General features: G+C 60.6%; 42 protein-coding genes and 1 other RNA gene (2 of these 43 cut by a window edge). 17 read left to right on the forward strand and 26 right to left on the reverse strand.

Annotated elements, in window-relative coordinates:
• The 7 genes from smc to recR form a co-directional block, all read left to right on the forward strand.
• Positions 1-3,381, forward strand: partial view of a chromosome segregation protein SMC gene (smc, locus tag AWM69_RS06845; protein WP_218726067.1) — the 3' portion only. The gene continues 108 nt to the left of window position 1, outside the view; only the last 3,381 of its 3,489 coding nucleotides appear in the window; the start codon falls outside the window, past its left edge; its stop codon occupies positions 3,379-3,381.
• Positions 3,382-3,639: 258 nt separating this feature from the next.
• The gene (gene zipA / locus AWM69_RS06850) at positions 3,640-4,518 is read left to right on the forward strand and encodes a cell division protein ZipA (RefSeq protein ID WP_218726068.1); all 879 of its coding nucleotides are present in this window, start codon (positions 3,640-3,642) and stop codon (positions 4,516-4,518) included.
• Positions 4,519-4,615: 97 nt separating this feature from the next.
• The gene (ligA, locus tag AWM69_RS06855; protein WP_218726069.1) at positions 4,616-6,967 is read left to right on the forward strand and encodes an NAD-dependent DNA ligase LigA; all 2,352 of its coding nucleotides are present in this window, start codon (positions 4,616-4,618) and stop codon (positions 6,965-6,967) included.
• 139 nt (positions 6,968-7,106) lie between these two features.
• Positions 7,107-7,203, forward strand: an RNA gene (gene ffs, locus AWM69_RS06860) — signal recognition particle sRNA small type.
• Positions 7,204-7,477: 274 nt separating this feature from the next.
• Positions 7,478-9,535 carry a DNA polymerase III subunit gamma/tau gene (dnaX, locus tag AWM69_RS06865; protein ID WP_218726070.1) on the forward strand — a complete coding sequence of 686 codons (2,058 nt, stop codon included), beginning with the start codon at positions 7,478-7,480 and terminating at the stop codon, positions 9,533-9,535.
• A 78-nt stretch (positions 9,536-9,613) separates the two neighbouring features.
• A complete protein-coding gene (locus AWM69_RS06870; RefSeq protein ID WP_048382564.1) occupies positions 9,614-9,952 on the forward strand; it encodes a YbaB/EbfC family nucleoid-associated protein in 339 nt (112 codons plus the stop codon).
• A 145-nt stretch (positions 9,953-10,097) separates the two neighbouring features.
• Complete coding sequence (gene recR, locus AWM69_RS06875; protein ID WP_131653083.1) at positions 10,098-10,700, forward strand: recombination mediator RecR; 603 nt, start codon at positions 10,098-10,100, stop codon at positions 10,698-10,700.
• A gap of 173 nt (positions 10,701-10,873) precedes the next feature.
• Here the strand turns inward: recR and AWM69_RS06880 are convergent, their stop codons facing one another.
• Both AWM69_RS06880 and fnr read right to left on the reverse strand, forming a co-directional pair.
• Complete coding sequence (locus AWM69_RS06880; RefSeq protein ID WP_131653082.1) at positions 10,874-11,419, reverse strand: adenine phosphoribosyltransferase; 546 nt, start codon at positions 11,417-11,419, stop codon at positions 10,874-10,876.
• Positions 11,420-11,474: 55 nt separating this feature from the next.
• Entirely contained in the window at positions 11,475-12,209 is a 735-nt protein-coding gene (gene fnr / locus AWM69_RS06885) for a fumarate/nitrate reduction transcriptional regulator Fnr (RefSeq protein WP_131653081.1), read from the reverse strand.
• A gap of 152 nt (positions 12,210-12,361) precedes the next feature.
• On the opposite strand from fnr, the gene AWM69_RS06890 reads away from it, so the two are divergent.
• Complete coding sequence (locus AWM69_RS06890; RefSeq protein WP_256930223.1) at positions 12,362-12,841, forward strand: hypothetical protein; 480 nt, start codon at positions 12,362-12,364, stop codon at positions 12,839-12,841.
• On the opposite strand, the gene hemN is transcribed toward AWM69_RS06890, so the two are convergent.
• The 14 genes from hemN to ccoN (AWM69_RS06960) form a co-directional block, all read right to left on the reverse strand.
• Positions 12,838-14,220 carry an oxygen-independent coproporphyrinogen III oxidase gene (hemN, locus tag AWM69_RS06895; protein ID WP_218726071.1) on the reverse strand — a complete coding sequence of 461 codons (1,383 nt, stop codon included), beginning with the start codon at positions 14,218-14,220 and terminating at the stop codon, positions 12,838-12,840. The genes AWM69_RS06890 and hemN overlap by 4 nt on opposite strands.
• 151 nt (positions 14,221-14,371) lie before the next feature.
• Positions 14,372-15,055: a sulfite exporter TauE/SafE family protein gene (locus AWM69_RS06900; RefSeq protein ID WP_218726072.1), complete on the reverse strand. Its 684-nt coding sequence runs from the start codon at positions 15,053-15,055 to the stop codon at positions 14,372-14,374.
• Entirely contained in the window at positions 15,048-15,278 is a 231-nt protein-coding gene (ccoS, locus tag AWM69_RS06905) for a cbb3-type cytochrome oxidase assembly protein CcoS (protein ID WP_131653078.1), read from the reverse strand. The genes AWM69_RS06900 and ccoS overlap by 8 nt, the downstream gene beginning before the upstream one ends.
• A 20-nt stretch (positions 15,279-15,298) precedes the next feature.
• Positions 15,299-17,749, reverse strand: coding sequence for a heavy metal translocating P-type ATPase (locus AWM69_RS06910; protein ID WP_218726073.1), 2,451 nt, complete (start codon positions 17,747-17,749; stop codon positions 15,299-15,301).
• A gap of 99 nt (positions 17,750-17,848) precedes the next feature.
• On the reverse strand, positions 17,849-18,391 hold the full coding sequence (locus tag AWM69_RS06915; RefSeq protein ID WP_048382572.1) for a FixH family protein: 543 nt from the start codon (positions 18,389-18,391) through the stop codon (positions 17,849-17,851).
• Positions 18,392-18,403: 12 nt separating this feature from the next.
• Positions 18,404-19,819 carry a cytochrome c oxidase accessory protein CcoG gene (ccoG, locus tag AWM69_RS06920; protein ID WP_131653076.1) on the reverse strand — a complete coding sequence of 472 codons (1,416 nt, stop codon included), beginning with the start codon at positions 19,817-19,819 and terminating at the stop codon, positions 18,404-18,406.
• A gap of 350 nt (positions 19,820-20,169) precedes the next feature.
• Complete coding sequence (ccoP, locus tag AWM69_RS06925) at positions 20,170-21,147, reverse strand: cytochrome-c oxidase, cbb3-type subunit III (RefSeq protein WP_131653075.1); 978 nt, start codon at positions 21,145-21,147, stop codon at positions 20,170-20,172.
• Positions 21,144-21,335 (reverse strand): CcoQ/FixQ family Cbb3-type cytochrome c oxidase assembly chaperone, encoded by a 192-nt coding sequence (locus AWM69_RS06930; protein ID WP_003447209.1) that lies wholly within the window; start codon positions 21,333-21,335, stop codon positions 21,144-21,146. The genes ccoP (AWM69_RS06925) and AWM69_RS06930 overlap by 4 nt, the downstream gene beginning before the upstream one ends.
• Positions 21,336-21,340: 5 nt before the next feature.
• Positions 21,341-21,949 (reverse strand): cytochrome-c oxidase, cbb3-type subunit II, encoded by a 609-nt coding sequence (gene ccoO, locus AWM69_RS06935; RefSeq protein ID WP_048382575.1) that lies wholly within the window; start codon positions 21,947-21,949, stop codon positions 21,341-21,343.
• On the reverse strand, positions 21,949-23,391 hold the full coding sequence (ccoN, locus tag AWM69_RS06940) for a cytochrome-c oxidase, cbb3-type subunit I (protein ID WP_131653074.1): 1,443 nt from the start codon (positions 23,389-23,391) through the stop codon (positions 21,949-21,951). Before ccoN (AWM69_RS06940) ends, ccoO (AWM69_RS06935) begins: the two co-directional genes overlap by 1 nt.
• A 467-nt stretch (positions 23,392-23,858) precedes the next feature.
• Complete coding sequence (ccoP, locus tag AWM69_RS06945) at positions 23,859-24,797, reverse strand: cytochrome-c oxidase, cbb3-type subunit III (RefSeq protein WP_131653073.1); 939 nt, start codon at positions 24,795-24,797, stop codon at positions 23,859-23,861.
• Positions 24,794-24,985 carry a cbb3-type cytochrome c oxidase subunit 3 gene (locus AWM69_RS06950; RefSeq protein WP_218726092.1) on the reverse strand — a complete coding sequence of 64 codons (192 nt, stop codon included), beginning with the start codon at positions 24,983-24,985 and terminating at the stop codon, positions 24,794-24,796. The genes ccoP (AWM69_RS06945) and AWM69_RS06950 overlap by 4 nt, the downstream gene beginning before the upstream one ends.
• A gap of 12 nt (positions 24,986-24,997) precedes the next feature.
• Positions 24,998-25,606 (reverse strand): cytochrome-c oxidase, cbb3-type subunit II, encoded by a 609-nt coding sequence (gene ccoO, locus AWM69_RS06955; RefSeq protein WP_131653072.1) that lies wholly within the window; start codon positions 25,604-25,606, stop codon positions 24,998-25,000.
• A gap of 10 nt (positions 25,607-25,616) precedes the next feature.
• Entirely contained in the window at positions 25,617-27,041 is a 1,425-nt protein-coding gene (gene ccoN, locus AWM69_RS06960) for a cytochrome-c oxidase, cbb3-type subunit I (RefSeq protein ID WP_131653071.1), read from the reverse strand.
• Between the two features lie 73 nt (positions 27,042-27,114).
• On the opposite strand from ccoN (AWM69_RS06960), the gene AWM69_RS06965 reads away from it, so the two are divergent.
• Positions 27,115-27,825 carry an alpha/beta family hydrolase gene (locus AWM69_RS06965; RefSeq protein WP_218726074.1) on the forward strand — a complete coding sequence of 237 codons (711 nt, stop codon included), beginning with the start codon at positions 27,115-27,117 and terminating at the stop codon, positions 27,823-27,825.
• A gap of 210 nt (positions 27,826-28,035) precedes the next feature.
• Here the strand turns inward: AWM69_RS06965 and AWM69_RS06970 are convergent, their stop codons facing one another.
• Positions 28,036-29,601: a PAS domain-containing methyl-accepting chemotaxis protein gene (locus AWM69_RS06970; RefSeq protein WP_131653069.1), complete on the reverse strand. Its 1,566-nt coding sequence runs from the start codon at positions 29,599-29,601 to the stop codon at positions 28,036-28,038.
• 145 nt (positions 29,602-29,746) lie between these two features.
• Complete coding sequence (acnA, locus tag AWM69_RS06975; RefSeq protein WP_218726075.1) at positions 29,747-32,488, reverse strand: aconitate hydratase AcnA; 2,742 nt, start codon at positions 32,486-32,488, stop codon at positions 29,747-29,749.
• A 215-nt stretch (positions 32,489-32,703) separates the two neighbouring features.
• Here acnA and rlmM point away from each other — a divergent pair, with 215 nt between their 5' ends.
• Together rlmM and tusA are read left to right on the forward strand one after the other, a co-directional pair.
• The gene (rlmM, locus tag AWM69_RS06980) at positions 32,704-33,780 is read left to right on the forward strand and encodes a 23S rRNA (cytidine(2498)-2'-O)-methyltransferase RlmM (RefSeq protein ID WP_218726076.1); all 1,077 of its coding nucleotides are present in this window, start codon (positions 32,704-32,706) and stop codon (positions 33,778-33,780) included.
• 14 nt (positions 33,781-33,794) lie between these two features.
• Positions 33,795-34,049, forward strand: coding sequence for a sulfurtransferase TusA (gene tusA / locus AWM69_RS06985; RefSeq protein ID WP_048382584.1), 255 nt, complete (start codon positions 33,795-33,797; stop codon positions 34,047-34,049).
• 48 nt (positions 34,050-34,097) lie between these two features.
• Here the strand turns inward: tusA and AWM69_RS06990 are convergent, their stop codons facing one another.
• The gene (locus AWM69_RS06990; protein WP_131653066.1) at positions 34,098-34,517 is read right to left on the reverse strand and encodes a hypothetical protein; all 420 of its coding nucleotides are present in this window, start codon (positions 34,515-34,517) and stop codon (positions 34,098-34,100) included.
• A gap of 32 nt (positions 34,518-34,549) precedes the next feature.
• Positions 34,550-34,912: a hypothetical protein gene (locus AWM69_RS06995; protein WP_131653065.1), complete on the reverse strand. Its 363-nt coding sequence runs from the start codon at positions 34,910-34,912 to the stop codon at positions 34,550-34,552.
• 371 nt (positions 34,913-35,283) lie between these two features.
• On the opposite strand from AWM69_RS06995, the gene pdxB reads away from it, so the two are divergent.
• A complete protein-coding gene (gene pdxB, locus AWM69_RS07000; RefSeq protein WP_131653064.1) occupies positions 35,284-36,426 on the forward strand; it encodes a 4-phosphoerythronate dehydrogenase PdxB in 1,143 nt (380 codons plus the stop codon).
• A gap of 140 nt (positions 36,427-36,566) precedes the next feature.
• On the opposite strand, the gene AWM69_RS07005 is transcribed toward pdxB, so the two are convergent.
• Positions 36,567-36,743: a PA1571 family protein gene (locus AWM69_RS07005; protein WP_048382588.1), complete on the reverse strand. Its 177-nt coding sequence runs from the start codon at positions 36,741-36,743 to the stop codon at positions 36,567-36,569.
• A gap of 243 nt (positions 36,744-36,986) precedes the next feature.
• Between AWM69_RS07005 and AWM69_RS07010 the strand changes: the two genes are divergently transcribed.
• A complete protein-coding gene (locus tag AWM69_RS07010; RefSeq protein WP_218726093.1) occupies positions 36,987-38,789 on the forward strand; it encodes an ABC transporter transmembrane domain-containing protein in 1,803 nt (600 codons plus the stop codon).
• Positions 38,790-38,978: 189 nt separating this feature from the next.
• Here AWM69_RS07010 and AWM69_RS07015 read toward each other — a convergent pair whose 3' ends face one another.
• Complete coding sequence (locus tag AWM69_RS07015; RefSeq protein WP_131653062.1) at positions 38,979-39,260, reverse strand: pyrimidine/purine nucleoside phosphorylase; 282 nt, start codon at positions 39,258-39,260, stop codon at positions 38,979-38,981.
• A gap of 78 nt (positions 39,261-39,338) precedes the next feature.
• Positions 39,339-39,881 carry an exonuclease domain-containing protein gene (locus tag AWM69_RS07020; protein WP_048382591.1) on the reverse strand — a complete coding sequence of 181 codons (543 nt, stop codon included), beginning with the start codon at positions 39,879-39,881 and terminating at the stop codon, positions 39,339-39,341.
• 191 nt (positions 39,882-40,072) lie between these two features.
• On the opposite strand from AWM69_RS07020, the gene AWM69_RS07025 reads away from it, so the two are divergent.
• Positions 40,073-40,855: an ABC transporter substrate-binding protein gene (locus tag AWM69_RS07025; RefSeq protein ID WP_256930225.1), complete on the forward strand. Its 783-nt coding sequence runs from the start codon at positions 40,073-40,075 to the stop codon at positions 40,853-40,855.
• A 59-nt stretch (positions 40,856-40,914) separates the two neighbouring features.
• Positions 40,915-41,916 (forward strand): GNAT family N-acetyltransferase, encoded by a 1,002-nt coding sequence (locus AWM69_RS07030; RefSeq protein WP_218726077.1) that lies wholly within the window; start codon positions 40,915-40,917, stop codon positions 41,914-41,916.
• A gap of 69 nt (positions 41,917-41,985) precedes the next feature.
• Here AWM69_RS07030 and AWM69_RS07035 read toward each other — a convergent pair whose 3' ends face one another.
• Positions 41,986-42,537: an RNA polymerase factor sigma-70 gene (locus AWM69_RS07035; protein ID WP_131653059.1), complete on the reverse strand. Its 552-nt coding sequence runs from the start codon at positions 42,535-42,537 to the stop codon at positions 41,986-41,988.
• A 350-nt stretch (positions 42,538-42,887) separates the two neighbouring features.
• Between AWM69_RS07035 and AWM69_RS07040 the strand changes: the two genes are divergently transcribed.
• Both AWM69_RS07040 and AWM69_RS07045 read left to right on the forward strand, forming a co-directional pair.
• Entirely contained in the window at positions 42,888-43,646 is a 759-nt protein-coding gene (locus tag AWM69_RS07040; RefSeq protein ID WP_218726078.1) for a thioesterase II family protein, read from the forward strand.
• Between the two features lie 71 nt (positions 43,647-43,717).
• Entirely contained in the window at positions 43,718-56,725 is a 13,008-nt protein-coding gene (locus tag AWM69_RS07045; RefSeq protein WP_218726079.1) for a non-ribosomal peptide synthetase, read from the forward strand.
• A gap of 61 nt (positions 56,726-56,786) precedes the next feature.
• Here the strand turns inward: AWM69_RS07045 and dsbG are convergent, their stop codons facing one another.
• Positions 56,787-57,569, reverse strand: coding sequence for a thiol:disulfide interchange protein DsbG (dsbG, locus tag AWM69_RS07050; RefSeq protein WP_131653056.1), 783 nt, complete (start codon positions 57,567-57,569; stop codon positions 56,787-56,789).
• Positions 57,566-57,671, reverse strand: partial view of a TlpA disulfide reductase family protein gene (locus tag AWM69_RS07055; RefSeq protein ID WP_218726080.1) — the end only. Its footprint extends 746 nt past the window's final position; 106 of the gene's 852 nt are visible here — the last part of the coding sequence; its start codon lies beyond the right edge, outside the window — the gene reads right to left on this strand; it ends in the stop codon at positions 57,566-57,568. The genes dsbG and AWM69_RS07055 overlap by 4 nt, the downstream gene beginning before the upstream one ends.

Raw genomic sequence — 57,671 nt, forward strand, 5'->3', positions numbered from 1 at the left:
AAATCGAACATCATCGACGCCGTGCGTTGGGTGATGGGCGAAAGCTCGGCCAAAAACCTGCGCGGCGAGTCGATGACGGACGTCATCTTCAATGGGTCGACCACGCGCAAGCCTGTCAGCCAGGCCAGCATCGAGCTGGTCTTTGACAACTCCGACGGTACCTTGCTGGGCGAATACGCGGCCTACGCCGAGATTTCGATCCGGCGCAAGGTCACCCGTGACAGCCAGACCACGTATTACCTCAATGGCACCAAGTGCCGTCGGCGTGACATCACCGATATTTTCCTCGGCACGGGCCTGGGGCCGCGCAGCTATTCGATCATCGAGCAGGGCATGATCTCCAAGCTGATCGAGTCCAAGCCTGAAGACCTGCGCAACTTTATTGAAGAAGCGGCCGGCATTTCCAAATACAAGGAGCGCCGCCGCGAGACCGAAAACCGTATTCGCCGTACCCATGAAAACCTGGCTCGCCTGACCGACCTGCGTGAAGAGCTGGGTCGTCAGCTCGAACGTTTGCATCGTCAGGCGCAAGCGGCCGAGAAGTATCAGGAATACAAGGCCGAGGAGCGTCAGCTCAAGGCCCGGCTGTCAGCCCTGCGCTGGCAGGCCCTGAATGAGCAAGTGGGGCAGCGCGAAGCAGTCATCGGCAACCAGGAAGTCAGCTTCGAGGCCCTGGTGGCCGAGCAGCGCAACGCCGATGCCAGCATCGAACGCTTGCGTGACGGGCACCATGATCTGTCCGAGCGCTTCAATCTGGTGCAAGGGCGCTTCTACTCGGTGGGTGGCGACATTGCCCGGGTTGAGCAAAGCATCCAGCACGGTCAGCAGCGTTTGCGCCAACTGCAGGATGACCTGCGCGAAGCCGAACGCTCGCGTCTCGAAACCGAGTCCCACCTGGGACATGACCGCACGATGCTCGCGACCCTCGGCGAAGAGCTTGAAATGCTTGAGCCGGAGCAGGAGCTGACCAGCGCTGCCGCTGAAGAAGCGGCTGCCGCACTGGAAGAATCCGAACTCGGGATGCACGGCTGGCAAGAACAGTGGGACAGCTTCAACCTGCGCTCGGCCGAACCGCAGCGCCAGTCCGAGGTGCTGCAGGCGCGTATCCAGCAGCTGGAAACCAGTATGGAGCGTGTGGCTGAACGCCAGCGCCGTTTGGCTGAAGAGCGCGCGTTACTGGCCGCAGACCCGGAAGACGCAGCGATCCTCGAGTTGAGCGAATGCCTGGCGACCAGCGAGCTGACGCACGAGGAACTGCAGATCAGCGAGGAACAGTTGGTTGAGCGCCTGGAGCAAGTGCGGCATGACCTGCAGCAAGCCACGCAGAATCAGCAGCAGGCCCAGGGCGACTTGCAGCGTCTCAACGGTCGTCTGGCTTCGTTGGAGGCCTTGCAGCAGGCAGCTCTTGATCCAGGCACCGGCGCCAGTGAATGGTTGCGTGAGCAGCAGCTCGTCGAGCGTCCGCGACTGGCCGAAGGGTTGCGGGTGGAAGCCGGGTGGGAGCTGGCAGTAGAAACCGTGCTGGGTGCAGATTTGCAGGCGGTGCTGGTCGATGATTTTTCGACACTGGACCTGGCGGGGTTCGCCCAGGGCGACTTGCGTCTGTTCAGTGCCGGTTCGCAAGGCGCGCATCCCTCAGGCAGCCTGCTGGACAAGGTCGAGGCCGATGTTGATCTGACGCCGTGGCTCGGGCAGGTCAGGCCGGTTGAAACCCTTGAGCAGGCGCTGGCCTTGCGCGTTCAGTTGGGTGATGGGCAAAGCCTGATCACCCGCGACGGGTATTGGGTCGGGCGGCACTTTTTGCGCGTGCGCCGTGCCAGCGAAGCCGAAAGCGGCGTACTGGCCCGTGGTCAGGAAATCCAGCGTCTTGGGCTGGAACGCGAAGAGCGTGAGGCCACGCTCGCGAGCCTTGAAGAACAACTGCAACATTTGCGTGAGCAGCAGCTCACTCAAGAAGATGCCCGAGAGCAGGTGCGCCGTCGATTGCAGGACGAAGCGCGGCAGCAAGGTGAGATCAAGGCCAAACTGTCCGCCAGCAAAGCCAAGGTCGAGCAATTGACTTTGCGCCGCCGTCGGCTGGACGAAGAACTGGCCGAACTCGCTGAGCAGCGAGCGCTGGAGCACGAACAGGTGGGTGAAGCGCGCCTGAAATTGCAGGATGCGCTGGAAGCCATGGCCACCGATACCGAGCAGCGAGAGCTGTTGCTGGCCCGGCGTGACAGCCTGCGCGAGCGGCTCGACCGGGTGCGCCAGGACGCGCGTCAGCACAAGGATCACGCCCACCAGCTGGCGGTTCGCATGGGGGCGCTGAAAGCCCAACATGACTCGACCCGCCAGGCCCTTGAACGTTTGGAATTGCAGGCTGAGCGTCTCGCTGAAAAACGCGAGCAGCTCACGCTTAACCTGGAGGAGGGCGAAGCGCCTCTCGAAGAGCTGCGCCTCAAGCTCGAAGAGCTGCTCGATAAACGCTTGAGCGTCGATGGAGAACTCAAGATCGCCCAGACAGCGCTCGAGGATGCCGATCGCGAGTTGCGTGACGCCGAGAAGCGCCGGAATCAGGCCGAGCAACAATCGCAGCTGATTCGTGGTCAGTTGGAGCAGCAACGCATGGAGTGGCAGGCGCTGACGGTGCGACGAACGGCGTTGCAGGATCAGTTGCTGGTTGATGGCTATGACCTGCACGGGGTGCTGGCCACCCTGGATGGCGAGCTCAATGAGCAGCAGGCGGAAGAAGAACTGGAGCGGATTGCTGCGCGTATTCAGCGGCTGGGGGCGATCAACCTCGCCGCCATCGATGAGTACCAGCAGCAGTCCGAGCGCAAGCGTTATCTGGATGCCCAGGATGCCGATCTGGTGGAGGCGCTCGATACGTTGGAAAACGTCATTCGCAAGATCGACAAAGAGACCCGTAGTCGCTTCAAAGACACCTTTGATCAGATAAATGGTGGATTACAGGCGCTTTTCCCAAAAGTTTTCGGGGGCGGCAGCGCTTATTTGGAACTGACGGGCGAAGATTTACTCGATACAGGGGTAACAATCATGGCGCGGCCACCGGGCAAGAAGAACAGCACGATTCATTTGCTGTCCGGCGGGGAGAAAGCGCTGACAGCCCTGGCGTTGGTTTTTGCCATTTTCAAGCTCAATCCGGCACCGTTCTGCATGCTCGATGAGGTTGATGCGCCCCTGGATGACGCGAACGTGGGTCGCTATGCACGCCTGGTGAAGGAGATGTCGCAGACGGTGCAATTCATCTACATCACCCACAACAAAATCGCCATGGAGATGGCGGATCAGTTGATGGGCGTGACGATGCATGAGCCGGGTTGTTCGCGTCTGGTGGCGGTTGATGTCGAGGAGGCAATGGCAATGGTCGACGCTTGAGCTATAAGCAAGTAGGGCCAAAATTTTCTTCTTGTCAGAAAATTCCTAAGGATTTGACTGATATGACTTGTAGGTCAGCGGCTACATGGGCTTAGCTCAATGCGACAGACGGTGTAAAGTTATCTTTGGTCGTGTTAATTTAACGTCTAATTTTTTTGTACGTGGGTAAAACGCCATTCAGAACATAGAGTTGGCGCCACGTTTTAAAGGGCTTTAGGCTCTTCTTTATAGAATCATTTTTTAGGGGCACGGGATTACATGGAAATCGGTCTGCGCGAGTGGCTGATCGTCATCGGCATAGTGGTCATCGCCGGTATTCTTTTTGATGGCTGGCGCCGTATGCGTGGCGGCAAGGGCAAGCTCAAGTTTCGCCTTGATCGCAGCTTCTCCAACGCCCCTGACGAGGAAGAAACCAGCCCTGAGTTGCTGGGGCCTTCACGTGTCCTGGACACGCCGAACCACAAAGAGCCCCAGCTCGATGAGCACGACCTGCCATCGGTGAGCATGTCGGCGCGTGACAAGGGTTCCAAGCGCGGCAAGCGTGGCGGAGAACCAAGTCAGGGCGACCTGAACCTGAACCTCGATCTGGATGACGGCCCGAGCCTGAGCGCCCGGGATGATGACTTCCCGGACGAAACCCGCTCACGTGGGCGTTCAGCGCCAAGTGTGTCGGCGGTTGAGGAAAAAGAGCAGCCTCAGCAGGCTGCTCAGGAAGTCCTGGTGATCAGCGTGATCAGTCGCGATCCGGCTGGATTCAAAGGCCCGGCATTGCTGCAGAACATCCTTGAAAGCGGTCTGCGTTTTGGCGAGATGGATATTTTCCATCGCCATGAAAGCATGGCCGGCAATGGCGAAGTACTGTTCTCCATGGCCAACGCCGTCAAACCGGGCGTATTTGATCTGGACGACATTGACCTGTTCTCGACGCCGGCCGTGAGCTTCTTCCTCGGCTTGCCTGGTCCGCGCCACCCAAAACAGGCTTTCGATGTAATGGTTGCCGCAGCACGCAAACTGTCGCAGGAGCTTAATGGCGAGCTCAAGGATGATCAGCGCAGTGTGTTGACCGCGCAGACTATCGAGCATTACCGCCAGCGCATTGTTGAGTTCGAGCGTCGGGCCTTGACCCAAAAACGTTGAAATCCCCTGGGGGCGGCTGGCTTGCCCCCGGTGCGGAGCAAAATGATTAACACAGGAGCAGCCTCGGCTGCTCTTTTGCTTTGTGAGAGAACACCCCATGACCGCCGCCAATACCCGCATTCTAGAGCTGCGCGCTGAACTGGATCAGCATAACTATCGTTATCACGTGCTCGACGAGCCGAGCATCCCGGACGCCGAGTACGATCGCCTGTTCCGTGAGCTGAAAGCGCTTGAGGCTGAGCATCCGGAACTGGTCACGGCGGACTCGCCCACCCAGCGCGTCGGCAGCACGGCGCTTTCAGCCTTTACTCAGGTGCGTCATGAAGTGCCCATGTTAAGCCTGGGTAACGCCTTCGACGACACCGATATGCGTGAGTTCGACCGGCGTGTCAGCGAAGGTCTGGACCTGCCGGCAGGTGATCTGTTCGGTGGCGGTGCTGAGGTTGAGTACAGTTGCGAGCCCAAGCTGGACGGGCTGGCGGTCAGTCTGCTGTATCAGGATGGCCATTTGGTGCGCGGCGCTACCCGGGGTGATGGCACCACGGGTGAAGACATCAGCGTCAACGTTCGCACCGTGCGCAATATTCCGCTCAAGCTGCATGGCAGCGGCTGGCCTGCGGTGCTGGAAGTGCGTGGCGAAGTCTTCATGTCCAAGGCCGGTTTCGATCGCCTTAATGAGACCCAACTGGCGACAGGCGGCAAAACCTTTGCCAATCCGCGTAACGCTGCAGCAGGTAGCTTGCGTCAACTGGACTCGAAAATCACCGCGAGCCGTCCACTGGAGTTCTGCTGCTACGGCCTGGGGCAGGTGTCTGAAGAATTTTCTGATACCCATATCGGCAATCTCAAGCAACTGCAGCAGTGGGGCATGCCCATCAGCCATGAGTTGAAGCTGGCCCGGGGCATTGCTGAATGCCTGGATTACTACCGTGACATTGGCGAGCGCCGGGCTTCTCTTCCCTATGAGATCGATGGCGTGGTGTTCAAGGTCAACAACCTGGCATCGCAGCGCGAACTGGGCTTCCGTGCCCGTGAACCGCGCTGGGCCATTGCGCATAAATTCCCGGCAATGGAAGAACTGACCGAGTTGCTGGACGTGGAATTCCAGGTCGGGCGTACCGGTGCGGTGACCCCGGTGGCACGCCTCAAACCGGTCAAGGTGGCCGGTGTCACGGTGTCCAATGCCACGCTGCATAACATGGACGAAGTCGCGCGCCTGGGGCTGATGATCGGCGACACGGTGATCATTCGTCGCGCCGGAGATGTGATTCCGCAAGTGGTGCAGGTGGTGCTTGAGCGTCGCCCCGAGGATGCGCGGCCGGTGCATATTCCTGAGCGCTGTCCGGTATGTGGCTCCCATGTCGAGCGCACACAGTTGGTCAAGCGCAGCAAGGGCCGTGAAACCATCAGTGAAGGTGCGGTGTATCGTTGTGTCGGGCGTCTGGCCTGCGGCGCCCAGCTTAAACAGGCGATTATTCATTTTGTTTCTCGCCGGGCAATGGATATTGAAGGCCTGGGCGAGAAGAGTGTTGAACAGTTGGTGGACGAAGGCCTGGTGAGCTCACCGGCCGACCTGTACACCCTGACCTTCGAGCAGATTGTCGACCTGGAAGGCTTTGCCGAGCTGTCGAGCAAGAACTTGCTGCAGGCCATTGCCGACAGCAAGCGCCCGACATTGGCACGCTTCATTTACGCCCTGGGCATCCCGGACGTTGGCGAAGAAACCGCCAAGGTGCTTGCGCGCTCGCTGGCTTCCCTGGAGCGCGTACAGCGTGCGTTGCCGCAAGTACTCACCTATTTGCCGGATATCGGTCTGGAGGTGGCTTACGAGATCCACAGCTTCTTCAGCGATGCGCACAACCAGCAGGTGATCGGTCAGTTGCTGGAGCGCGGCCTGGAGTTGCAGGATCAAGGTGAGCTGGGTGCCGAATTTGCGGCCAGTACCACCTTGGGCGGGTTGATCGACAAGCTGCACATTCCTTCGGTCGGGCCGGGTGGCGCACAAAAGCTGGCTGAAAAATTCGGCTCGCTGCAGGGTGTCATCGAGGCCGACTGGCTGGACATGCGTCAGGCATTGCCCGAGAAGCAGGCCAAATCGGTGCGTGAGTTTTTCGACTCGCCTGACAACGCCCGGGCTGCGCTGGCAATCGAAGCGCAACTGCGGGACTTCGGCATGCACTGGCAGAGCGAGAAAAAGACTGTTGAAGGCTTGCCGCTGGCCGGACAGACATGGGTCCTGACCGGCTCGCTGGAATTGATGAGCCGCGATGTGGCCAAAGCCAGGCTGGAAAGCCTGGGCGCCAAGGTCTCGGGTTCGGTGTCCGGCAAAACCCATTGCGTGGTGGCAGGGCCGGGAGCCGGCTCAAAACTGGTCAAGGCCAATGAGCTGGGGCTCAAGGTGCTGGATGAAGAAGCCTTTGTAGCGTTTTTGAGCCAGCAGGGCATCTGAAGGGCGGCGGGGGCGAGCAAGCTGAATCCAAGTGCTTGAACCCGCTCATTTTTTTATTCTTGCCCGAGCGGTTGTAACTTTTCGTCAGACAGGTACAATGGCGCCGTTCGCTGCTAGGCGGATGTTGTTATGGTGACCCTATCGGTCCCCCCGCAACGATTACCCGTGAACCTGGTCAGATCCGGAAGGAAGCAGCCACAGCGGGAACATTGTGTGCCGGGGTGTGGCTGGTGGGGTTGCCTCCATTTCAAGAACCCTGTTCCGTAGGGTTGTTGCTTCAAAGCGAAGCGAGTCCGCTTCACAACGCTCCGGCGTTGAAGTGTCATTCCCTCGATCAAGCCCGCATTCAACGTTCCCGTGAACGGTTGATGTTTTGTCGTGTCCGGATTTTCAGCCCGTTCGGGTTGTTTAAATGCCCGCAGCGGCATATTAGGCGAGCGCATCAGATGCAATTTTGGCCTTGCTCCGCTAGCATTAGCCCCCTCCGCTTTTCAGACGCGACGGTTATCAATGAGTTATCAGGTTCTTGCACGTAAATGGCGTCCGCGCTCGTTCCGCGAAATGGTCGGCCAGACCCATGTGCTCAAGGCTCTGATCAACGCCCTGGACAGTCAGCGCCTGCATCACGCCTACCTTTTTACCGGTACCCGTGGCGTCGGCAAGACCACCATTGCGCGGATCATCGCCAAATGCCTGAACTGTGAAACAGGTATCACTTCGACGCCCTGCGGAACGTGTTCGGTCTGCCGCGAAATCGACGAGGGGCGCTTTGTCGACCTGATCGAAATCGACGCCGCCAGCCGCACCAAGGTCGAAGACACGCGTGAGCTGCTCGACAACGTGCAGTACGCGCCAAGCCGTGGGCGCTTCAAGGTCTACCTGATCGACGAAGTACACATGCTGTCCAGCCATTCCTTCAATGCGCTGTTGAAAACCCTTGAAGAGCCGCCGCCCTACGTCAAATTCATTCTGGCGACCACGGATCCGCAAAAGCTGCCGGCCACCATTCTTTCCCGCTGCCTGCAGTTTTCGCTGAAAAACATGACGCCCGAGCGGGTGGTCGAGCATTTGACCCATGTACTCGGTGTCGAAAACGTTCCGTTTGAAGACGATGCCCTGTGGTTGCTGGGGCGCGCCGCTGACGGCTCGATGCGTGACGCCATGAGCCTCACGGACCAGGCCATTGCTTTCGGTGAAGGCAAGGTTCTGGCCGCCGATGTGCGTGCCATGCTGGGGACGCTTGATCACGGTCAGGTGTTCGATCTGTTGCATGCCTTGATTGAAGGCGATGCGCGGGCATTGCTGGAAGCCGTGCGCCATCTGGCTGAGCAAGGCCCGGACTGGAACGGCGTGCTGTCGGAAATCCTTAACGTTTTCCACCGTGTGGCAATTGCCCAGGCGTTGCCCGAGGGTGTCGACAACGGTCACGGTGACCGCGACCGTGTATTGGCCCTGGCCAAGGCATTGCCCGCCGAAGACGTGCAGTTTTATTACCAGATGGGCCTTATCGGTCGGCGTGACCTGCCATTGGCACCGGATCCGCGGGGTGGCTTTGAAATGGTCCTGCTGCGGATGCTGGCGTTCCGTCCGGCTGATACCGCTGACACACCGAGTCAGCCGCTAAAGCCAGTGGGGATCAGCCAAGCCACAGTTGATTCCTCCCAAGCCGTGGCGGGTGCGACACCTGTCGCTCCGGTAGTTGCTCAAAAACCCGAGCCGGTGGTTGCGCCCGTGCCGGCGCCTGTCATCGAGCCTGCACCTGCACCTGCACCTGCACCTGAACCGGTTGCCGTGCCCAAGGACTTGCCCTGGAACGAGCCGTCAGCCCCGCAGGTGGAAGAGCAGCTTGCGTCTGAGTCTGAGCCCGTTCTGGATACGGCGGGTGAGCAACCAGATTTGCCGCCGATGCCGCTGCCTATCCCGGATAGCGTGGTTCCGGATGCGCCGGACTGGACCGCTGCGCCGCTGCCTGAGCCAACCGCCGGTCAGGTGGACGCTGCGCTGTCTGGCATGGATCGTGATGATGAGCCGCCGCTGGACGAAGATTACATCGAGCCCGATATGGATTCGGCGGCGTACAGCTACCTCGATGAGCTCGCCAGTGAGCATGCTGCCGAGCCAGCGCCTGAGCCAGAACCCTTGCCGGCTGCGATGCCTGCAACCGGGCTGGCCCTTGAATGGCTGAACATGTTCCCCAAATTACCGGTATCGGGCATGACGGCGAGCATTGGTGCCAACTGCACCCTGATGGCGGTCGACGGTGATGACTGGCTGCTGCATCTGGACCCGGCTCACAGTGCGCTGTTCAACGCGACTCAGCAGCGCCGGTTGAACGATGCACTGAACCAGTACCACCAGCGCACACTCAAAGTCACGATAGAGCTGGTCAAGCCCGAGCAGGAAACCCCGGCTCAGGCAGCTTCCCGCTTCCGGGCTGAGCGTCAGCGATTGGCAGAAGAATCGATTTATGCCGATCCGTTGATCCAGCAAATGATTCAACAGTTTGGCGCGGCTGTCCGCGACGATACGATTCAACCTGTCGATGTTGTCGAGGCCAAGGCTTCGTAACACCAGGATAGGCACTTACAGCCCGAGGTCAGTGTTGATCGCGGGTGCATTGTCCAAATAACGTTTGAGGTGATTCCCATGATGAAAGGTGGCATGGCCGGCCTGATGAAGCAGGCGCAGCAGATGCAGGAAAAAATGGCCAAGATGCAGGAAGAACTGGCCAATGCTGAAGTCACCGGTAAGGCAGGTGGCGATATGGTGAGTGTGGTGATGACCGGTCGTCACGACATCAAGCGCGTCAGCATTGACCCGTCCGTGATTGCAGGCGTCAGCGAAGAAGACCTCGAAATGCTCGAGGCGCTTTTGGCCGCAGCCGTCAACGACGCCGTGCGCAAGGTCGAAGCCAATAGCCAGGACAAAATGTCGGGTGTGACCGCCGGCATGCAACTGCCGCCGGGCATGAAGCTGCCTTTCTAAGGCGGGTTCGACAATGCCAGGCCATGTGCCTGGCATTTTTTTGCCTGCCCGGCAGGCAGCGTCGAATCGTGCGGTCGCAGGTATTTGACGCTGGCCCGGCCCGCGGGTATAAACCGCGTCTTGTTGTTTTGTCGGACTTTTCCCTATGAGCTTTAGCCCCCTGATTCGCCAACTGATCGATGCCTTGCGTACTTTGCCGGGTGTGGGCCAAAAGACTGCGCAGCGCATGGCGCTGCAATTGCTCGAGCGTGATCGCAGCGGTGGCTCGCGTTTGGCGCTGGCCTTGAGTCAGGCGATGGAAGGTGTGGGTCATTGCCGTCTGTGCAGAACACTGACTGAAGATGACTTGTGCCCGCAGTGTGCGGACATGCGCCGGGATGACACGTTGCTGTGCGTCGTCGAGGGGCCGATGGATGTCTACGCTGTTGAGCAGACCGGGTATCGCGGTCGCTACTTCGTGCTCAAGGGGCATTTATCGCCACTGGACGGGCTGGGGCCCGAGGCGATCGGTATTCCGCAATTGATGACGCGTATCGAAGAGCAGGGCACCTTCAGTGAAGTGATCCTGGCGACCAACCCCACCGTCGAAGGCGAAGCCACCGCGCATTACATTGCCCAGCTATTGAGCAGCAAAGGCCTGATCGCTTCGCGCATTGCCCACGGCGTACCGCTGGGTGGCGAGCTGGAGCTGGTGGATGGCGGCACCCTGGCCCATTCGTTCGCCGGGCGCAAACCAATCGCCTTGTAATCCGGACCGTGTAGCGGCGACAGAGGCTGTTTGTAGCAGCGGTCGAGTAGAACGAGGCCGCGTCGGGCTGCGTAGCAGCCGTGGGGTGCAGTGTTCCGTGCTTCGTACGTAGTCTCGCTCCGCTCGTCAACGGCTACGGGTATCCTGTAGCCGCTGCCGAAGGCTGCGCAGTTTTACTCGGTCAGCGAGAACTCGGTCAGGCAGAAGCTCGGGATGCCTATTTCTTGCAGGCGTCTGGAGCCACCCAGTTCCGGCAGGTCGATAATGGCGGCAGCTTCGAAGATCTGTGCCCCCATGCGACGAACCAGGTTGGCTGCTGCAATCAGCGTTCCGCCGGTGGCGATCAGGTCATCGACAATCAGCAGCGAGTCGCCTTCACACAGGCTGTCGGCGTGAACTTCCAGGAACGCTTCACCATATTCAGTCTGATAGCCTTCGGCCAAAACGTCAGCGGGCAATTTGCCTTGCTTGCGGAACAGGATCAGCGGTTTGTTGAGTTGATGGGCCAGTACTGAGCCAATCAAAAATCCTCGGGCGTCCATCGCGCCGATGTGGCTGAAGTCAGCCTCGACATAGCGCTCGATAAAGCTATCGGCGATCACGCGCATGGCGCGGGGGGATTGGTACAGCGGGGTGATGTCGCGAAAAATGACCCCCGGCTTGGGGAAGTCGATCACAGGGCGAATCAGGGTTTTGAGGCAGAAGTCGTCGAAGACCATTATCGGGTGTCCTGGCGTGCGTTAAGCGCGCCAGTATAGCCCGGTCACGCCTGTTTTAACCGTCCAGTGTGCCACCCGCCAGGGCGCAGAGCCTGATCGGGTCAAGGATGTGGACTTCCTTGCCTTCGGCGGTGATCAATTGGTTTTCTTGCAGGCGAGTAAATACCCGTGACACCGTTTCAACCGCCAGGCCCAGATAGTTGCCGATCTCATTGCGCGACATGCTCAGGCGGAACTGGTTGGGCGAGAACCCGCGAGCACGGAAGCGTGCCGAGAGGTTGACCAAAAAGGTCGCGATACGCTCATCGGCGGTCTTTTTCGACAGCAGCAGCATCATTTGCTGATCGTCACGAATTTCTCGGCTCATGACACGCATTAGCTGGCGGCGCAACTGGGGCAGTTGCACGGAGAGCTCATCCAGGCGCTCGAAGGGAATTTCGCAGACCGGAGTGGTCTCCAGGGCCTGAGCCGATACCGGGTAGGTGTCGGTGTCCATGCCTGACAGGCCGACCAGTTCGCTTGGCAGGTGGAAGCCGGTGATTTGCTCTTCGCCGTTGTCACTCAGGCTGAAGGTTTTGAGCGCGCCAGAGCGTACAGCGTAGACCGAGCCAAAAGTGTCACCCTGACGAAACAGAAATTCGCCTTTTTTCAGGGGGCGGCCGCGCTTGACGATTTCCTCCAGGGCATCCATGTCTTCCAGATTCAACGAAAGCGGCAAACACAGAGGTGCCAGACTGCAATCCTTGCAGTGAGCCTGGTTGAGGGCGCGCAGTTTTACTGGCTCGGACATTTCTTCGATCCTTGTGGGAAAACACACATAATATGCAAGGGTAACTCAGCGGGGGGATCGAGACCAGCGCGAGCACTGCCCGGGTGACTCTCTCAAGTTGCCGTTGGCAGCGCCGATAACCCGGTAATAGCGAACAGCAGGAAGCACTGACGATGTCATCACTGGGTGGAGTTACCCTGAGTCAAAGCGGGATGTTGCCGGTTCCAGAACCGGTTGCACCGCCCCGTAATGCTTTATCCGATGCCCAGGATCCGGCACCGGATGAGGCGGTAACGGCACCTGTAGAAGGTGTGAGGGTGACGATCTCCGGGGCCGCCATGAAAGCGGCCCGGGAACAGAAAAGCCAGAACAGTGATATCGAAGAAAGCGGCTTGCCGGATCAGACCCAGAAGATCTTGAAGATGATCCGCGAGATCAAAAAGCAGATCGCCGAAAAGCAGGCCCAATTGCAGCAGGTGATGACCAATAGCCGCTTGAGTCCTGACCAGGCCCGCGCTCAAGTGGCGGGACTGCAAACGCAAATAGCCAGTTTGACGGCGGCCTTGATGACGGCAACGGCGAGTCTGGCCAAGGCCATGAAAGACCTGAGTGCCGACGATGCGCTCAAGGCGGCTTCGTTGATGGCGCGCTAGATGACCCGCGAGAAGCGCTGACGGTTTTGCTGTTCCAGGTAGGCGTCGAACACCATGCACACCGAACGTACCAGCAGTCGACCGGCAGGCAATACCGTCAGTTGCTGGTTGTCGAGTGCAATCAGCCCGTCTGCGGCCATCTGTTCCAGACTCGGCCACAGGGGAGCGAAATAACCTCTGAAGTCGATGTTGAAACGTTGTTCTACGTACGCGAATGGCAGCTGCAGGTTGCAGATGATTTGCTGGATGACTTCGCGCCGTATGCGGTCATCCTGATTGCACAGCAAGCCGCGGCTGGTCGCCAGTTGAGCACTGCCCAAGGTGTGCTGGTACTGCGTGAGGTCGTTGGTGTTCTGGCAATACAGTTCTCCGATATGGCTGATGGCCGACACCCCAAGGCCTATCAGATCGCAGTGACCATGGGTGGTATAGCCCTGGAAGTTGCGTTGCAGGGTTGATTCTTCCTGGGCGATAGCCAGTTCGTCATCCGGCAGCGCGAAATGGTCCATGCCGATGTACCGATAGCCCGCCCCGGTGAGCTGTGCGATGGTGCGTTCCAGCATCAGCAATTTATCGGCCGCAGAAGGCAGGTCGCTGGTGTTGATCCGGCGCTGTGGCATGAAGCGTTCGGGCAAGTGCGCATAGTTGAAGACGGACAGGCGATCCGGCTGCAGACGGATCACTTCGTCAACGGTGCGTGCAAAGGCATCAGGGGTTTGCCGGGGCAAGCCATAGATCAGATCGATATTGATCGAGCGGAACTGCAGCGTGCGGGCAGCGTCGATGACGGCTCGCGTTTCCTCCAGGCTTTGCAGGCGATTGACTGCCCGCTGTACGTCCGGGTCGAGGTCCTGCAAGCCGATGCTGACCCGGTTGAAGCCCAGCTCGCGCAACAGGCCCATGGTCGACCAGTCCGCTTCACGCGGGTCGATCTCGATCCCGTAATCCCCCGAGTCGTCATCCAGCAGATTGAAGTGCTTGCGCAAGTGGGCCATTAACTGGCGCAGTTCGTCGTGACTGAGAAACGTGGGTGTCCCGCCACCGAAATGCAGTTGTTCGACCTTTTGCTTCGGGTCGAGATGACAGGCAATCAGCTGGATTTCCTGTTCGAGCCGCTGCAAATAAGGCTGTGTCCGGCCACGGTCTTTGGTGATGACTTTGTTGCAAGCGCAGTAATAGCAAATGTTCGCGCAGAAGGGCACGTGGACATACAGCGATAGCGGGCGCTGAGCCTTGCGGCTTTCGCGCAGGGCATGCAACAGGTCGAATGGGCTGACCTGGCTGTGGAATTGCAGGGCGGTCGGGTACGAGGTATAGCGCGGTCCGGCCAGATCGTAGCGCTGAATGAGATCTGAGTCCCAACGAATGGCGTCGAGCATGCGGGCATTCCCCTGGGAGGATGACAATGCGCTGGAGTTTAGGGGGTGGGGATTTGACGCACCTTGATTTGCATCAACGACGATGCAGGACAGGATTTCTCCGTGAATCAAGGGGCGCTTGCTGTCGGGCAGGTGCGCAGTTGCCGAAGGCTCAATGCCCCATCAGCCAGTGCTGGTGCGGACCGGGCAGGGTCCAGAGGCCGAACAGGATGACCAGCAGGCCGCCGCCCATGCGCACGCCGCGGTTGCGCAGCAGTGTGGTGACGCGTTCGGCGGCAAGGCCGGTGGCGAGTAATACGGGCCAGGTCCCGAGTCCAAACGCCAGCATCAGCAATGCGCTGTCGGTTGCGCTGCCCTGGCTGGCGGCCCAGATCAGTGTGCTGTAGACCAGCCCGCACGGCAGCCAGCCCCACAGTGCGCCCAGCAGCAAGGCACGGGGCAGGCTTGAAACAGGCAGCAAGCGGGTGGCGACCGGCTGGATATGTCGCCACAGGCCGCGGCCCAGGCTCTCAATCCGGGTCAGGCCGCTCCACCAGCCGGCCAGGTACAGCCCCATGCAAATCAGCAGAAGCCCGGCCAGAATGCGCATGTACAGGGCTGCGGGGCTGTTGGTCACCGCCCATCCTGCGAGTCCGAGCAACAGCCCGGCAGCGCAATAGCTGAGGATTCGCCCCAGGTTGTAAGCCAGGAGCAGCCTGAAGCGTCGGCTGCGCTGTTCTTTGGGGATCGCCAGGGTCAGGGCGCTCATCAGGCCCCCGCACATGCCCAGGCAATGGCCACCCCCGAGCAGCCCCAGAATCAGGGCGGAGACCAGCAGCGGCGCCAACTCAAGCATGGGGCGGGGTGTTGCTGTCAGCGTCGTTGGCGGAGTCCGGGGGATTGCCTTTGGCCTCTTCCACGGCGGCAGTGTGCTGCGGGTCCTGGTCGTCAAACAGGATGCTGTGGGCCGGGCTGTCGAGGTCGTCATACTGGCCGCTGTCGACGGCCCAGAAAAAGATGTAGATGGCGATACCGACAATCAGCAGGGCTGCCGGGATCATGACGTAAAGCGCTGGCATATAGGCTCCAGGCGACCGGCTCAGACCGGCAGCGGGCGAGTGTGTGACGTGGCTTGAGTATGCGCCTGGCGGGGCATGCGCGTCAGGCGCAAGGCATTGAGCACCACGGTCAACGAACTGAGCGACATACCCACCGCGGCCCAGATGGGTGTGATCCAGCCAAGGGCGGCGAAGGGTAGCATCAGACCATTGTATAAACCGGCCCACAGCAGGTTTTCAATGATCACCCGACGGGTGCGGCGCGCAAGGCTGAAGGCTTGCACCAGCGCTTCCAGGCGATTTGACAGTAACACCGCATCGGCGCTGGTCTTGGCCAGGTCGGTGGCCGAACCCATGGCCACGCTGATGTCGGCAGCGGCCAGCACCGGCACATCATTGACCCCGTCGCCCAGCATCAGCACTTTGCGCCCTTGTGCGTGCAGCTGTTGCAGTACCTGCAACTTGTCGTCCGGGCGCAGGCCACCCCGCGCTTCATCGATGCCCAGTTCCGCCGCCACGCTGGCGACCATCGGTGAGCTGTCACCAGAGAGCAGCAGCGTGTGCCAGCCCCGCGCTTTGCAGGCGGCCAGCAATGCCGGTGCGTCCGCGCGCAGGCGATCATCGAGGACAAACCAGGCCAGCACACCTTCGGTGTCGCCCAGCAGCAGCCATTGGCCGGGCTCGTCGGGCATTTGCGGTACGTTGCAGCCGCTCAGTGCGCAGACGAAACCGGGATGGCCGATGCGCAGTCGCTGCTGCTCAACCCGCCCTTCAAGGCCCAGTCCGGGGCTGCTGTGGACTTCATCTGCGGCTTGCGGTGCGCGCCCAAAAGCGCGGGCAATCGGGTGTTCCGAGCGATTTTCGAGTGCGGCGGCCAGACCCAGGCATTGATCGCTGTCCAGGTCGCGCAAGGGGCGAATGGCACGCAGCGCCAGGCGGCCCTCGGTCAGGGTGCCGGTCTTGTCGAAGATCACGGTGTCGATCTGGTTCAGGCCTTCGATCACATGGCCGCGGGTCAGCAGCAAGCCCAGCTTGTGCAAGGTGCCGGTGGCGGCTGTGAGCGCCGTGGGGGTCGCCAGTGACAGGGCGCAGGGGCATGTGGCGACCAGCATCGCCAGCACGATCCAGAAGGCCCGCTCGGGGGCCAGCTGCCACCACAGTAGACCGATGCCTGCCGCGGCGACCAGTGAGAACAACAGAAACCACTGTGCGGCGCGGTCGGCGATTTCAGCCAGGCGCGGTTTTTCGTTTTGTGCGCGATCGAGCAGACGCACGATGGCTGACAGGCGGGTGTCCTGGCCCAGCGCCATGACTTGAACCGTCAGCGCACCTTCCACATTCAGGGTTCCGGCGGTCACCGCGTCCCCCACGCTGCGGGGCTGTGGCAGGTATTCACCGGTCAGCAGCGATTCGTCGACGCTCGATTGGCCATCAAGGATTTTGCCGTCCGCCGGGAGAATGGCCCCGGGGTGAACCAGCACGCGGTCACCGACGTTGAGCTCAGTGAGCAAGATGCGTTCGCTCTGGCCGTCGGCTTCCAGTCGCAGGCAGGAGGCGGGCAGCAGATTGACCAACTGCGCAGTGGCGGCGGCCGTACGTTCGCGGGCGCGGCGTTCGAGGTAGCGTCCGGCAAGTAGGAACAGGGCGAACATGCCGACTGCGTCGAAATACAGTTCACCAATGCCGGTGATCGCGGTCCAGATACCCGCGATATATGCGCCGCCGATGGCCAGCGAGACGGACACATCCATGGTCAGGTGGCGGGTGCGCAAATCACGCATCGCCCCCTTGAAGAACGGTGCGCAACTGTAGAAAACAATAGGTGTAGTCAGAAACAGTGCCACCCAGCGCAGGATGGTGTGCATTTCGGGGCTGAGGTCGATGTTGAATTCGGGCCAGGTTGCCATGGTGGCCATCATGGCCTGGAACCATAACAGTCCTGCAACGCCCAGCTGGCGCAGGGCCAGCCGGTTTTCGCTGGCCAGTTGCTCAGTGGCACGATCTGCTTGATAAGGGTGCGCCGCGTAACCGATGTGACGCAGTTCGTTCAACACATCGCTCAGCGGCAACTGGCTGTCGGCCCAGCGCACATGCAGACGGTGATTCGACAGGTTGAGCCGTGCTTCGCTGACGGCGGGCAAACGGCGCAAGTGTTTTTCAATCAGCCAGCCACACGCCGCGCAGCTGATGCCTTCGATCAGCAGCGTGGTCTCGGCCTGTTCGCCCTCATGGCGGACAAAGGGTTTTTGCACTTCGGGGCGATCGTACAGCGCCAGCTCTTCGGTCAGTTGCACGGGAAGCGCTTCAGGGTTGGCTGATGCTTCGCTGCGATGCTGGTAATAGCTTTCAAGGCCGCCGGCCACGATCGCTTCAGCCACCGCCTGGCAGCCCGGGCAGCAGAACTCGCGGATCTCGCCCAGTACCGTGGCGGTGAACCGGCTGCCGGGTGGAACGGGCAGGGCGCAGTGATAGCAGGGGGTGGGCGTGGTCATGGCTGTCTGTCGCGATAGGGTGTTGCCTGGACGGCTGTCATCACCGCCCGCCTGCACACGGTTCGCGTTGCTTTGTGCTGGCGCAGGCGGGCGATGGGGTTAGCGCTTGTTGTGGTCTTCAGCACCTTGCAGTGGCTCGTCGCCCAGCAGCAGGTCTTTGTCATGCTCGACCCGCTCTTCTTCAAACAGGCGCCAGGTCTTGCCCTCTTCAACGCCCAGGAGCTCGACAAACCGGCGGCCTTCGACTTTGTCATCCAGTTGCCCGACATAACGGCCTGGCTCTGACCCGCTCTGGCTCAGGCTGATATTGCGGTCTTTTTCGGGTTGGGTCGGGGAGATCAGGTTCAGTTCCAGGGTCTGTGGCGCACTGTTGCCTTCAAGCAGCAATACGACTTCACCGGTCATTTCGTCCAGTCGCAACTTGGCCTTGAGTTGCAATGTCTGGCCCAGCAACTCGCGATCCAGCGAGCGGTTGATGCCTTTGCCGGCTTCATAGTAATTGTCGTTAACCAGGTGATCCGGGTTGTTAACGGCAATGGTCACCATCGACAGGGTCAGGGTCACCGAGCAGGCAAGAATGGCAATGATGATCCATGGCCAGAGTTGCTTGTACCAGGGGCAGGGCATGTTCGCTGGAGGCATGACACATTTCTCTTATCTGATTTGAGGGCCGATGAAGCGGCTCTTGGCTTTGACGTTGATGTCATTGTCGTCGGCATCCTTGAGGGTGAAAAACACCTCGTTGGTGCTCGACGGCAGTTGTTCAGGGGCAATCGACAACTCGACCGGCAGGCTGACGATATCGCCGGCGGCCACCTTGATTTCACGCTTGCCCTGCAGTTTCAGGTCAGGCAGGCCGCTGGCTTCCAGCACGTAGGTGTGGTCGTGCTGGTCCTTGTTCATGATCTTCAGGCTGTAAACGTTCTCGATGCGGCCTTCGGCGTTTTCGCGGTAGAGCACACGGTCTTTGCTCACATCAAAGCCGACCAGCGTGCGGGTGAAAAAGGCCGCCGCCAACAGGCCGATCATGGTCAGCAACACCAGCGCGTAGCCTATCAGGCGTGGACGCAGCTTATGGGTTTTCTGCCCGGAGAGGTTGTGCTCGGTGGTGTAGCTGATCAGGCCGCGCGGGTAGTTCATCTTGTCCATGATGCTGTCGCAGGCATCGATGCAGGCGGCGCAGCCGATGCATTCAATCTGCAAGCCATCACGAATGTCGATGCCGGTCGGGCATACCTGGACGCACATGGTGCAGTCGATACAGTCGCCCAGGCCCTGAGCCTTGTAATCGATGTCTTTTTTGCGCGGGCCCCGGACTTCGCCGCGACGCGGGTCGTACGAAACAATCAGCGTGTCCTTATCGAACATCACGCTCTGGAACCGGGCATACGGGCACATGTAAATACACACTTGCTCGCGCAACCAACCGGCGTTGCCGTAGGTGGCAAGGGTGAAAAAACCTACCCAGAAATAGGACCAGCCGTCGGCCTGGCCGGTAAAGAAATCGATGACCAGCTCACGTATTGGCGAAAAGTAACCGACAAAGGTCAGGCCCGTGACCAGACCGATCAACAGCCAGAGCGTGTGCTTGCTGAACTTGCGCAGGAACTTGTTGGCGCTCATGGGCGCCTTGTCGAGTTTGATGCGCTGGTTGCGATCACCTTCAGTGACCTTTTCGCACCACATGAACACCCAGGTCCAGACGCTTTGCGGGCAGGTGTAGCCGCACCACACGCGGCCTGCGTATACGGTAATAAAGAACAGGCCAAAGGCTGCGACGATCAATAGCCCGGACAGCAGGATGAAATCCTGTGGCCAGAAAGTGGCACCAAAAATAAAGAACTTACGCTCGGGCAGGTTCCACCAGACGGCCTGGTGTCCGCCCCAATTGAGCCAGACCGTGCCGAAATACAGCAAAAACAGCAGGGCACCGCCGATCATGCGCAGGTTGCGGAAAAGTCCGGTAAAAGCGCGGGTGTAGATTTTCTCCCGGGCTGCGTACAAATCGACACTTTCAGTTTTTTTCGGGGCAGGCGGAGTGACGTTGCGTACTGGAATCTGATTGCTCATTAGTGCGTCCCACGGCAGTGGAAAATGCCTCGGTCAGTACATGCCGACCGCGGTCAGAAGGTGTAGCAGTGGCGTAATGATACGCCTGTGACTCTAGTTCAAGGGTGCGACCTTTGGTCGCGTTCCGGAAATGATCAAGTTGGTATAGCAGTTGTAACAAGTCGTGACCTGGATCAATTGACATCGGTCGGCGGGTCAGTTGCACCTGCTCTGTTTCAGGCTTCGTGGCGGGTGCGGGTCTGCCTGCAATGCCGCGCCGGGAACCTTGTCCGAACAATCGGCCTGAAACAAAAACGGCCCCGCCAGCATGAGCTGGCGGGGCCGCAGTCTGGAGCGTTCAGGTGACTGCGTTACTCGGCTGCCTTGGCGTCATCGCCATGGGACAGGCTGTAGACGTAGGCGGCCAGCAGGTGAACCTTGTCGTTCCCTTGCAGATCGGCCTGGGCAGGCATCTGCCCCTGACGACCGTAACGGATGGTTTGCTGCAGTTGCGCAAAGCTCGAACCGTAAATGAACGCCGCAGGGTGGGTCAGGTCAGGCGCGCCCATCAGCGGGTTGCCTTTGCCTTCCGGGCCGTGACACACCGCACAGTTGGTGGCGAACAGTTCCTTGCCTTTGGCCGGGTCGGCCTTGGCGCTTTCGGGCAGCTTGCGCCCGTCAAGGTTGGTCAGGACGTAGGCGGCGACGTCGCTGACGCCTTGTTCGCCAATCACTTCAGACCAGCCCGGCATGACCGCGTGACGGCCATTCATGATGGTGGTCTTGATGTCTGCCGGAGTGCCGCCCCAGCGCCAGTCGGCGTCGGTCAGGTTCGGGAAGCCGTAAGCACCTTTGGCATCCGAACCGTGGCAAACCGAGCAGTTGGAGGCAAACAGGCGGCCACCCATCTTCAGGGCTTGCGGATCCTTGGCGACTTCTTCGATCGGCATGGCGGCGAATTTGGCGAAGATCGGACCAAACCTGGCGTCCGACTTGGCCATTTCCTTTTCCCACTCGTGAACACCGGTCCAGCCGGTCTTGCCATCGGCAAACCCGGTCTCGGCTTTGGTATCCAGGTACCCATAGCCCGGCAGCAGGCCTTTCCAGTTGCCCAGGCCCGGGTAGAGCACCAGGTAGCCGAGGGCAAAAACGATGGTGCCGACGAACAGCATGAACCACCATTTTGGCATCGGGTTGTCGTACTCTTCGATCCCGTCGTAAGCGTGCCCGACTGTCTCGTCGGTCTGCTCGCTGCGCTGGCCCTTGCGGGTGGCCAGCAACAACCAGGTCAGGGCGAAGATAGTACCCAGAGTGAGGACTGTAACGTACAGACTCCAGAACGTAGTCATTCTTTGTTACTCCTAGAAGCTTGCTCTTGCTCGACGTGCTTGATGGCTTCGGGATCATCCTTGAACGGCAATAGTGTGGCGTCATCAAACTCAGACTTGCGTCGAGGGCTGAACACCCACAATGCCAAACCGATAAAAGCCACCATCACAACGACGGTGCCCAGGCCACGAATCATCCCGATATCCATTCAGATCACCGTTTGCTTTTGATGATGGTGCCCAGGCCCTGAAGATAGGCCACCAGCGCGTCCATTTCGGTTTTGCCTTTCACGGCATCCTTGGCTCCGGCGATATCTTCGTCGGTGTAAGGAACGCCAAGATCACGCAAGACTTCCATTTTTTTCGCCGTGTACTTGCCGTCCAGTTTGCGCTCTACGAGGAACGGGTAAGCCGGCATGATCGACTCGGGTACAACGTTGCGCGGGTTGTACAGGTGCGCACGCTGCCAGTCATCGGAGTAACGGCCACCGACGCGGGCGAGGTCCGGACCGGTACGCTTGGAACCCCACAGGAACGGGTGATCCCAGACACTTTCACCGGCGACCGAGTAGTGGCCATAGCGTTCGGTTTCAGCGCGGAACGGGCGGATCATCTGCGAGTGGCAGCCGACACAACCGTTGGCGATGTAAATGTCGCGGCCTTCCAGTTCCAGCGCTGAACGGGGTTTCATACCCTCAACCGGCGTGTTGGTGACATCCTGGAAAAACAGCGGAACGATTTGGGTCAGGCCACCGATACTGACGGCGATGACCATGAAGAAGGCCATCAGGCCAATATTCTTCTCGACTGTTTCGTGCTTCATCAGTGGGCTCCAACTACAGCGATCTTGGTCGCTGCTTCAGCTTCTACCGGGTTCGAGGCGCGTACGGTACGGAACACGTTATAGGCCATGAACAGCATGCCGCTGGCGAAGAAAGCACCGCCGATGGCGCGGACAATAAAGCCAGGATGGCTGGCTTGCAGCGCTTCAACGAACGAGTAGGTCAGCGTGCCGTCGTCGTTGATTGCTCGCCACATCAGGCCCTGGGTGATGCCGTTGACCCACATCGATGCGATGTACAGCACGGTGCCGATCGTTGCCAGCCAGAAGTGCACGTTGATCAGGCCGATGCTGTACATCTGCTTTTGGCCGTAGAGGCGCGGGATCATGTGGTAGAGCGCACCGATCGAAATCATGGCAACCCAGCCCAGCGCACCGGCGTGTACGTGACCGATGGTCCAGTCGGTGTAGTGGGAGAGGGCGTTGACAGTCTTGATGGCCATCATCGGGCCTTCAAAGGTCGACATGCCGTAGAACGCCAGCGATACCACCAGGAAGCGCAAGATCGGGTCGGTGCGCAGCTTATGCCAGGCACCCGACAGGGTCATCATGCCGTTGATCATCCCGCCCCAGCTTGGCGCCAGCAGAATGATCGACATCGCCATGCCCAGGGACTGGGCCCAGTCCGGCAGTGCGGTGTAGTGCAAGTGGTGCGGACCGGCCCAGATGTACAGGGTGATCAGCGCCCAGAAGTGCACGATGGACAGGCGATAGGAGTAGATCGGACGCTCGGCCTGCTTGGGCACGAAGTAGTACATCATGCCCAGGAAGCCGGTAGTCAGGAAGAAACCCACAGCGTTGTGGCCATACCACCACTGAATCATGGCATCCGTCGCACCGGCATAAGCCGAGTAGGACTTGAAGAAGCTCACGGGCAGGGAGGCGTGGTTGACGATGTGCAGCATGGCCGTCACGACAATGAACGCACCGTAGAACCAGTTGCCCACATAGATATGCTTGGTTTTACGCTTGGTAATGGTCCCGAAGAACACAATGCCGTAGACCACCCAGACGATGGCCAGCAGGATAGCCAAAGGCCATTCCAGCTCTGCGTACTCCTTGGTCGTGGTGTAGCCCAGCGGCAACGTGATGATCGCGCCGACAATGACCGCCTGCCAACCCCAAAAGGTAAACGAAGCCAGTGCGTCGGAGATCAATCGCGTCTGGCAGGTTCGCTGCACGACGTAATAAGAGGTGCCAAACAACGCACAACCACCAAAGGCAAAAATCACCAGGTTGGTGTGCAAGGGACGCAAACGGCCAAAGGTCGTCCACTCAAGGCCAAGGTTCAATTCAGGCCACACAAGCTGTGACGCGATGAAAACCCCAAGCCCCATGCCAAGGATCCCCCAGACCACCGTCATGATGGCGAACTGGCGGACTACCTTATAGTTATAAGCAGTCGGACTGATTGCTGTGCTCATTCTAAGGTTCCACGGTTTAGGTGTTTTATTAGGATAAAAATCGGTCGCAAGTATGGATAAAGCGTAGGGTTATTGCAACGAAGCATGACCCCGGTCATTGCTTTCCAAGGCTTATTCTGCGGCCTTTCCATGCTGAGAGTAAGGTCAAACAGGCCTCGGACGAAATGCCGCATGGAGGGGAAAGCCGAAGGGGGGAGACGGGTAATCCCGGGAGGGGAGAAGGCACAGCGACATCATGGCGAAAATCGCAATGGACGATAGCCGATGCAAACCCGCTCGTGTGGCCCGTAACAGTGTCCTTCAACGTGCCGATTGATTTCACATGGCATGAAGCCGGTGACCGACGCTCACGTCATAGAAGAGCTTAGTCCTGAATGGCCGGAGAGCAAAGACTGACTAAAAAGAGGTGCGACACTTGGTCGCGGGAGTTGCCGCATCAGAATGATGCGGCAGGAAATGTCCGGTAATTATTGGGCTGTTTTTCCCTCTTGATTATCGTGTGACAAGCTGAACACGTAGGCAGCCAGCAGTTGCACCTTGTCGTTACCCAGCAACTCGCTCTGCGCAGGCATGTGACCCTGGCGACCATGACGGATGGTTTGCTGCAATTGCGCCAGGCTGGTGCCGTAGATGAAGCCCGCGGGTTGTGTCAGGTCAGGCGCACCCATCAATGCATTGCCCTTGCCGTTGCTGCCATGACAGGCCACGCAGGTGGTTTCGAAGGCTTGCTTGCCCGCATTCAGGTCAACGCTGCTACCTTGGGGCAAGGGCAGGCCGGCCAGGTCATGGCGCACATACGCCGAGACGTTTTTAACCCCGTCTTCGCCCAGCACTTCACCCCAGGCCGGCATCGCGGCCATGCGTCCGCCCATGATGGTGGCCTTGATGGTGTCGGCATCGCCGCCCCAGCGCCAGGTGTTGTCAGCCAGGTTCGGGAAGCCGAAAGCACCCTTGGCATCCGAGCCGTGGCACACGGAGCAGTTAGAAGCGAACAGGCGACCGCCCATTTTCAGCGCGGCCGGGTCCTGAGCGACTTGCTCCACCGGCATGGCGGCGTATTTGGCGAAAATCGGCCCGAAGCGGGCGTCTGCCTTGTCCATCTCCTTTTCCCACTCGTGGACGCCGGTCCAGCCATCTTCGTAGCCGGGCAGCAGGCCTTTCCAGTTGCCCAGGCCCGGATAGAGGATCAAATACCCGACGGCAAACACCAAGGTGCCCACGAACAACATGAACCACCACTGTGGCAGCGGGTTGTCGTACTCCTCGATGCCATCGTAGCTGTGACCCATGGTTTCGACCGTTTCGCCTTTGGTTTCACCCTTGCGGGTAGCGAACAGCAGCCAGCTCAGGCCGATCAGCGTGCCGATGGTCAGCACGCAGATATAAACACTCCAGAAGGTGGTCATGCTTTGTTACTCCTAGATGCTTGCTCTTGCTCGACGTGTTGAATGGCCTCTGGGTCGTCCATGAAGGGCAGCAAGGTTGCGTCGTCGAATTCGGGTTTTCGCCGAGGGCTGAAGACCCACAGCGCCAGGCCGATAAAAGCCACCGCCACCACGACGGTGCCCAGGCCGCGAATCATTCCACTGCTCATCTCAACCATGACTCACCTCTTGCTCTTGATGGCAGTGCCGAGTACTTGCAGGTACGCCACCAGCGCGTCCATTTCGGTTTTTCCCTGCACCGACTGTTTGGCGTTGGCGATGTCTTCGTCGGTATACGGCACACCGAGGGTGCGCATGACCTCGAGTTTTTTCTCGGTGTGACTGCTGTCGACCGGGCTTGATACCAGCCACGGATAGGCCGGCATTTTCGACTCGGGTACCACGTTGCGCGGGTTGTACAAGTGCGCGCGGTGCCAGTCATCCGAATAACGGCTGCCGACCCGTGCCAGATCCGGCCCGGTGCGTTTGGAACCCCACAGGAACGGGTGATCCCAGACACTTTCACCGGCGACCGAGTAATGGCCGTAACGCTCAGTCTCGGCCCGGAATGGACGAATCATCTGCGAGTGACACTGCACACAGCCTTCGCGGATATAGATATCGCGGCCTTCCAGTTGCAGGGCGGTGTAGGGCTTCATGCCTTCCACCGGGGTGTTGGTCACGTCTTCAAAGAACAGCGGGACGATCTGTGTCAGACCACCGACGCTGACGCACAGGATCATCAGCAGCAGCATCAGACCAATATTTTTCTCTACGACTTCATGGTTCATGGCGAACTCCTCAGGCCATCTGCGCGGCGGCTACGACTTCGGCGGGCTCGGCGTTACGTACGGTGCGCCAAGTGTTGTAAGCCATCAGCAACATACCGCTGAGGAAGATCGCCCCGCCGATCAGGCGCACGACATAGCCCGGGTGGCTGGCCACCAAGGTTTCAACGAAGGAATAGGTCAGCGTGCCGTCGGCATTGACTGCGCGCCACATCAGGCCTTGGGCGATGCCGTTGACCCACATCGATGCGATGTACAACACGGTGCCGATCGTTGCCAGCCAGAAGTGCGCATTGATCAGCCCCAGGCTGTACATCTGCGGGCGACCGAAGATTTTCGGGATCATGTGGTACAGCGCACCGATCGAGATCATGGCAACCCAGCCCAGAGCGCCGGCGTGTACGTGGCCGATGGTCCAGTCGGTGTAGTGGGAGAGGGCGTTGACGGTCTTGATAGCCATCATCGGGCCTTCGAAGGTCGACATGCCGTAGAACGCCAGTGACACCACCAGGAAGCGCAGGATCGGGTCGCTGCGCAACTTATGCCAGGCTCCCGAGAGGGTCATCATGCCGTTGATCATGCCGCCCCAGCTCGGTGCCAGCAGGATCAGGGACATCACCATGCCCAGGGACTGGGCCCAGTCCGGCAATGCGGTGTAGTGCAAGTGGTGCGGACCGGCCCAGATGTACAGGGTGATCAGCGCCCAGAAGTGCACGATGGACAGGCGATAGGAATAGATCGGACGTTCGGCCTGTTTCGGCACGAAGTAGTACATCATTCCCAGGAAACCAGCCGTCAGGAAGAAGCCCACGGCGTTATGGCCGTACCACCACTGCACCATGGCGTCAGTGGCGCCACCGTAGAGCGAGTAGGACTTGGTAAAGCTGACCGGAATTTCCAGGTTGTTGACGATGTGCAAAATGGCCACGGTCACGATAAATGCGCCGAAGAACCAGTTGCCCACGTAAATGTGCCGAGTCTTGCGCTTCATGATGGTGCCGAAGAACACGACGGCATAAGCGACCCAGACAATGGTGATCAAAATGTCGATCGGCCATTCCAGCTCGGCGTATTCCTTGGAGCTGGTGAAGCCCAACGGCAGGCTGATGGCCGCCAGCAGGATCACCAACTGCCAGCCCCAGAACGTGAAAGCGGCAATTTTTGGCGCGAACAGTGTGGCCTGGCAGGTGCGTTGAACCGAATAGAACGAAGCGGCAAACAAGGCGCAGCCGCCGAAGGCAAAAATCACCGCGTTGGTGTGCAAAGGGCGCAGGCGCCCGAAGCTGGTCCAGGGCAAATTGAAGTTGAGTTCCGGCCAGACCAACTGCGCGGCGAGAAAAACGCCGAGCCCCATACCGACGATGCCCCACACCACCGTCATAATGGCAAATTGGCGGACCACCTTGTAGTTGTAGGCGGTACTTGTAGAAGTGTTCATGGTTCCCCATCCACGGATCAGGCGCGTACAGATGCGCGCCTGGAGTTATAGGCAGACTAAAAGCGAGGCAAGCATGGGTGTAACAGGCGGTGTCGGTATTGACGGGGATCAATGGGCGCAGTGCGCGCAGGCTCGTGGCTGGCTGTGGAATGCGGCTGTCAGCGGGGTCAACGGCCCCCGGTCGAACACCCTGATACTGGCCCACGGCGCAGGCGCACCGATGGACAGCGAATGGATGACGGGCATGGCTGAACGCCTTGCTGCACGCGGGGTGAGCGTATTGCGCTTCGAATTCCCGTACATGGCCCAGCGACGGCTGGATGGGGGCAAAAGGCCTCCTGATCCGCAGGTCAAATTGCTCGAATGCTGGCGCGAGGTGTACGCCGAAGTGCGACGGCATGTCACGGGACCATTGGCCATTGGCGGCAAGTCCATGGGCGGTCGAATGGCCAGTCTGCTGGCGGATGAACTGGGTGCTGATCGATTGGTGTGCCTGGGGTATCCGTTTTACGCGGCTGGCAAACCGGAAAAGCCCCGTGTGGCGCACCTGGCCGAGCTACAAACGCCGACACTGATCCTGCAGGGCGAGCGCGATGCCCTGGGCAACCGGCAGGCGGTTGAAGCCTATACCCTGGCTCCCGGCATTGAACTGAGCTGGTATGTGGCAGGCGATCACGACCTCAAACCGCTTAAAGCCTCAGGCTTTACCCGTGAGCAGCACCTTGACGCCGCGGCGGACAACATTGCGCACTGGCTCAAGAATCCCCCAACCTGTAGCAGCTGACGAGTGGAACGAGGCTGCGTCCGGGCCGAATGCGGGATGCGACCTGAATGCTTCTGTAGCCGCTGCGAAAAGGTGGGTACCCATCGCAGCCTGCGGCAGCGGCTACAGGATTTGCGTAGCAGCGGTCGAGCGGGTCAAGTGCAGCCCCAACCCGTAGCAGCTGACGAGTGGAACGAGGCTGCGTCCAGGTTGCATGCCGGACTCTGCAGGCTAGCGGTTGAAGCGTTCTACCAGCGAATACTGGGTGTTTACGGTTCGGGTCAGTTCTTCGCTCAGTTGTGCGGAGTGTTGCGCCTGTTCCGAGGTCTGGTCGGCCAGGTCGGCAATGGTGCTGATGTTGCGGCTGATCTCCTCGGCCACGGCGCTCTGTTCCTCGGTCGCGGCCGCGATCTGGGTGGTCATGTCGGTGATGTTGGCCACGGCTTCACTGATCCCGACCAGGGCCTGGTCGGCTTCCAGTACGCGGGCGACACCTTCTTCGGCCTGACGGTGCCCGGCATTCATGGTCTGCACGGCGGTGGCGGCGGTCTGCTGCAACTTGGCGATCAAACCATGAATCTGCCCGGTGGACAGGCTGGTGCGTTGTGCCAGTTGCCGTACTTCATCGGCGACCACGGCAAAGCCCCGGCCCATTTCACCGGCGCGCGCCGCTTCAATCGCGGCGTTCAGGGCCAGCAGGTTGGTCTGGTCGGCAATGCCTTTGATCACGTCGACCACGCCGCCGATCTCATCGCTGTCCTTGGCCAGTTGCGTCACCGTAGCGCCGGTTTCCCCCACGACGTTCGACAGGCGCTCAATGGCCTCACGGGTTTCCCCGGCAATGTCACGTCCGCGGCTGGTCAGGCGATTGGCTTCTTGAGTGGCGTCCGCTGTGCGTTGCACATGGCTGGCCACTTCCTGGGTGGTGGCGGCCATCTGGTTGACCGCGGTGGCCACTTGTTCGGTTTCCAGACGCTGGCGTTCCAGTCCGGTGGAGCTCTTGTGCGCCAGGATGTCCGATTGACGCGCTTGCTCGCTCAAATGCTCAGCGGTGTCCTGCAGACGGGTCAGGCAGGTTTTCAAGCGTGCTTCCTGACTCAGGATGGACATTTCCAGACGTGCTTGCGGGCCGCGGCTGTCGGTGTACATCTGGGCTATCAACGGGTCAGAGGTGGTTTGCTCGGCCAGGCGCAGCAAGCGCTTGATCCCGCGTTGTTGCCAGCTCAGGCCGAGCAGACCCAGCGGAATCGACAGCGCGGCGGCCAGGGCAAAGCCCCAACTGGAATTGAACAGGGCGCCAATCATGAAGCTCAATTGACTGACCAGAATAAACGGCAGCCAGTCCTGCACGACCGGCAGCCATTTGTCGCGCTGGGGCACTGCTGACTTGCCACTGTTCAGGCGCGCGTACAAGGCTTCGGCGCGGCGGATTTGTTCAGCGGTCGGTTTGACGCGCACCGACTCGTAGCCCACCACACGCTCGTTCTCAAACACCGGCGTCACGTAAGCGTTGACCCAGTAATGGTCACCGTTGCGGCAGCGGTTCTTGATGATGCCCATCCACGGAGAACCCTTTTTCAGGGTGCCCCACATGTGCTCGAACACCGCTGTAGGGACATCCGGATGGCGCACAAGGTTGTGCGGAGCGCGAATCAGCTCTTCACGGGTAAACCCGCTGATCTCGACAAAGTCATCGTTGCAGTAGCTGATGACGCCTTTGGTGTCGGTGGTGGAGATCAACCGTTGTTGCGCGGGGAAAGTGCGTTCGCGTTGGGTGATGGGCTGGTTGTTACGCATGTCGTGTCTGTCCGCAAGGCTTTGACAGGCTTTCGGCATGCTGGGGGATTTGTTTAATTTAATTTCGGCTGCCGCTGGCCGGGTACGCCCCGAACACGGTTCGGGACGTACAGGCCTGCGGGTCAGGCCAGGTGATTAAGCGTGCTCAAGAGGCAATCAACTGCCGCAGCACATAATGCAGGATGCCTCCCGCCTTGAAGTACTCCACCTCATTCAACGTGTCGATCCGGCACAGCACGTCGACTTTTTCCTGTTGCCCGTTTTCACGGGTGATCACCAGGGTCAGGTTCATCCGCGGTTGCAGTTCCGTGCCGGTCAAGCCCAGCACGTCGAAGGTTTCATGACCGGTGAGCTTGAGGGTTTTGCGGTTTTGATCGAGCTTGAACTGCAGCGGCAGCACACCCATGCCGACCAGGTTTGAGCGGTGGATCCGCTCGAAGCTCTCGGCAATCACCGCTTTGACCCCCAGCAGGTTGGTGCCTTTGGCCGCCCAGTCACGGCTTGAACCCGTGCCGTATTCCTGGCCGGCAACCACCACCAACGGTGTGCCTGTCGCCTGGTAGCGCATGGCGGCATCGTAGATCGCCAGTTTCTCGCCTGTCGGAATATAGAGCGTATTACCGCCTTCTTCACCGCCCAGCATTTCGTTGCGGATCCGGATATTGGCGAACGTGCCGCGCATCATCACTTCATGATTGCCACGCCGCGAACCATAGGAGTTGAAGTCCCGGGGCTCGACGCCTTTTTCGCGCAGGTAATGCCCGGCGGGGCTGTCGGCCTTGATGTTGCCGGCCGGCGAGATATGGTCGGTGGTTACGGAATCGCCCAGCAACGCCAGCATCCGTGCACCTTTAACATCGCTGATGACGGGCAATGGCCCATCGATGTCATTGAAGAACGGCGGGTGCTGAATATAGGTCGAGTCTTCTTTCCAGACGTAAGTCGCGGCTTGCGGCACCTCAATGGCTTGCCACTGAGCGTCACCGGCGAATACTTCGGCGTATTCCTTGTGAAACATGCCCGTCGTCACTTGCGCCACCGCATCGGCGATTTCCTGTTGGCTAGGCCAGATATCACGCAGGTAAACCGGCTTGTTGTCCTTGTCCAGGCCTAGCGGTTCGCGGCTGATATCAATACGCACGGTGCCGGCCAGGGCGTAGGCCACGACCAGCGGTGGCGAGGCCAGCCAGTTGGTTTTCACCAGCGGGTGAACCCGGCCTTCAAAGTTACGGTTGCCCGACAGCACCGAGGCGACTGTCAGGTCGGAGTGAGTGATGGCCTTTTCGATCGGTTCGGCTAATGGGCCTGAGTTACCGATACAGGTGGTGCAGCCATAACCCACCAGCGAGAAGCCCAGTTGCTCAAGGTAGGGCGTCAGCCCGGCGGCATCGTAATACTCGGTGACCACCTTGGAGCCTGGCGCCAGGGAGGTCTTGACCCACGGCTGGCTTTTCAGGCCTTTTTCGACCGCCTTTTTGGCCACCAGCCCGGCGGCCATCATGACGCTCGGGTTTGAGGTGTTGGTGCAGGAGGTAATCGCCGCAATCACGACGGCGCCGTTTTTCAGGCAATAGGTTTTACCGTCGTGGTCGTAGTCGGCTTCGCCGGCCAGATCCGCATTGCCCACAGCCACACCGCCACCGCCTTCACTTTCAAGGCGACCTTCTTCTTTGTTGGTGGGTTTGAATTGCAGGGTCAGGAAGTCACTGAACGCTTGTGCAACATTGGGCAGCGCCACCCGGTCTTGCGGACGTTTTGGCCCGGCCAGACTGGCCTCCACAGTGCCCATGTCGAGCGCCAGGGTGTCAGTGAAAATCGGCTCTTGCCCGGCGATCCGCCATAGACCCTGGGCTTTGCAATAAGCTTCCACCAGTTTCACCGTGGCTTGCGGCCGGCCAGACAGGCGCAGGTAATCCAGGGTGATGTCGTCCACCGGGAAAAAGCCGCACGTGGCCCCGTACTCAGGCGCCATGTTGGCAATCGTGGCGCGGTCTGCCAAGGGCAGATCCGCCAGGCCATCACCATAGAACTCGACGAACTTTCCGACCACACCCTTGCTGCGCAGCATTTGTGTGACGGTCAACACCAGGTCGGTGGCGGTGATGCCTTCTTTTAATTTGCCGCTGAGTTTAAACCCGATGACTTCCGGGATCAGCATCGACACCGGCTGTCCGAGCATGGCGGCTTCGGCTTCGATGCCACCGACGCCCCAACCGAGGATGCCCAGGCCATTGATCATGGTGGTGTGGGAGTCGGTGCCCACCAGCGTGTCGGGGAACGCGTAGGTGCGTCCGTCTTCGTCTTTGGTCCAGACTGTGCGGCCCAGGTATTCGAGGTTCACCTGGTGGCAAATGCCGGTGCCGGGTGGCACCACGCTGAAGTTATCAAAGGCATTTTGCCCCCAGCGTAAAAACGCATAGCGCTCGCCGTTGCGCTCCATTTCGATGTCGACGTTTTGTTCGAAGGCCGTGGGGCTTGCGAACGCGTCGACCATTACCGAGTGGTCGATTACCAGATCCACCGGCGACAACGGATTGATCCGCTGCGGGTCGCCTCCGGCTTTGGCCATCGCCGCACGCATGGCGGCCAGGTCGACCACGGCCGGTACCCCGGTAAAATCCTGCATCAGCACACGGGCCGGGCGATACTGGATTTCCCGGTCGGAGCGCCGGTCCTTGAGCCAGGCTGCCAGTGCCTTGAGGTCGGGCTCGGTGACGGTCTTGTTGTCTTGCCAGCGCAGCAGGTTTTCCAGCAAAACTTTGAGCGACATGGGCAGTTGGCTCAGGTCACCCAGGGTTTTCGCCGCTTCGGCAAGGCTGAAGTAGTGATAAGTCTTGTCGTCGACTTTTAGGGTGGAGAGAGTGTTCAGGCTATCGAGGGAAGACATGACATGACTCCTTGAGACCCGCACGGCACGGATCGTGTGGAACGAACAGAGCTTCTAACCTAGCCCTGAATAGTTGATCTGGCTAATAACTGGACTGTCCGGTGGCGTTCAAGGTTCCGAACTCGGCTATCATGCCGGCCTTTTCGTGACAATCCTTGCGCCAAAGCAAGGTTGCGCAGCGGGCCAATTTCCGCCAGCTGCCCAGGAGTAATTCAATGAACACCGTTTTTATGCACTGCCGACCTGGTTTTGAAGGTGAAGTCTGCTCGGAAATCGCCGAGCACGCTGCCCGCCTGAATGTGTCCGGCTACGCCAAAGCCAAGCCGAGCAGCGCTTGTGCCGAATTTGTATGCACCGAAGAAGGCGGGGCAGAGCGCCTGATGCGCGGCTTGCGCTTCGCCGAACTGATTTTCCCCCGGCAGTGGGCACGGGGCAGTTTTGTTGAGCTGCCAGAAACAGACCGTATCAGCGTCATCCTGGAGCACATGGCCGATTTTCCGGTGTGTGGCAGCCTGTGGCTGGAAATAGTCGACACCAATGACGGTAAAGAACTGTCCAACTTCTGCAAAAAGTTTGAAGCTCACCTGCGCAAGGCCTTGATCTCGGCTGGCAAACTGGTGGAAACCGATGCCCACAAGCCGCGGTTGTTGCTGACTTTTAAAAGTGGACGTGAGGTGTTTCTCGGCCTGGCGGAGTCGGATAACTGCGCGATGTGGCCCATGGGCATTCCGCGCCTGAAGTTCCCCCGCGAAGCCCCCAGCCGCTCCACGCTGAAGCTGGAAGAAGCCTGGCATCATTTCATCCCCCGAGATCAATGGGACGAGCGCTTGCACAGTGACATGACCGGCGTTGATCTGGGCGCCGCACCGGGTGGCTGGACCTGGCAACTGGTCAATCGCGGCATGATCGTGACGGCTATCGATAACGGCCCGATGGCGGAAAGCCTGATGGACACCGGTCTGGTTCAGCACTTGATGGCGGATGGCTTTACCTTCAAGCCCAAGCAACCGGTGGACTGGATGGTCTGCGACATCGTTGAAAAACCGGCGCGCAACGCTGCGATGCTGGAAGAGTGGATCGGTGAAGGGCATTGCCGTGAGGCGGTGGTCAATTTGAAATTGCCGATGAAACAGCGTTATGCCGAAGTACGCCGTTTGCTCGACCGGATTGCCGAAGGCTTCAAGGCGCGGGGTATCCAGGTTGAAATCGGCTGCAAGCAGCTGTATCACGACCGTGAAGAAGTCACCTGTCATTTGCGTCGACTGGACGTAAAAAAACCTAAATCTCGCTGATTCAGGAGTCATTGATGAGTTTGTTTAACACCGATACGCCGGTCGATGGCGTGCTCGACGCCAGCGGCCTGAACTGCCCTGAGCCGGTGATGATGCTGCACCAGCACATTCGCGACCTGGTGCCTGGCGGCTTGTTGAAAGTGATAGCCACCGATCCGTCGACCCGCCGCGACATCCCCAAATTCTGCGTGTTTCTGGACCATGAACTGGTTGGGCAAGCGGAAGAGGCGGGCACCTACCTGTACTGGATTCGCAAAAAACAGGACTGATACGCCCCCGGCATCCACGGCACATCCCGCAGGGTGTGCCGGCGCCGGTCAGCGTTTGGTTTTGGGTGTGGGGCGGCCCTGTATGCTGACCTTGCCATACAGGAAAATATGAACCGCACTGGTGAAAGAGGCGACGACCAGGCTGTCCAGAAAGAAGCCTTTGAAGGTCAGGTAAAGCAAGCGATAGGCTGGCCCTTCAGCGTCCCTGGCCAGGGACAGGAGAAAGTAGTTCAGCACCAGCAGCAAGGCAAAGATCGCCCCCAAGATAAACCCGCTGGCCAGGGCCATTCGCCAGGAATCATGCAGGGGCTTGAAGCGCGGCCGGTATTTACCTGTCACCCACAGGGTAATAAGGCTGGCGAGCGAGGTGTACAGCACGATGTCAGGCACGCTGACAATTAAAAAGTGCATGTTGGCCGCCACGCACAAAGCGCCAAACATCAGATAAAAAACAATATACGGCAGCATGGCGCTCCCTCCTCAGGCGGACATGACCGCACTCAGTAATTAAACCAGCCCCGTGTTTTCATCCAGCCATACAGGACAATCACCGCGACACTGCCGGCCGCAGCGCTGGCCAGGCTGTTTAAAAAGAGGCTTTTGAAGTTGATGTAAGGCATGTCATAGGGGGCGAAGGACCCGAAAAACACATAGACGGTAAAGATCGAGGCAAAGAGGGTCCCCATGATCAATCCATTGGCCACGGTGGAGATCAGGCAGATGTACCGCGGCCTTGAGCGGGGCGGGTAGATATCGGTCACCCACAAGGGAATAAAGGTGACGGCAACGGCACACAGGGCGATGGCGGCATAACTGCTAATGGGAATAAGCAGGTTGGCCATCACGCATAGAATGATAAACATTAGATAAAACACAACATGAAGCATGGGCGTCTCTCGTCAGATCGGGGCACGGTCAGGTCGGGCCATCAGTTCGCGTGCGAGCGGGGGGAAGCAGACGTTCGTAGCCAGAGGTTGCAACGCAGGGGGGAGAGGGGAGCATTCGCGTTTCCTTGCGCGGCAGCCTGCTGACAGGGATGAACGTCGGCGGGCGATGAGTCGCGAAAGGTACCAAGCAAGGCTGCGCACTGAATGTAGGATCAGTCCCTTGAACTGGGTGCGTATGGCGGTATTCATGTAGGGATTATCAGAGCCAGTTTGGCGTCCTCAGCACTCCTTGCTGGCCCATCCCTCACAACAACGCCTACACTGCCACTCCGCCAAAGGAGCCTGCCATGTTGATTGTTGCTGACGAAAATATTCCGCTGATCGAAGCGTTCTTTGCTGGCTTCGGTGAAATACGCCGTTTGCCGGGGCGCCAGATCACCCGCGCAGACGTTCATGACGCAGATATCCTGCTGGTGCGTTCGGTTACTCGGGTCGACCGTGAGTTGCTCGAAGGCAGCGCGGTGCGGTTTGTCGGAACCTGCACCATCGGCACCGATCACCTGGCGCTCGATTACTTTGAACAGGCCGGTATCCAGTGGTCCAGTGCCCCGGGCTGCAACGCCCGCGGCGTGGTGGACTATGTACTGGGCAGCTTGCTGACGCTGGCTGAAATCGAAGGTGTCGAGCTGATGCACCGCACTTTCGGCGTGATTGGCGCCGGCGAAGTGGGCGGGCGCCTGGTCACCGTTCTTCGTGGCCTGGGGTTGAAGGTTCTGGTCTGTGACCCGCCGCGCGAGGCAGCCGAAGGCGGCGACTACGTCAGTCTTGAACAGATTATCGAACAGTGCGATGTACTCAGCCTGCACACACCGCTGAGTAAAACCGGCACTTTCCCGACCTGGCACCTGCTGGATCAACAGCGCTTGAACCAGCTTAAACCCGGCACCTGGCTGATCAATGCCAGCCGGGGTCCGGTGGTCGACAATGCTGCGCTGCGCGAGGTGCTGACCTGCCGCGATGACCTGCAAGCCGTGCTGGATGTGTGGGAAGGTGAACCTCAGGTAGACGTGGAACTGGCCGATTTATGCGTGCTGGCAACGCCTCATATCGCCGGTTACAGCCTGGATGGCAAGCAGCGGGGCACGGCGCAGATCTATCAGGCCTTGTGTGATTTCCTCGGGCAAGCGCCGCAGGTACAGCTTGCCGACTTGCTGCCCGAACCGTGGCTGGCGAAGGTAGAGCTCAGCGCCAACAGCGATCCGGCCTGGGCCCTGGCGATGCTTTGCCGTGGCGTGTACGACCCGCGACGCGACGATGCGGACTTGCGTCGCAGCCTGATCGGCAGTGTCGAAGCGCAGCGCCTGGCCTTTGATGCCTTGCGCAAGAACTACCCGGAGCGCCGTGAAATAGAAGGCTTGCCCGTCCACATCAACGGCGAGTCAGTGGCTTTGAACCAGTTGGTCAAAGCACTGGGAGCGGTGCTGGTTTAACCGACAGGCATAAAAAAACCGGCCTCAGGGGTGATGCCGGTCAGTCAAGCGAAAGGGGTCAGTGCAGGAGCGAGCTTCTGATCCCATTGTTCTTGACTGACCGGCATTACCTAAAGGGCCGGTTTATAAATACGGGGGTATCAATCCTTGTGCGAAGGCTTGACCAGACGCTGCTCCAGTTCGTGGCAGGCGTCTTGAATCATCTCTTCAGTGATCGACACTTCCTGGCCATTCTCATCGATAATCGCGCACCCCAGTGACTGGTGTGGCTGGGTTCGAATGACCGGTACTGCTTGAGCATCGAGTTGCAAATCCATGGCCTGTCTCCTCATCAAGGTGTAGCGCTACTGTAGATCCGTTTAATGACCAAGCTGTGACACAACTTGGCGACCATCCCAGTCCAACAGAAATATTCTGAAACTTCCACCCTGAATTTAGACCATTCGGGCCTAGGAAGTAGTGTCCCTGGTCATATTCAAAACGATTGAGAAAGGTTTACCGAGCCAAGTCGAACTAGGATGTAGGCTATGCAAGGCTTTTCACGTTTATCCTCCACTCGGATACTCCTCATGTTGTCATCGCGTCATCGTCACGCCATTCGTCTGGCCACTCACTTTGTTGCCCCTTATCGCTGGCAAGCGCTGGGGGCTTTACTGGCGCTGGTGGTCACGGCGGGCATTACCCTGTCGATGGGCCAGGGCATTCGGCTGTTGGTCGACAAAGGTTTCATGACCCAGTCCCCGGAACTGCTCAACCAGTCCATCGGCTTTTTCCTGTTGCTGGTGCTGGGGCTGTCCGTAGGCACCTTCGTGCGCTTTTACCTGGTGTCCTGGATCGGTGAGCGGGTCGTGGCCGACATTCGGCGACAGGTGTTCAATCACTTGATTGGCTTGCACCCGGGCTTCTACGAGAACAATCGCAGTTCGGAAATCCAGTCACGGCTGACCACCGACACCACGTTGCTGCAGTCAGTGATCGGTTCTTCGTTGTCCCTCTTTCTGCGCAACAGCCTGATGGTGCTGGGTGGCATCGTGCTGCTGTTTGTCACCAACCCCAAGCTCACCAGCATTGTGGTGGTTGCTTTGCCGCTGGTGCTGGCACCGATCCTGATTTTCGGTCGACGGGTGCGCAACCTGTCGCGGCAGAGCCAGGACCGCATTGCCGATGTTGGCAGTTATGTGGCCGAAGCCCTGGGGCAAATCAAAACGGTGCAGGCCTACAACCATCAGCAACAGGATCAGCAGCGCTTTGCGCAAACCGTCGAAGATGCGTTTGCCACGGCGCGCAAACGTATCTTTCAGCGGGCATGGCTGATCACCCTGGTGATCTCGCTGGTGCTGGGGGCCGTTGGCGTCATGCTTTGGGTCGGCGGCATGGACGTGATTGCAGGGCGTATCACGGGCGGCGAGCTGGCTGCGTTTGTGTTTTACAGCCTTGTGGTCGGCGGCGCCTTTGGCACCCTGAGTGAAGTCATAGGTGAACTGCAGCAGGCGGCCGGTGCTGCACAGCGAATTGCCGAACTCTTGCAGTCGAAAAGTCTGGTGTTGCCACCGAGCAAGGGCTTGCAGGTGCTGCCGGCCCGTGTGGAGGGCAATCTGCAACTAGAGAATCTGTATTTTTCCTACCCGTCGCGACCGGAAAGCTATGCGATCGAAGGGTTAAGCCTGTCGATCAAGGCTGGAGAAACCCTGGCGCTGGTGGGTCCTTCAGGTGCGGGCAAGTCGACGCTGTTTGATTTGCTGCTGCGTTTTTACGACCCGCAACAGGGACAGATCCTGCTGGAAGGGGTACCGATTACCCGGCTCGACCCGCATGATTTACGCCGTTGTTTTGCAATGGTGGCGCAAACCCCGGCGCTGTTTTTCGGCACGGTGGAAGACAACATTCGCTATGGCAACCCCCAGGCCAGTGATGCGCAAGTCGAGGCCGCGGCCCGCATTGCCCATGCCCACGACTTCATCCTGCAAATGCCCGAAGGCTATAAAACCCATTTGGGCGATGGCGGTCTTGGATTGTCCGGGGGGCAGCGTCAGCGACTGGCCATTGCCCGGGCCCTGCTGGTTGACGCCCCGATCCTGCTACTGGATGAAGCCACCAGCGCACTGGATGCCCAGAGTGAGCACCTGATCCAGCAAGCCCTGCCGAGCCTGATGCACGGCCGCACGACGCTGGTCATCGCCCACCGTCTGGCCACCGTACAGAATGCTGACCGCATTGTGGTGATGGATCAAGGCAAGCTAGTGGCCATTGGCACCCACGCACAGTTGATCGCCAGCAACCCGCTGTATGCGCGGCTGGCGGCGTTGCAATTCAATGTGGAAATGGGGCGATCAGCCCAGTCAAAGTCTACAGAGACCCTGTAGCAGCGGCCGAGCGAAGTGAGGCCGCGTCCGGCGGCGAAGCCGTCGTAAAGCCCGCCGTTGAATGCTCACGGCGCTCTACGGGTTTTGAATGCTTCTGTAGCCGCTGCCGCAGGCTGCGAAAAGGGCCGTAGGGCCTTCATGGCCAACCCATCGCCGCCTGTAGCGGAGGCCACAGAAGCCTTGTTTGACTCAGCGGTATTCGCAGAGGTAGGCGGTTTCGACGATGACTTTGAGCTGGAATTTGCTGTTGGCCGGTACGTTGAACTGGCTGCCGGTGGCGAAGGTTTGCCATTCGGTGCTGCCCGGTAGCTTGACGCTCAGCTCACCCGATACGACGTGCATGATTTCGCGCTCGGCGGTGCCGAACTCATATTCACCCGCAGCCATGACGCCAATGGTGGCCTTGCCTTCGGCTTGTGCGAAGGCAATCGACTTGACGGTGCCGTCGAAGTATTCGTTGACTTTAAACATGGCGATTCCTCGGAATGGGCTAAAAAGGCTGGCCAGTATGCAGAAGCCGTTTTATCTCGTCACGCCCTTTTACGAGCGCTAAATCTTGAGGGTCAGCGGTAACAGGCGGGCGGTGTTGCGGGCATCTTCCAGGGCGCGATGCTGTTGCCCGTTGAACTGCATGCCAGCCAGTTGCAGCGCGCTATTAAGCCCCAGCGGGCGCTTTAGCTGGCGGGCCTGGGCAAATTGCTGTTTGAGATTCATGTGCGGCAGGCGCGACAGGGCGCTGTCCAGTTTTTTCTGCCGCCATTCCTGCTCCAGCTGCTTGCGGTCGTAGTCTCCCCAACTGGCCCAGCCCTCCAGTTGCGGCAGGTGCTGGCCGAGCCATCGCTCGAATTGTTCCCAGACCTGTTCCATCGAAGCCCCGTTATCAATATTGGCTTGGGTGATGCGGGTCAGCTGGCGACAAAAAGGCGTTAGCAGCGGTCGACGCTGTGGACGAATAAAGCGCTGAAAGTGATCGACTTCCCGGCCTGAGCGAGTCACCACGCTGGCGCCGATTTCAATCACTTCCATTTCCTCCAGCGGCCAGCCGCCATCATCCGTGGTGGCTTCCAGGTCAATTACCAGCCAGTGAGGCATGTGCAGCTTCCTTAAACAGCATCGGCGTTGGGGATGGAGCGTAGCTAAAGCACCTGGATCCGCATAGGATCTGTTGACGCATCCCTATATACACTTTATTTGTGTGCGTGCTCGATCTCAGGTCGCGTGTTGATCAATAAGTTCCAGTCCAGGGGCAACACCAGGGGTGTAAGGTTTTGAAGTGTTTGCCAATGCGTATGGTCCACTGCATGTTGTTGAGCCTGGGAGCGAGCTGGCTGACACCTGTCCTGGCTGTCTCTGAAGTCCGGGTCGGCGCAGCGCACTTTCCGCCTTATAGCATCCGTCCTGAGCGAGGTGCCGATTCGGGACTTTTGCCGCAACTGCTCGAGGCGCTCAACCGGCAGCAAAGTGACTACCGTTTCGTGCTGGTCCCCACCTCCATTGCCCGGCGTTTCCGTGACTTCGAGCACGGCCGGGTCGACATCGTCATGTTTGAAAACCCCGCCTGGGGCTGGCAGGGCATCGTGTACAACCCTGTAGACATGGGGCTCGTGGACGCAGAGGTGTTCATTGCCAAACGCCTGCCGGAGCGTCGGCAATCCTACTTCGAGGACTTGACCCACAAACGGCTCGCGCTTTTCAACGGTTATCACTATGCCTTCGCCGGGTTCAATCCTTCGCCCGGCTACCTGATTGATACGTTCAACGCCACCCTCACGTATTCCCATGAAAGCAACATGCTGATGGTGCTGCGTGACCGGGCAGATATTGCGCTGATCACACGCTCCAACCTGGCCGACATGTTCCGGCGTCATCCTCAAGTCAGGCACAAGGTGATGGTGTCCAGGCGTATCGACCAGACCTATCACCACTACGCCTTGCTGCGGCCGCAATCGCCGATTCAAGCCCCGCAGTTCGCGCAACTGCTGCAAGCCCTTCGCGAGAATGGTCAGCTGGATTCGATCTTTGATCCTTACAACATTGAAGTAGAGTCTGTGGCAGGCGCGCCCTAAATTTCCCCGGATGGCTCACGTCACATTGCATGACTGTTGACGATAATCGTGAGCCTCCCATGACCTCTGCTTCCTTGTACCCACCGCGCTGGCGTGATTTGAATGCCGATGAGACCGATACCCGGCTGACACTGACACTCGCGGGCCAGACCTTGCTCGACCTGCAGCTTGAGCGTGGAACATCGCTTCACCTGAGCCTGCATGACGCTGGCGCCCAACCCACGCTCCAGGCGCTGTGGGCCGCTTGCTACTGGTTATTGGCAAGCGACCCGCAACGCCAGCAATTGACCTGGCACTTGCGCCGGCCGCCGAGCGAAGCCGTGCGCAGCGGCTTGTTGCACAGCACCGACATCGAAGGGCAGTTCATCTGTCAGCGCAGCCTGTTCTGGCAGCGGGCGCAACCGTGGCTGGGCGAGGAGCCCCTGCCGGTGTACCCGCAGCAGCACGTGATCAGCGCCGGCAAGCGCCACCCGTTACGCGGGCCCAAACCCCAGGGTGAAGTCTATCGGCGTTTTGATGCGCGCCTCGGCGCCTGGGTTTCCTTGCGCACGCTGGATATCGACGTCGATCTCGAACGCTTCAACCGCTGGCAGAACACGCCACGGGTGATGGACTTTTGGGAGGAGGGCGGCAGCCTGGAGCAGCATCGGCAGTTCCTCGAGAAGCTGGCGGCCGACCCGCACACGCTGACCCTGATCGGTTGCTTTGATGATCAGCCATTTGCCTACTTTGAAGCCTACTGGGCCAAGGAAGATCGCATTGCGCCGTTTTACGAGGTGGACGATTACGACCGCGGGATTCACATGCTGGTGGGCGAGCAGGCCCATCGCGGTCCGCACAAGGTTGCCAGCTGGCTGTCGGCGCTCACCCATTATTTGTTCCTGGCCGATCCGCGTACCCGCCGCGTCGTGGCGGAGCCCCGTGCCGACAATGACAAAATGATCGGCTACATGCAGGCGCAAGGCTATCACTGCGAGAAGGCATTCGACTTTCCGCACAAGCGTGCGGCCTTGATGATGCACAGCCGAGAGCGTTTTTTCGATCGTTGCGCCCTGACCTGAAGGCATAAATGATCTGTCCCCCGGACGGTGCGTCCGGGGGGCAGTAACGATGGGCTCAACCGGTGCTGGTCAGTGGCGCCGTGCAAACGTATCGCTCTGGGTGCCCGATACCTTGCGGCAATGAATCAACGCATCGCGGATCATGAAATTCACCAGCGTCGGTGACACGCCCAGCTCTTTGGCGATGTCTTTTTGCTGCACGCCGTGCAAGCGATACATCTCGAACGCATAGCGGGTTCGGCTCGGCAGCTCGGTCAAGGCGACCGCGATGTTTTCCAGGGTCGAGAAGTTGATATGCGAGGTTTCCGGAGAGGCGCCGTGAATCACGACATTCAAGCCTTCCTCTTCTGTGCCGGAGTATCTCTGCTCCAGTGCCTGCTTGCGGTAATGGTCGATGGCCAGGTTGCGCACAATCTGGAACAGGTAGCTCAGTTGCGCCTTGAACGAAGAGGTGATCTGCGGCGCTGACTGCAAGCGGAAGAAGGCGTCCTGCACCACATCTTCAGCCCTGGATCGGCAGCCGGTGATACGCGCTGCGATTTTGACCAGGATTAGCCGATTATCGACAAAGGCTTGAAGTAAGGGTGAGTCGCACCTGCTTGTGGCCGCTTGTTCCGTCATGGAGATCACCTGCTGCAATGTATGAGTGAGGCGGGAAGCTGCCTACACAGTTGGCAACAAATTAGGACGAATGATAATTATTGTCAATTGAGAAATAGAATTAATACTCCTCGCGTGCGAGGGTTTGCGAAACAGCTCACATCACCGCTCGATGGCTTCAAAACACCCCTGTCGCGTCGACTAATTATTTGCCTGGGTCAACCGTCCTCAATGGACAAGGACCGTCGATGCATGTCGGTCGTCAATTGATCCGGACAGGAGGGCGAGATGGATTTTGAGTGGGAACAGGCGGGGTTTCTGCCGGACGCAGGCACCCGGTGGCCACGCTGCGATCACGGCGGCATTCGGTCATGAGCGACGTCATCAAGCTTCGCTTGTTTTGTCTGCCTTACTCCGGTGCCAGTGCCATGAGCTATGGCCGCTGGCGCCGCTCTATGCCGCAATGGCTGCAGGTGCGACCGCTGGAGTTGCCCGGGCGCGGCATGCGCATGGACGAACCCCTGCAGAGCGACATGCCTCGCCTGGCCGCGCAACTGGCCGATGAAATCAGCGCTGAACTCGACCGCCCCTACGCGCTGTTCGGTCATAGCCTCGGCGGGTTGCTGGCGTTTGAGCTGGCCCATGCCTTGCGTGAGCGCGGCTTGCCAGCGCCCCTGGCCTTGTTTGCGTCGGCCACGGCCGGCCCGGCGCGACGCGATGTCAGCGAGTACGCCGTAGCCAAGACCGATGCGCAACTGATGACCCGTTTGCGCGAGCTCAAAGGCACTGACGAAGCCGTGCTGGCCAATGCAGAGCTGATGCAGTTGATGCTGCCGATCCTGCGCGCCGACTTTCTGCTGTGCGGCAGCTTCAGCCACGCGGGCCGCCCGCCGCTGGCAGTCCCGATCCATGTGTTCGGTGGCAAGCAGGACAGCGTCCGTGTCGAGCAACTGCTGGATTGGCAGGTCGACACCTGTTCCGCGTTTTCCCTCGACATGTTTGAGGGGCACCACTTCTTTCTGGTCCAGCAAGAAATACCGCTGCTGCGTTGCCTGCGCCGTTACGCCGAAGAGCATCTGGCTCGCTGGCGCAATCAGCAGGCCTGGCCGTTGAGCCGCGCCAGCGTTTAAAGCGCCGCAGCACTCTTTCGTATTTCAAGCACACCGATTTTCTTTCAAGCCGACCTCAGGCAGGAAACCCCATGATGGACGCGTTCGAACTCCCCGGCACATTGGCCCAGGCCCTGCAGCAACGGGCTGCCCAGACCCCTGATCGCTTGGCGCTGCGCTTCCTCGCCGACGACCCGCTTGCGGCCCAGGTGCTCAGCTACCGTGAGCTGGACCTTCGTGCGCGAACCATCGCCGCTGCCTTGCAGGCCCATACCGTGGTCGGCGATCGCGCTGTTTTGCTGTTCCCCAGCGGCCCGGACTACGTCGCGGCTTTTTTTGCCTGCCTGTACGCTGGTGTGATTGCCGTACCGGCCTATCCGCCCGAGTCGGCCCGCCGCCATCACCAGGAGCGCTTGCTGTCGATCCTGGCCGATGCCGGGCCGCGGGTGCTGCTGACCAGCAATGACTTGCGACAGCCCTTGTTGCAGATCCGTGAACTGTCTGGCGCCGATGCGCCGCACTTGCTCTGTGTCGACCGCCTGGAGCCTGACCTGGCGCAGCGTTGGCAGCCGGTGGCGTTGCAGGCCGATGACATCGCCTTTTTGCAATACACCTCGGGATCGACCGCCTTGCCCAAAGGCGTGCAAGTGACCCACGGCAACCTGGTGGCCAACGAGGTGCTGATCCGCCGCGGGTTCGGCATCGACCTTAACCCTGACGACGTGATCGTCAGCTGGTTGCCGCTGTACCACGACATGGGATTGATTGGCGGTTTGCTGCAGCCGATCTTCAGTGGCGTGCCGTGCGTATTGATGTCGCCTGCGTATTTCCTGACCCGTCCGCTGCGTTGGCTGGAGGCCATCAGCGAATACGGCGGCACCATCAGTGGCGGCCCGGATTTCGCCTACCGGCTGTGCAGCGAGCGTGTCAGTGAAGCAGCGCTGGCGGGGCTCGATCTGAGCCGCTGGCGCGTGGCCTATTCGGGTTCCGAGCCGATTCGCCAGGACACGCTGCAGCGATTCGCCGAAAAATTCAGCGCCTGCGGTTTCGACGCCAACAGCTATTTCGCGTCCTATGGCCTTGCCGAAGCCACCTTGTTTGTTGCCGGAGGCCAGCGTGGCCAGGGCATCCCGGCGTTGTGCCTGGATGATCGGGCGCTGGCCGCTCACCGCATCGTGCCGGGAGAGGGCAGCGCGGTGATGAGCTGCGGCACCCAGCAGCCGGATCACGGGGTGTTGATCGTCGACCCGCACACCCTGGCCTGCGTGCCTGAAAACCGCGTGGGGGAAGTCTGGGCCAGCGGCCCGAGCATCGCCCAAGGCTACTGGCGCAACCCCGAGGCCAGCGCACAGACGTTTGTCGAGTATCAGGGCGGCCGGTGGCTGCGCACCGGCGATCTGGGTTTTATCCGCGAGGGTGAGCTGTTCATCACCGGGCGCCTTAAGGATTTGCTGATTGTGCGCGGGCAAAATCTGTACCCCCAGGACCTCGAAAAAACCATCGAACGAGAAGTCGAGGCGGTGCGCAAAGGCCGTGTGGCAGTGTTTGCGGTCACTGTCGAAGGCGAAGAGGGAATTGGCGTCGCCGCCGAAATCAGCCGCAGCGTGCAAAAAATCCTGCCCAGCGACGCGTTGATCACAGCGATTCGTCAGGCAGTGGCCGAAGCCTGCCAGCAGGCACCGAGCGTGGTGGTATTGCTCAATCCGGGGGCATTGCCCAAAACCTCCAGCGGCAAGCTGCAGCGTTCAGCCTGCCGCACCCGGCTGGCGGAGGGCAGCCTGGACAGCTACGCGCAGTTCCCAGGGGGCGACAGCGCTGCTGCGCCCGTCGGTGCGGCGCAACCCGGCAATGAGCTGCACGCCTTGATCGCCGGGGTCTGGTGCGAACACTTACAGGTTGAACAGGTGGCCGCTCACGATCACTTCTTCTTGCTCGGCGGTAACTCGATCCTGGCCACCCAGGTCATCGCCCGCTTGCGTGAAGTGCTCACACTCGAACTCAACCTGCGCCTGCTGTTCGAGGCTCCGACCCTGAGCGCCTTTGTTGCCGGGGTGGCGGCGTTGCAGCAGGCGGGCGGGCAGACGCCTGACGCAATCATCGCTCTGGCCCGTGATCAGGGCATGCCCCAGTCGCTGGCCCAAAACCGGTTGTGGTTCATGTGGCAGCTCGATCCGCAGAGCAGCGCCTATACCATCCCCGGCGCCTTGCGCTTGCGCGGTGAACTGGATCAGGCGGCGTTGCGCACGACTTTCGCGCACTTGATCGAGCGTCATGAAGCCCTGCGCACGCGCTTTTTTGAGCGCGACGGCCAGGCATTGCAGCAGGTGGCAGAGAGCGTCGATTTCGACCTGCGGGTGAGCGACATCAGCCACCTGCCGGGTCATGAGCGTGAAGCCCATGCGCAGCAGATCCGCGAGGCTGAAGCCCGCAGCCGCTTCGACCTGGAACATGGCCCGCTGTTTCGGGTCACGCTGGTCAAGCTGGACGACGAAGATCATCAATTGCTGGTGACCTTGCACCACATCATTGCCGATGGCTGGTCGCTGAACCTGTTGATCGACGAATTCTCCCGGTTGTATGCGGCGGCCTGTCTCGGGCAGACATTGTCCCTGGCACCGCTGCCCCTGCAGTACGCCGACTACGGCAGCTGGCAACGGCACTGGCTGGCGCAAGGCGAGGCCGAACGCCAGCTCGCCTACTGGAAGCAGCAACTGGGTGCCGAACAGCCGACGTTGAGCCTGGCCACCGATCACCCGCGCTCGGCGCTGCACACGCAGAGTGCCACGCGCTACAGCCTGAAACTCGATGCAGCCCTCGGCAGTGCCGTGCGCCAGACCGCGCTGGCCCATGACGCCACGCCGTTCATGCTGTTGCTGGCGGTGTTCCAGACCCTGCTGCATCGCTACACCGGCCAGCGCGATATCCGTATCGGCGTACCCAGCGCCAACCGTACGCGTCAGGAAACCCACGGCCTGATCGGCTTCTTTATCAACAGCCTGGTGCTGCGTGCCGAACTGGATGGACGCCTGCCGTTTGCCGCGTTGCTGGAGCACACCCGTCAGGCCACGCTCGACGCCCAAAGCCATCAGGACGTGCCCTTCGAGCAACTGCTTGAAGCATTCCCCGAGGCCCGTGAACATGGCCTGTTCCAGATCATGTTCAACCACCAGCAGCGTGACCTCGGCGCATTGCGGCGTCTGCCGGGCTTGCTCGCCGAAGAACTGGAGTGGCACAGCCGCGAAGCCAAGTTCGACCTGCAATTGCACAGCGAAGAAGATCATCAGGGCCGCTTGAAACTGTCTTTCGATTACGCCGACGAGCTGTTCGATGCCAGCAGCATTGCGCGGCTGGCCGAGCATTTTGTCAGCCTGCTGCGTCAGGTCACGGTCAACACCGGGCAGGCGCTGGGCGACTTGCAGATGCTCAGCCCTGGGCAACTGCTTGAACAACACGCCTGGAGCGCGGCGCCGTGTGCGCCGGCCGAGCACCTTTTGCCGCATCGGCTGGAGCTGCAAGCGCAACACACACCTGAGCGCATTGCCGTGCTCTGGGACGCAGGCAGCCTCGACTTTGCCAGCCTGCACGCGCAGGCCAACCGCCTGGCGCATTATCTGCGGGACAAGGGCGTGGGCCCGGATGTGCCGGTAGCGATTGCCGCCGAGCGTTCACCACAACTGTTGATCGGTCTGCTGGCGATTCTCAAGGCCGGCGGTGCGTATGTGCCGCTGGATCCGGATTATCCGGCCGAGCGCCTGGGGTTCATGTTGCGCGACTGCGGTGCGACGCTGCTGCTCACCCAAAGCCATTTGCGCGACGCCTTGCCGGAGGTGGAAGCGGTCAGCGTGATCGCTATGGACCACCTCAAACTCGACACCTGGCCGAGCCATGCCCCGGGCTTGCACCTTCACGGTGACAATCTGGCCTACGTGATTTACACCTCGGGCTCCACCGGTCAGCCGAAGGGCGTGGGCAACACCCATGCCGCGCTCGCTGAGCGCCTGCAATGGATGCAGGCCACCTACGCGCTGCAGGCTGACGATGTGCTGATGCAGAAGGCGCCGATCAGCTTCGACGTGTCGGTCTGGGAATGCTTCTGGCCGTTGATCACGGGGTGCCGCCTGGTGCTGGCCGGCCCCGGCGAGCATCGGGACCCGCAACGTATTGCGCAGTTGGTCCAGCAGTTCGGGGTGACCACCTTGCACTTTGTGCCGCCCCTGTTACGGCTGTTTGTCGATGAGCCGCAGGCCGCGCACTGCAACACTTTGCGCCGGTTGTTCTCGGGGGGCGAAGCCTTGCCCGGTGAACTGCGCAACCGGGTGCTGGAGCAATGGCCACAGGTGCCGCTGCACAACCGTTACGGCCCGACCGAAACTGCGATCAACGTCACCCATTGGCAGTGCCGCGCCGAAGACGGCAGCCGCTCGCCTATCGGCCGCCCGCTGGGCAACGTGCTGTGCCGCGTGCTCGATGCCGAGCTCAATCCGCTGCCGGCCGGGGTGCCGGGTGAATTGTGCATCGGCGGCATCGGGCTGGCCCGGGGGTATCTGGACCGTCCGGGGCTGACGGCGGAACGTTTTATTGCCGACCCGCTGGGCGCGCCCGGTGCCCGTCTGTATCGCACCGGCGACCAGGTGCGCTGGAGCGCCGACGGCGTGCTGGACTACCTCGGTCGACTGGATCAGCAGGTCAAGCTGCGGGGTTTTCGAGTCGAACCACAAGAGATCGAAGCCCGCTTGCTGGCGCAGCCGGGTGTCGCGCAAGCCGCGGTGTTGATACGCGAAACCGCCACCGGCGCGCAATTGATCGGTTACTACAGCGTGCTCGACGGCACCCTGCCAGAAGATGCTTTCACCGCACAGTTGAAGGTCGCGTTGGCGGCCGAGCTGCCGGACTACATGGTGCCCGCGCAGTTGCTGCGCCTCGACGCCATGCCCTTGAGCCCCAGCGGCAAACTGGATCGCCGCGCATTGCCGGAGCCGCAGTGGCAAGTTCGCGAGCATGTCGAACCGCAAACTGAACTGGAGCAGCGCATCGCCGCCATCTGGCGCGAAGTGCTGGGTCAGCAGCGCATCGGTTTGCGTGATGATTTCTTCGCCCTGGGCGGGCATTCATTGCTGGCCACACAAATCGTTTCGCGGGTACGCCAGGCGTGTGACGTGGAGCTGGCGCTGCGCACCTTGTTTGATGCCAGCGAACTGGGCGCGTTTGCCGAGCAGGTGCAACTGATTCAAGCCTCGGGGCAGCGCAATAGCTACATGCCCATCGAGCGCGTCGACCGCAACCAGCCGGTGCCGCTGTCGTACTCGCAACAGCGCATGTGGTTCCTCTGGCAAATGGAGCCCGACAGCCCGGCCTACAACGTTGGCGGTATGGCGCGACTCAAAGGGGTGCTGGATGTTGGGCGTTTTGAGACGGCCCTGCAGGCGTTGATCCTGCGTCACGAAACCCTGCGCACCACCTTCCCCGACGTGAATGGCGTGGCCTGTCAGCAGGTGCATCCGGACATCGGGTTGAAGATGGCCTGGCTCGACCTCAGCGCCCTGGATGAACCGACCCGCCAGCAGCGCTTGCAGGCGCTGGCCGACAGTGAAGCGCACCAGCCGTTCGACCTGACGCGCGGGCCGTTGCTGCGGGCCTGCATGGTCAAGGCCGGCGAGCGTGAGCATTACTTTGTGCTGACCCTGCACCACATCGTCACCGAAGGCTGGGCGATGGATATTTTTGCCCGCGAACTGGGGGCGCTGTACGAAGCCTTTGTCGATGACCGTGCTTCACCCCTGACACCGTTGGCAGTGCATTACCTGGATTACAGCGTGTGGCAACGCCAATGGCTGGCGTCGGGGGAGCGTCAGCGCCAGCTCGATTACTGGACTGCCAAGCTCGGCAACGAGCACCCGTTGCTCGAATTGCCGTCTGACCGTCCGCGGCCTTCGGTACAAAGCCATCAGGGCGAGTTGTACCGCTTCGACCTCAGCGATGAGCTGGCGGCCCGGGTGCGCCGGTTCAATGCCGAGCACGGGTTGACCCTGTTCATGACCATAACCGCGACCCTGGCGGTGCTGCTGCATCGCTACAGCGGCCAGACCGACCTGCGCATCGGCGCCCCGGTGGCCAACCGTATCCGTCCGGAAAGCGAAGGGCTGATCGGGGCGTTCCTCAATACCCAAGTGCTGCGTTGCCAACTGGACGGCGCCATGCGCGTCAGCGAACTGTTCGAGCAAGTGCGGCAAACCGTGATCGAAGGCCAGTCCCATCAAGACTTGCCGTTCGATCACCTGGTTGAAGCCCTGCAGCCTCCCCGGAGCACGGCGTACAACCCGCTGTTCCAGGTAATGTGCAACGTGCAGCGCTGGGAGTTCCAGCAACGCCGTGAGCTGGCCGGCATGACCGTTGAGTACCTGGCCAACGATGCGCGGGCCACCAAGTTTGACCTCAACCTGGAAGTCACCGACCTGGACCATCGCCTCGGTTGCTGCCTGACCTACAGCACTGACCTGTTCGACGAGCCGCGCATTGCCCAAATGGCCGGGCACTGGTGCACGTTACTGGAGGCGTTGCTGGCGGACCCGCAACAGCGCGTGAGCGAACTGCCGTTGATGCAGGCGCCAGAGCAACAGCGGCTGCTGGACGGCATGGCTGCACCGGCGGGGGAGCATGCGCTGGACTTATGCATTCACCGCTTGTTTGCCGAGCAGGCGCAGGCACGACCGGAGGCGATTGCCCTGACCTTTGCCGGGCAACACCTGAGCTACGCCGAGCTCGACAGCCGCGCCAATCGCCTGGCCTGGATGCTGCGCGAACGCGGGGTCGGCCCGCAGGTGCGGGTGGGCCTGGCGCTGGAGCGTTCACTGGAGATGGTGGTGGGACTGCTGGCGATTCTCAAGGCCGGAGGCGCGTATGTGCCGCTGGACCCGGAGTACCCGCTGGAACGCCTGAGCTACATGATTGAAGATAGCGGCGTTGGCCTGCTGTTGAGCCATCGCGCCTTGTTTGATGCCCTCGGTGATTTGCCCGAGGGTGTCGCGCAGTGGTGCCTTGAGGACGACGCCCCGGCACTGGCCGCGTATCCATCCGATGAGTTGCCGTTCATCAGCCTGGCGCAGCATCAGGCGTACCTGATCTACACCTCCGGTTCCACCGGCCAGCCCAAGGGCGTGGTGGTGTCCCACGGCGAAATCGCCATGCACTGCCGAGCGGTGATCGAGCGTTTCGGCATGCAGGCGGATGACTGCGAGCTGCATTTTTATTCGATCAACTTTGATGCCGCCACCGAGCGCTTGCTGGTGCCGTTGCTGTGTGGCGCACGCCTGGTATTGCGTGCCCAGGGGCAATGGGATCCGCAGCAGATCTGCGAGCTGATTCGCGAGCAGCAGGTCACGGTCCTCGGTTTCACCCCCAGTTATGGCAGTCAGCTGGCGCAATGGCTGGCGACCCAGGGGCAGACGTTGCCGGTGCGCATGTGCATCACCGGCGGGGAAACACTGACCGGCGAACACCTGCAGCGCATCCGGGCAGCATTCCAGCCCCGTGTGTTTTTCAATGCTTACGGCCCCACCGAAACCGTGGTGATGCCGCTGGCCAGTCTGGCCCCGCAACAGTTGGAAGAGGGTGCCGCCAGCGTGCCTATCGGCCGGCTCATCGGGGCGCGTGTTGCCTATATCCTCGATGAGGCCCTGGCGCTGGTACCGCAGGGCGGCACCGGTGAGTTGTATATCGGGGGCGCAGGTCTGGCCCAGGGTTATCACCGCCGCCCGGGGATGACGGCCGAGCGCTTTGTCGCCGATCCGTTCTCCGGGGAGGGCGGGCGCCTGTACCGCACCGGCGACCGGGTGCGTCAGCGCGCCGATGGCCTGGTCGAGTACCTCGGGCGGATCGACCATCAAGTCAAGATCCGTGGTTTCCGCATTGAGCTGGGGGAGATCGAAAACCGGCTGCTGGATCACCCGGCAGTGCGCGAAGCCGTGGTGCTGGCGCTGGACATGCCCGGTGGCAAGCAACTGGCGGCGTATCTGGTGTGTGACGCGGCGCAGCAGGACGAGCATGAGCAGGGCGTGTTGCGCGACGACGTGAAGCGCCGGCTCAAGGCCCAGTTGCCGGACTACATGGTGCCTGCGCACCTGATGCTGCTGCCCGGCATGCCGCTGACGGCCAACGGCAAACTCGACCGCCGGGCCTTGCCGACCCCCGACATCGAACTTAATCGCCAGCAGTATGTGGCCCCAAGCAACCCGCTGCAGCACCGCCTGGCGCAGGTCTGGTGCGATGTGCTGAACCTCACGCAAGTGGGCCTGAACGACAACTTCTTTGAACTGGGCGGTGACTCGATCCTGTCGATTCAAGTGGTCAGTCGTGCCCGCCAATTGGGGATTCACTTCAGCCCGCGGGATCTGTTCCAGCATCAGACCGTGCAGGCGCTGGCCAGTGTGGCGACCCACACCGGGCAAACCCACGCCGAGCAAGGCGTGCTCAATGGAGAGTCAGCGCTGACACCGATCCAGCACTGGTTTTTCGACACCGACATGCCGCGCCGCGAGCACTGGAACCAGTCCTTGTTGCTGGCGCCCACCGCTCGTCTTGAACCGCAATGGCTGGAGCAGGCTCTGGCGGCGCTGCTTGAGCACCACGACGGTTTGCGCTTGAGCTTCCGGCCAGTGGCCGGGCAATGGCGCGCCGAATACTGCCCACAGGCGGATCACGAGCTGTTGTGGCAGGCCACGGTGACGGACCTGCAGCAATGCCCGGAACTGTTTGCCAACGCCCAGCGCAGCCTCGATCTGGAGCAAGGCGTCTTGTTGCGGGCGGTGCTGGTGGAGGGGCCAGAGGCCGAGCAACGCCTGTTGCTGGTGATCCATCACCTGGCGGTGGACGGCGTTTCGTGGCGCGTGCTGCTGGAAGATCTGCACACTCTGTATCGCCAACTGGCTGCGCAGCAGCCGCTGCAACTGCCGGGCAAAACCAGCGCCTCACGGGCCTGGGCGGCTCGCTTGCAGGCGTATGCCGGCAGCGACTCGTTGCGCCAGGAACTGAGCCTGTGGCAGCAACAATTGAGTGGTCCGCAGGTCGAGTTGCCGTGTGACCGGCCACAGGGCGCCCGCCAAAACTGCCATGCCCGCACCGTGAGCGTACGGCTGGATGCCGAGCGCACCCGGCAACTGCTGCAACAGGCGCCGAGCGCTTACCGGACTCAGGTCAACGACCTGCTGCTGACCGCGCTGGCGCGGGTTCTGTGTCGCTGGACCGGTCAACCCTCCGCGCTGGTGCAACTGGAAGGCCATGGCCGTGAAACCCTGTTCGACGAGATCGACCTGAGCCGCACCGTGGGCTGGTTTACCAGCGCCTATCCGTTGCGGTTGACGCCCCGTGCCGAGGGGCAGGGCGCTTCGATCAAGGCCATCAAAGAGCAGTTGCGCACCGTGCCGCACAAAGGGCTGGGGTATGGCGTGCTGCGTTACCTGACCGACAGCAGCATTCGACAGGCGCTGGCGGCATTGCCCGAAGCGGCGGTGACCTTCAATTATCTGGGGCAGTTCGACCAGAGTTTTGCCAGCGATGCGTTGTTCTATCCGCTGGATGAGCCGACGGGTGCCGCCCATGACCCGCTGGCACCGTTGCCCAATGAACTGAGCATCGACAGCCAGGTGTATGGCGGTGAATTGCTGTTGCGCTGGACCTTCAGCGCCGAGCGCTATGACCCGCAGACCATTGAAACCCTGGCCCTGGCTTATGTCACGGAGCTGGACGCGCTGATCGGCCATTGCCTGAGCCACGAGGCGGGTGGCCTGACGCCGTCCGACTTCCCGCTGGCCGGCCTCAGCCAGGAGCAGCTCGACGCCTTGCCGGTGGCTGCCGAGCGCATTGAAGATGTGTACCCCATGACCCCGATGCAAGAGGGCATGCTCCTGCACACCCTGCTGGAACCCGGCACCGGGCTGTATTACATGCAGGACCGTTACCGCATCAACAGCGCCCTCGATCCGCAACGTTTTGCCCGGGCCTGGCAGGCAGTCATTGCGCGTCACGAAGCGTTGCGCGCGTCGTTCTGCTGGAACGTGGGCGAAGCGATGCTGCAGATCATCCATCGAGCGGGCACCCCGGCCATCGATTACCTCGATTGGAGTGCCGAGCCCGAAGAGGGCCATGAAGCGCGTTTGCAGGCATTGCATAAACAGGAGCGCGAGGCCGGTTTCGATCTGCTCAATCAGGCCCCGTTCCACCTGCGTCTGATTCGCCTGGGGGCCGAGCGCTATTGGTTCATGATGAGCAACCACCACATCCTGATCGATGCCTGGTGCCGCTCGTTGCTGATGAGTGATTTCTTCGAGATCTACAGCGCTCTGGGTGAGGGCCGCGACCCGCAACTGAACGTGCCGCCACGCTACCGCGACTATATCGGCTGGCTGCAACGGCAAGACCTGCAGCAGGCCAATGCCTGGTGGCAGCGCAACCTGCAAGGCTTCGAGCAAACCACGCCGATCCCCAGCGACCGGCCGTTCCTGCGTGAACACGCGGGTGACAGCGGCGGGATGCTGGTGGGGGATTGCTACACCCGGCTCGATGTCCGTGACGGCGTGCGCTTGCGTGAACTGGCGCAGCAGCATCAGTTGACCATCAACACCTTCGCCCAGGCGGCATGGGCCCTGGTACTGCGCCGCTTCAGCGGCGAGCGGGATGTGCTGTTCGGGGTCACGGTGGCGGGGCGTCCGGTGGAGCTGCCGGACATGCAGCAAACGGTGGGGCTGTTTATCAATAGCGTGGCGTTGCGCGTGCGGATGCCGCAGGACGGCCAGACACTGGGCGTACGTCAATGGCTGAGCGACTTGCTGGCGCACAATATGGAGCTGCGCGAGTACGAATACCTGCCGTTGGTGACCCTTCAGGAATGCAGTGAACTGCCCAAGGGGCAGCCGCTGTTCGACAGCCTGTTCGTGTTTGAAAATGCACCGGTGGACATGACGGTGATGGACCGTGCGCAAAGCCTCAATGCGACGTCGGACTCGGGCCGAACCCACACCAACTTCCCGCTGACCGCCGTGTGCTATCCCGGCGATGACCTCGGCCTGCACCTGTCCTACGACCAGCGCTTTTTCGAGCGCAGCAGCGTTGAACGGCTGTTGTCCGAGTTCAAGCGCTTGCTGCTGGCCTTGATGGATGGCCTGCATGGCGACATGGTGCAGCTGGCACTGATGGGTGCCGACGAGCAGCAATTCTTGCTGGATGACTGCAACCAGAGCCAGCGTGCGTATCCACTGGAGCAGAGCTACGCCGAACTGTTTGAAGCGCAAGTGGCGCGGCATCCGCAGCGCATTGCCGCCAGTTGCCTGGATCGGCACTGGAGCTACGCCGAACTCAATGCCCGCAGCAATCGCGTCGGTCACGCCTTGCTGGCGGCCGGGGTCCGGCCGGATCAACCGGTGGCGCTGCTGGCCGAGCGCGGGCTGGATCTGCTGGGCATGATCATCGGCAGCTTCAAGGCCGGTGCCGGTTACTTGCCACTGGACCCGGCTCTGCCGCAAGCGCGCTTGAGCCGCATCATTGAACTGAGCCGCACGCCGTTGCTGGTGTGCACGCAAGCGTGCCGTGAACAGGCCGAGGCGTTGCTCGACGAATCGGGCTGCGCCAGCCGTCCGCGCTTGCTGGTATGGGAACAGCTGCAAACGGCCGGGCTGGCCGAGCACAACCCGCAGGTCTACAGCGGGCCGGATTCGCTGGCGTACGTGATCTACACCTCAGGCTCCACCGGTATGCCCAAGGGGGTGATGGTCGAACAGCGCGGGATGTTGAACAACCAGTTGAGCAAAGGGCCGTACCTGCAACTGAGCGAACACGATGTGATCGCCCAGACGGCGTCCCAAAGCTTTGATATTTCGGTGTGGCAGTTCCTCGCCGGGCCGCTGCTGGGCGCCCGGGTCGAGATTTTGCCCAATAACATCGCCCATGATCCCCAAGCGTTGCTGGCGCAGGTCAACCAGCAGGGCATCACGGTGCTGGAGAGCGTGCCGTCGTTGATCCAGGGCATGCTGGCGCAAGCGCCTGTTGACCTCGACGGCCTGCGCTGGATGCTGCCGACCGGGGAAGCCATGCCGCCGGAACTGGCCCAGCAATGGCTGCTGCGCTACCCGCAGGTTGGATTGGTCAATGCCTACGGCCCGGCGGAGTGCTCGGATGACGTGGCGTTCTTCCGCGTCGATCAGGCCTCGAGCCGGGGCAGCTACTTGCCCATTGGCACCCCGACCGACAACAACCGCTTGTATGTGCTGGATGACGGGCTGCAACTGGTGCCGCTGGGAGCGGTGGGTGAGCTGTGTGTGGCGGGAACCGGCGTAGGCCGGGGGTACGTCAGCGATCCGTTGCGCACGGCGAGCGTCTTTGTGCCCAACCCGTTTGGCGCTCCGGGCGAGCGTTTGTATCGCACCGGCGACCTGGCGCGGCGGCGTCGGGACGGGGTGCTGGAGTACGTGGGGCGTATCGATCATCAAGTGAAGATTCGCGGCTACCGCATCGAGCTGGGGGAAATTGAAGCGCGTCTGCATGAACAACCGGAAGTCCGCGATGCCGCGGTCAGCGTTCAGTCAGGGCCAAACGGCAAGTACCTGGTGGGTTATCTGGTGGCCACCGCGGGCGCGCTCAGCCCGGCAGAGCGCCTGGACCGGATCAGGCAGCGTTTGCGTGCCGAACTTCCGGAATACATGGTGCCGCTGCACTGGTCATGGCTGGACGCGTTGCCGCTCAACGCTAACGGCAAGCTGGACCGCAAGGCATTGCCGGTGATTGAGATCGGCCAACTGCAACGTGAAGACTATGTGGCGCCGCGTACTGAGCTGGAGCAGACCCTGGCCGCAATCTGGGCCGAAGTGCTGAGCGTGGAGCGGGTGGGGGTCACCGACAACTTCTTCGAACTGGGCGGGCATTCGCTGCTGGCCACGCAAATCGCCTCGCGGGTGCAGAAAACCCTGCAACGCAATGTGCCGCTGCGGGCGATGTTTGAATGCAGTTGCGTCGAAGCGCTGGCGTTGTACATCGAAGGCCTGCAGAGCAGTGAAATCAACGAAGAGAAGGTCGATCGCCTGAGTGATCTGATGGCCGAACTGGAGGGGTTATAGCGGTCACATGAAGCCGTCCGGCCAGCACGAGCGCTTGCGCGTGCCGGCCGCATCGCTGGTGTTACTTGGGCCCCATGATTTTTGCCAGTTTGTCCGGCGAAGGCGCACCTTGTTGCTGTTGCAGGTTGCCCTGTTCGTCGAGGTAGAAAATCGCCGGGGTGGCGGCCACGTCGAGCTCGGTCATCAACTGCATGTTGGCGTCCAGTTTGGCCTGGACGTCAGCCGGGATCTTGCCCAATGCCTTGAGCGAGCTGCCCTTGCCGGCCTTTTCATGATCGTGCAGGGCTTGCTGCGGGTTTTTGGCAGCCAGCAGTGCCGCGGACTTGGCCGCGCTGTCTTCGCGGATGATACCCACCATGATGTGCCGCAGCTGGACTTTGCCGGAATCTACCCAAGGCCGCGCCTGTTCCCAGAACATATTGCAGTACGGGCAGTTCGGGTCGCTGAACAGGTAGATGACGCGCGGCGCATCTTTTTTGCCGTCGGCGATCCAGTTGCTTTTTTCCATACTGGCCCAGACTTGTTTGGCCATCGGTTCGTACACCAGCTTTTGCAGCGGCGCGAGGCTCAGGTCTTTGCCGTCAGCGTCATACAGGTTGCCCACCAGCACGTTTTTGCCGTCCGGGGTCAGGTACAGGGCCATGCCACGGTTTTGAAACTGCGCTGCGTAACCCCGCATGCCGCTGGGTGCATCGAAACTGCCGATGATTTTTGCGCCTTTGGCCTCGATCTTCTTGATCGCGGCGGGCAATTCTTCTGCTGCCTGGAGTGCAGGCGATTGCAACAGGGCTGCGCCGAGCAGGGTGGTCATGCCCAGATTCAGCAGCTTACGGTTGAAGTTCATTGCGGATTCCTTACGGGGACGGCCTGATGGGCCGGCATGGATTGTGTTTGATCGAAGCTTTCCAGCGCCCGGGCCAGGCTGGCTTCTGACAACTCGCCCAAA

It is taken from the genome of Pseudomonas sp. D1HM (assembly GCF_019266105.1).
Taxonomy (GTDB): Bacteria; Pseudomonadota; Gammaproteobacteria; order Pseudomonadales; family Pseudomonadaceae; genus Aquipseudomonas; species Aquipseudomonas taetrolens.

Coding starts and splice junctions, on each gene's coding strand:
- ccoP (WP_131653075.1), bottom strand. CDS start 21,147: ATGACTACGTTCTGGAGTCTGTACGTTACAGTCCTCACTCTGGGTACT.
- AWM69_RS06880 (WP_131653082.1), bottom strand. CDS start 11,419: ATGGTCTTCGACGACTTCTGCCTCAAAACCCTGATTCGCCCTGTGATC.
- ccoP (WP_131653073.1), bottom strand. CDS start 24,797: ATGACCACCTTCTGGAGTGTTTATATCTGCGTGCTGACCATCGGCACG.
- AWM69_RS07045 (WP_218726079.1), top strand. CDS start 43,718: ATGATGGACGCGTTCGAACTCCCCGGCACATTGGCCCAGGCCCTGCAG.
- AWM69_RS06910 (WP_218726073.1), bottom strand. CDS start 17,749: ATGACCACGCCCACCCCCTGCTATCACTGCGCCCTGCCCGTTCCACCC.
- ccoS (WP_131653078.1), bottom strand. CDS start 15,278: ATGCCAGCGCTTTACGTCATGATCCCGGCAGCCCTGCTGATTGTCGGT.
- AWM69_RS07020 (WP_048382591.1), bottom strand. CDS start 39,881: ATGCCTCACTGGCTGGTAATTGACCTGGAAGCCACCACGGATGATGGC.
- ccoO (WP_131653072.1), bottom strand. CDS start 25,606: ATGAACCATGAAGTCGTAGAGAAAAATATTGGTCTGATGCTGCTGCTG.
- pdxB (WP_131653064.1), top strand. CDS start 35,284: ATGTTGATTGTTGCTGACGAAAATATTCCGCTGATCGAAGCGTTCTTT.
- AWM69_RS06900 (WP_218726072.1), bottom strand. CDS start 15,055: ATGCTTGAGTTGGCGCCGCTGCTGGTCTCCGCCCTGATTCTGGGGCTG.
- hemN (WP_218726071.1), bottom strand. CDS start 14,220: ATGCTCGACGCCATTCGTTGGGACTCAGATCTCATTCAGCGCTACGAT.
- AWM69_RS07025 (WP_256930225.1), top strand. CDS start 40,073: ATGCGTATGGTCCACTGCATGTTGTTGAGCCTGGGAGCGAGCTGGCTG.
- AWM69_RS07035 (WP_131653059.1), bottom strand. CDS start 42,537: ATGACGGAACAAGCGGCCACAAGCAGGTGCGACTCACCCTTACTTCAA.
- AWM69_RS06950 (WP_218726092.1), bottom strand. CDS start 24,985: ATGAGCAGTGGAATGATTCGCGGCCTGGGCACCGTCGTGGTGGCGGTG.
- zipA (WP_218726068.1), top strand. CDS start 3,640: ATGGAAATCGGTCTGCGCGAGTGGCTGATCGTCATCGGCATAGTGGTC.
- dsbG (WP_131653056.1), bottom strand. CDS start 57,569: ATGAACTTCAACCGTAAGCTGCTGAATCTGGGCATGACCACCCTGCTC.
- AWM69_RS06930 (WP_003447209.1), bottom strand. CDS start 21,335: ATGGATATCGGGATGATTCGTGGCCTGGGCACCGTCGTTGTGATGGTG.
- AWM69_RS07005 (WP_048382588.1), bottom strand. CDS start 36,743: ATGGATTTGCAACTCGATGCTCAAGCAGTACCGGTCATTCGAACCCAG.
- acnA (WP_218726075.1), bottom strand. CDS start 32,488: ATGTCTTCCCTCGATAGCCTGAACACTCTCTCCACCCTAAAAGTCGAC.
- ccoN (WP_131653071.1), bottom strand. CDS start 27,041: ATGAACACTTCTACAAGTACCGCCTACAACTACAAGGTGGTCCGCCAA.
- rlmM (WP_218726076.1), top strand. CDS start 32,704: ATGAACACCGTTTTTATGCACTGCCGACCTGGTTTTGAAGGTGAAGTC.
- AWM69_RS06915 (WP_048382572.1), bottom strand. CDS start 18,391: ATGCCTCCAGCGAACATGCCCTGCCCCTGGTACAAGCAACTCTGGCCA.
- AWM69_RS07040 (WP_218726078.1), top strand. CDS start 42,888: ATGAGCGACGTCATCAAGCTTCGCTTGTTTTGTCTGCCTTACTCCGGT.
- dnaX (WP_218726070.1), top strand. CDS start 7,478: ATGAGTTATCAGGTTCTTGCACGTAAATGGCGTCCGCGCTCGTTCCGC.
- fnr (WP_131653081.1), bottom strand. CDS start 12,209: ATGTCCGAGCCAGTAAAACTGCGCGCCCTCAACCAGGCTCACTGCAAG.
- AWM69_RS06965 (WP_218726074.1), top strand. CDS start 27,115: ATGGGTGTAACAGGCGGTGTCGGTATTGACGGGGATCAATGGGCGCAG.
- AWM69_RS06970 (WP_131653069.1), bottom strand. CDS start 29,601: ATGCGTAACAACCAGCCCATCACCCAACGCGAACGCACTTTCCCCGCG.
- recR (WP_131653083.1), top strand. CDS start 10,098: ATGAGCTTTAGCCCCCTGATTCGCCAACTGATCGATGCCTTGCGTACT.
- AWM69_RS06990 (WP_131653066.1), bottom strand. CDS start 34,517: ATGCTGCCGTATATTGTTTTTTATCTGATGTTTGGCGCTTTGTGCGTG.
- AWM69_RS07030 (WP_218726077.1), top strand. CDS start 40,915: ATGACCTCTGCTTCCTTGTACCCACCGCGCTGGCGTGATTTGAATGCC.
- AWM69_RS07015 (WP_131653062.1), bottom strand. CDS start 39,260: ATGTTTAAAGTCAACGAATACTTCGACGGCACCGTCAAGTCGATTGCC.
- AWM69_RS06870 (WP_048382564.1), top strand. CDS start 9,614: ATGATGAAAGGTGGCATGGCCGGCCTGATGAAGCAGGCGCAGCAGATG.
- AWM69_RS06995 (WP_131653065.1), bottom strand. CDS start 34,912: ATGTTTATCATTCTATGCGTGATGGCCAACCTGCTTATTCCCATTAGC.
- ccoN (WP_131653074.1), bottom strand. CDS start 23,391: ATGAGCACAGCAATCAGTCCGACTGCTTATAACTATAAGGTAGTCCGC.
- AWM69_RS06890 (WP_256930223.1), top strand. CDS start 12,362: ATGTCATCACTGGGTGGAGTTACCCTGAGTCAAAGCGGGATGTTGCCG.
- ccoO (WP_048382575.1), bottom strand. CDS start 21,949: ATGAAGCACGAAACAGTCGAGAAGAATATTGGCCTGATGGCCTTCTTC.
- ligA (WP_218726069.1), top strand. CDS start 4,616: ATGACCGCCGCCAATACCCGCATTCTAGAGCTGCGCGCTGAACTGGAT.
- ccoG (WP_131653076.1), bottom strand. CDS start 19,819: ATGAGCAATCAGATTCCAGTACGCAACGTCACTCCGCCTGCCCCGAAA.
- tusA (WP_048382584.1), top strand. CDS start 33,795: ATGAGTTTGTTTAACACCGATACGCCGGTCGATGGCGTGCTCGACGCC.